The organism is Streptomyces sp. NPDC048751, assembly GCF_043198595.1.
Lineage (GTDB): Bacteria > Actinomycetota > Actinomycetes > Streptomycetales > Streptomycetaceae > Streptomyces.
The window spans coordinates 507,935-561,919 of the sequence record NZ_JBICUX010000002.1 but is presented as its reverse complement, the minus strand read 5'-3'; the positions used below and the strand labels follow the sequence as shown (position 1 = coordinate 561,919).

Annotated in this window: 57 protein-coding genes and 3 pseudogenes (1 of these 60 running past the window's edge); 28 read left to right on the top strand and 32 right to left on the bottom strand. The window is 70.3% G+C overall.

Features of this window, described 5'->3' with window-relative positions; translation table 11 throughout:
- Positions 1-272 carry the final stretch of an FG-GAP-like repeat-containing protein gene (locus tag ACGFNV_RS09490; protein ID WP_393620816.1) on the top strand. Its footprint begins 949 nt before the window's first position, so only the last 272 of its 1,221 coding nucleotides appear in the window; its start codon lies beyond the left edge, outside the window; the stop codon is at positions 270-272.
- 103 nt (positions 273-375) lie between these two features.
- On the opposite strand, the gene ACGFNV_RS09485 is transcribed toward ACGFNV_RS09490, so the two are convergent.
- From ACGFNV_RS09485 to ACGFNV_RS09475, 3 genes are all read right to left on the bottom strand, one after another.
- Positions 376-2,010, bottom strand: coding sequence for a phospho-sugar mutase (locus ACGFNV_RS09485; protein ID WP_393620815.1), 1,635 nt, complete (start codon positions 2,008-2,010; stop codon positions 376-378).
- A 140-nt stretch (positions 2,011-2,150) separates the two neighbouring features.
- Positions 2,151-2,975, bottom strand: coding sequence for a purine-nucleoside phosphorylase (locus tag ACGFNV_RS09480; RefSeq protein WP_133927445.1), 825 nt, complete (start codon positions 2,973-2,975; stop codon positions 2,151-2,153).
- A 159-nt stretch (positions 2,976-3,134) separates the two neighbouring features.
- Positions 3,135-3,572, bottom strand: coding sequence for a gamma-glutamylcyclotransferase (locus tag ACGFNV_RS09475; RefSeq protein ID WP_393620813.1), 438 nt, complete (start codon positions 3,570-3,572; stop codon positions 3,135-3,137).
- 178 nt (positions 3,573-3,750) lie between these two features.
- Here ACGFNV_RS09475 and ACGFNV_RS09470 point away from each other — a divergent pair, with 178 nt between their 5' ends.
- Positions 3,751-5,199, top strand: a complete 1,449-nt coding sequence (locus ACGFNV_RS09470) for an NAD(P)H-quinone dehydrogenase (protein WP_133927443.1) — start codon at positions 3,751-3,753, stop codon at positions 5,197-5,199.
- Positions 5,200-5,366: 167 nt separating this feature from the next.
- Positions 5,367-6,320: a DeoR/GlpR family DNA-binding transcription regulator gene (locus tag ACGFNV_RS09465; RefSeq protein WP_393620812.1), complete on the top strand. Its 954-nt coding sequence runs from the start codon at positions 5,367-5,369 to the stop codon at positions 6,318-6,320.
- A gap of 477 nt (positions 6,321-6,797) precedes the next feature.
- On the opposite strand, the gene ACGFNV_RS09460 is transcribed toward ACGFNV_RS09465, so the two are convergent.
- The gene (locus ACGFNV_RS09460) at positions 6,798-8,570 is read right to left on the bottom strand and encodes an acetyl/propionyl/methylcrotonyl-CoA carboxylase subunit alpha (protein ID WP_393620810.1); all 1,773 of its coding nucleotides are present in this window, start codon (positions 8,568-8,570) and stop codon (positions 6,798-6,800) included.
- 388 nt (positions 8,571-8,958) lie between these two features.
- On the opposite strand from ACGFNV_RS09460, the gene ACGFNV_RS09455 reads away from it, so the two are divergent.
- Complete coding sequence (locus ACGFNV_RS09455; RefSeq protein WP_393621475.1) at positions 8,959-9,438, top strand: hypothetical protein; 480 nt, start codon at positions 8,959-8,961, stop codon at positions 9,436-9,438.
- Here ACGFNV_RS09455 and ACGFNV_RS09450 read toward each other — a convergent pair whose 3' ends face one another.
- The 4 genes from ACGFNV_RS09450 to ACGFNV_RS09435 all read right to left on the bottom strand — a co-directional run bounded on the left by ACGFNV_RS09450 (position 9,439) and on the right by ACGFNV_RS09435 (position 12,212).
- A complete protein-coding gene (locus tag ACGFNV_RS09450; RefSeq protein WP_393620809.1) occupies positions 9,439-10,059 on the bottom strand; it encodes a Maf family protein in 621 nt (206 codons plus the stop codon).
- 32 nt (positions 10,060-10,091) lie between these two features.
- The gene (gene mmpB, locus ACGFNV_RS09445) at positions 10,092-10,229 is read right to left on the bottom strand and encodes a morphogenic membrane protein MmpB (RefSeq protein WP_133927437.1); all 138 of its coding nucleotides are present in this window, start codon (positions 10,227-10,229) and stop codon (positions 10,092-10,094) included.
- A 133-nt stretch (positions 10,230-10,362) separates the two neighbouring features.
- On the bottom strand, positions 10,363-10,572 hold the full coding sequence (locus ACGFNV_RS09440) for an acyl-CoA carboxylase epsilon subunit (RefSeq protein ID WP_393620807.1): 210 nt from the start codon (positions 10,570-10,572) through the stop codon (positions 10,363-10,365).
- 17 nt (positions 10,573-10,589) lie between these two features.
- The gene (locus ACGFNV_RS09435) at positions 10,590-12,212 is read right to left on the bottom strand and encodes an acyl-CoA carboxylase subunit beta (RefSeq protein ID WP_393620806.1); all 1,623 of its coding nucleotides are present in this window, start codon (positions 12,210-12,212) and stop codon (positions 10,590-10,592) included.
- Positions 12,213-12,322: 110 nt separating this feature from the next.
- Here ACGFNV_RS09435 and ACGFNV_RS09430 point away from each other — a divergent pair, with 110 nt between their 5' ends.
- A complete protein-coding gene (locus ACGFNV_RS09430) occupies positions 12,323-13,189 on the top strand; it encodes a biotin--[acetyl-CoA-carboxylase] ligase (RefSeq protein WP_393620804.1) in 867 nt (288 codons plus the stop codon).
- A gap of 301 nt (positions 13,190-13,490) precedes the next feature.
- Positions 13,491-14,621, top strand: a complete 1,131-nt coding sequence (locus ACGFNV_RS09425) for an adenylate/guanylate cyclase domain-containing protein (RefSeq protein ID WP_133927433.1) — start codon at positions 13,491-13,493, stop codon at positions 14,619-14,621.
- 21 nt (positions 14,622-14,642) lie between these two features.
- Here the strand turns inward: ACGFNV_RS09425 and ACGFNV_RS09420 are convergent, their stop codons facing one another.
- On the bottom strand, positions 14,643-15,458 hold the full coding sequence (locus ACGFNV_RS09420; protein ID WP_393620803.1) for a hypothetical protein: 816 nt from the start codon (positions 15,456-15,458) through the stop codon (positions 14,643-14,645).
- A gap of 233 nt (positions 15,459-15,691) precedes the next feature.
- Here ACGFNV_RS09420 and ACGFNV_RS09415 point away from each other — a divergent pair, with 233 nt between their 5' ends.
- From ACGFNV_RS09415 to hutH, 3 genes are all read left to right on the top strand, one after another.
- Complete coding sequence (locus tag ACGFNV_RS09415) at positions 15,692-16,495, top strand: enoyl-CoA hydratase/isomerase family protein (RefSeq protein WP_393620801.1); 804 nt, start codon at positions 15,692-15,694, stop codon at positions 16,493-16,495.
- Positions 16,496-16,871: 376 nt separating this feature from the next.
- Positions 16,872-18,014, top strand: a complete 1,143-nt coding sequence (locus tag ACGFNV_RS09410) for a diguanylate cyclase domain-containing protein (protein ID WP_393620800.1) — start codon at positions 16,872-16,874, stop codon at positions 18,012-18,014.
- A gap of 85 nt (positions 18,015-18,099) precedes the next feature.
- Entirely contained in the window at positions 18,100-19,638 is a 1,539-nt protein-coding gene (gene hutH, locus ACGFNV_RS09405) for a histidine ammonia-lyase (protein WP_393621474.1), read from the top strand.
- A 57-nt stretch (positions 19,639-19,695) separates the two neighbouring features.
- Here the strand turns inward: hutH and ACGFNV_RS09400 are convergent, their stop codons facing one another.
- Both ACGFNV_RS09400 and ACGFNV_RS09395 read right to left on the bottom strand, forming a co-directional pair.
- Positions 19,696-20,487 (bottom strand): hypothetical protein, encoded by a 792-nt coding sequence (locus ACGFNV_RS09400; protein ID WP_393620798.1) that lies wholly within the window; start codon positions 20,485-20,487, stop codon positions 19,696-19,698.
- Between the two features lie 42 nt (positions 20,488-20,529).
- Positions 20,530-20,889 carry an LAETG motif-containing sortase-dependent surface protein gene (locus tag ACGFNV_RS09395; protein WP_393620797.1) on the bottom strand — a complete coding sequence of 120 codons (360 nt, stop codon included), beginning with the start codon at positions 20,887-20,889 and terminating at the stop codon, positions 20,530-20,532.
- Between the two features lie 109 nt (positions 20,890-20,998).
- Here ACGFNV_RS09395 and ACGFNV_RS09390 point away from each other — a divergent pair, with 109 nt between their 5' ends.
- Together ACGFNV_RS09390 and ACGFNV_RS09385 are read left to right on the top strand one after the other, a co-directional pair.
- Entirely contained in the window at positions 20,999-21,361 is a 363-nt protein-coding gene (locus ACGFNV_RS09390; protein WP_393620796.1) for a hypothetical protein, read from the top strand.
- 235 nt (positions 21,362-21,596) lie between these two features.
- Positions 21,597-22,847, top strand: a complete 1,251-nt coding sequence (locus ACGFNV_RS09385) for an Ig-like domain-containing protein (protein ID WP_393620795.1) — start codon at positions 21,597-21,599, stop codon at positions 22,845-22,847.
- Between the two features lie 75 nt (positions 22,848-22,922).
- On the opposite strand, the gene ACGFNV_RS09380 is transcribed toward ACGFNV_RS09385, so the two are convergent.
- Both ACGFNV_RS09380 and ACGFNV_RS09375 read right to left on the bottom strand, forming a co-directional pair.
- Complete coding sequence (locus ACGFNV_RS09380; RefSeq protein ID WP_393620794.1) at positions 22,923-23,216, bottom strand: DUF397 domain-containing protein; 294 nt, start codon at positions 23,214-23,216, stop codon at positions 22,923-22,925.
- Positions 23,188-24,021 carry a helix-turn-helix domain-containing protein gene (locus ACGFNV_RS09375; protein ID WP_393620793.1) on the bottom strand — a complete coding sequence of 278 codons (834 nt, stop codon included), beginning with the start codon at positions 24,019-24,021 and terminating at the stop codon, positions 23,188-23,190. Before ACGFNV_RS09375 ends, ACGFNV_RS09380 begins: the two co-directional genes overlap by 29 nt.
- Before the next feature lie 161 nt (positions 24,022-24,182).
- Here ACGFNV_RS09375 and ACGFNV_RS09370 point away from each other — a divergent pair, with 161 nt between their 5' ends.
- Genes ACGFNV_RS09370 through ACGFNV_RS09360 form a run of 3 tightly spaced genes read left to right on the top strand, consistent with a single transcriptional unit; the run spans position 24,183 to position 25,150 of the window.
- The gene (locus ACGFNV_RS09370) at positions 24,183-24,401 is read left to right on the top strand and encodes a hypothetical protein (RefSeq protein ID WP_393620792.1); all 219 of its coding nucleotides are present in this window, start codon (positions 24,183-24,185) and stop codon (positions 24,399-24,401) included.
- Positions 24,398-24,760, top strand: coding sequence for an ATP-binding protein (locus tag ACGFNV_RS09365; RefSeq protein WP_393620791.1), 363 nt, complete (start codon positions 24,398-24,400; stop codon positions 24,758-24,760). Before ACGFNV_RS09370 ends, ACGFNV_RS09365 begins: the two co-directional genes overlap by 4 nt.
- A 42-nt stretch (positions 24,761-24,802) precedes the next feature.
- Complete coding sequence (locus ACGFNV_RS09360) at positions 24,803-25,150, top strand: hypothetical protein (RefSeq protein WP_393620790.1); 348 nt, start codon at positions 24,803-24,805, stop codon at positions 25,148-25,150.
- 456 nt (positions 25,151-25,606) lie between these two features.
- On the opposite strand, the gene ACGFNV_RS09355 is transcribed toward ACGFNV_RS09360, so the two are convergent.
- The 3 genes and pseudogenes from ACGFNV_RS09355 to ACGFNV_RS09345 form a co-directional block, all read right to left on the bottom strand.
- The gene (locus ACGFNV_RS09355) at positions 25,607-25,954 is read right to left on the bottom strand and encodes an ASCH domain-containing protein (RefSeq protein ID WP_393620789.1); all 348 of its coding nucleotides are present in this window, start codon (positions 25,952-25,954) and stop codon (positions 25,607-25,609) included.
- 183 nt (positions 25,955-26,137) lie between these two features.
- Positions 26,138-26,877, bottom strand: a pseudogene (locus tag ACGFNV_RS09350) (IS701 family transposase); the annotation flags it as partial.
- An 11-nt stretch (positions 26,878-26,888) separates the two neighbouring features.
- A pseudogene (locus tag ACGFNV_RS09345) lies at positions 26,889-27,298 on the bottom strand (transposase); the annotation flags it as partial.
- A gap of 223 nt (positions 27,299-27,521) precedes the next feature.
- Here ACGFNV_RS09345 and ACGFNV_RS09340 point away from each other — a divergent pair.
- Positions 27,522-27,800, top strand: a complete 279-nt coding sequence (locus tag ACGFNV_RS09340) for a glutaredoxin domain-containing protein (RefSeq protein WP_393620788.1) — start codon at positions 27,522-27,524, stop codon at positions 27,798-27,800.
- Positions 27,801-27,817: 17 nt separating this feature from the next.
- Here the strand turns inward: ACGFNV_RS09340 and ACGFNV_RS09335 are convergent, their stop codons facing one another.
- Positions 27,818-28,015, bottom strand: coding sequence for a hypothetical protein (locus ACGFNV_RS09335; RefSeq protein ID WP_393620786.1), 198 nt, complete (start codon positions 28,013-28,015; stop codon positions 27,818-27,820).
- Between the two features lie 16 nt (positions 28,016-28,031).
- Here ACGFNV_RS09335 and ACGFNV_RS09330 point away from each other — a divergent pair, with 16 nt between their 5' ends.
- The 3 genes and pseudogenes from ACGFNV_RS09330 to ACGFNV_RS09320 all read left to right on the top strand — a co-directional run.
- Positions 28,032-28,757: an SDR family NAD(P)-dependent oxidoreductase gene (locus ACGFNV_RS09330; protein WP_393620784.1), complete on the top strand. Its 726-nt coding sequence runs from the start codon at positions 28,032-28,034 to the stop codon at positions 28,755-28,757.
- Positions 28,758-28,767: 10 nt separating this feature from the next.
- Positions 28,768-29,142 (top strand): MerR family transcriptional regulator, encoded by a 375-nt coding sequence (locus tag ACGFNV_RS09325; protein WP_393620782.1) that lies wholly within the window; start codon positions 28,768-28,770, stop codon positions 29,140-29,142.
- Between the two features lie 5 nt (positions 29,143-29,147).
- A pseudogene (locus tag ACGFNV_RS09320) lies at positions 29,148-29,378 on the top strand (IS630 family transposase); the annotation flags it as partial.
- 283 nt (positions 29,379-29,661) lie between these two features.
- On the opposite strand, the gene ACGFNV_RS09315 reads toward ACGFNV_RS09320, so the two are convergent.
- Entirely contained in the window at positions 29,662-30,279 is a 618-nt protein-coding gene (locus ACGFNV_RS09315) for a TetR/AcrR family transcriptional regulator (protein ID WP_393620781.1), read from the bottom strand.
- Between the two features lie 122 nt (positions 30,280-30,401).
- Between ACGFNV_RS09315 and ACGFNV_RS09310 the strand changes: the two genes are divergently transcribed.
- Positions 30,402-30,806 carry a Dabb family protein gene (locus tag ACGFNV_RS09310; RefSeq protein ID WP_393620779.1) on the top strand — a complete coding sequence of 135 codons (405 nt, stop codon included), beginning with the start codon at positions 30,402-30,404 and terminating at the stop codon, positions 30,804-30,806.
- A 28-nt stretch (positions 30,807-30,834) separates the two neighbouring features.
- Positions 30,835-31,737 (top strand): SDR family oxidoreductase, encoded by a 903-nt coding sequence (locus ACGFNV_RS09305; protein WP_393620777.1) that lies wholly within the window; start codon positions 30,835-30,837, stop codon positions 31,735-31,737.
- 199 nt (positions 31,738-31,936) lie between these two features.
- On the opposite strand, the gene ACGFNV_RS09300 is transcribed toward ACGFNV_RS09305, so the two are convergent.
- Positions 31,937-32,965, bottom strand: a complete 1,029-nt coding sequence (locus ACGFNV_RS09300) for a hypothetical protein (protein WP_393620775.1) — start codon at positions 32,963-32,965, stop codon at positions 31,937-31,939.
- A 186-nt stretch (positions 32,966-33,151) separates the two neighbouring features.
- Here ACGFNV_RS09300 and ACGFNV_RS09295 point away from each other — a divergent pair, with 186 nt between their 5' ends.
- The 4 genes from ACGFNV_RS09295 (at position 33,152) to ACGFNV_RS09280 (ending at position 36,963) form a co-directional block, all read left to right on the top strand.
- Positions 33,152-34,609 carry an ABC transporter permease gene (locus tag ACGFNV_RS09295; RefSeq protein WP_393620773.1) on the top strand — a complete coding sequence of 486 codons (1,458 nt, stop codon included), beginning with the start codon at positions 33,152-33,154 and terminating at the stop codon, positions 34,607-34,609.
- A gap of 52 nt (positions 34,610-34,661) precedes the next feature.
- Positions 34,662-35,345 (top strand): ABC transporter ATP-binding protein, encoded by a 684-nt coding sequence (locus tag ACGFNV_RS09290; protein ID WP_393620771.1) that lies wholly within the window; start codon positions 34,662-34,664, stop codon positions 35,343-35,345.
- Positions 35,346-35,458: 113 nt separating this feature from the next.
- Complete coding sequence (locus tag ACGFNV_RS09285; RefSeq protein ID WP_393620770.1) at positions 35,459-36,136, top strand: DUF6193 family natural product biosynthesis protein; 678 nt, start codon at positions 35,459-35,461, stop codon at positions 36,134-36,136.
- Positions 36,137-36,192: 56 nt separating this feature from the next.
- Positions 36,193-36,963: a group II truncated hemoglobin gene (locus ACGFNV_RS09280; protein ID WP_393620768.1), complete on the top strand. Its 771-nt coding sequence runs from the start codon at positions 36,193-36,195 to the stop codon at positions 36,961-36,963.
- Positions 36,964-36,991: 28 nt separating this feature from the next.
- On the opposite strand, the gene ACGFNV_RS09275 is transcribed toward ACGFNV_RS09280, so the two are convergent.
- Positions 36,992-37,912, bottom strand: coding sequence for a helix-turn-helix domain-containing protein (locus ACGFNV_RS09275; protein WP_393620767.1), 921 nt, complete (start codon positions 37,910-37,912; stop codon positions 36,992-36,994).
- Between the two features lie 172 nt (positions 37,913-38,084).
- Here ACGFNV_RS09275 and ACGFNV_RS09270 point away from each other — a divergent pair, with 172 nt between their 5' ends.
- Positions 38,085-39,125, top strand: coding sequence for an NAD(P)-dependent alcohol dehydrogenase (locus ACGFNV_RS09270; RefSeq protein WP_393620765.1), 1,041 nt, complete (start codon positions 38,085-38,087; stop codon positions 39,123-39,125).
- A 370-nt stretch (positions 39,126-39,495) separates the two neighbouring features.
- Entirely contained in the window at positions 39,496-39,879 is a 384-nt protein-coding gene (locus ACGFNV_RS09265) for a VOC family protein (RefSeq protein WP_393620763.1), read from the top strand.
- 64 nt (positions 39,880-39,943) lie between these two features.
- On the opposite strand, the gene ACGFNV_RS09260 is transcribed toward ACGFNV_RS09265, so the two are convergent.
- The 7 genes from ACGFNV_RS09260 to ACGFNV_RS09230 form a co-directional block, all read right to left on the bottom strand.
- On the bottom strand, positions 39,944-43,426 hold the full coding sequence (locus ACGFNV_RS09260) for a glycosyltransferase (protein WP_393620761.1): 3,483 nt from the start codon (positions 43,424-43,426) through the stop codon (positions 39,944-39,946).
- An 81-nt stretch (positions 43,427-43,507) separates the two neighbouring features.
- Positions 43,508-43,843, bottom strand: a complete 336-nt coding sequence (locus ACGFNV_RS09255; RefSeq protein ID WP_393620759.1) for a hypothetical protein — start codon at positions 43,841-43,843, stop codon at positions 43,508-43,510.
- On the bottom strand, positions 43,836-44,483 hold the full coding sequence (locus ACGFNV_RS09250; protein WP_393620757.1) for a DUF4291 domain-containing protein: 648 nt from the start codon (positions 44,481-44,483) through the stop codon (positions 43,836-43,838). Before ACGFNV_RS09250 ends, ACGFNV_RS09255 begins: the two co-directional genes overlap by 8 nt.
- 3 nt (positions 44,484-44,486) lie before the next feature.
- The gene (locus tag ACGFNV_RS09245; RefSeq protein WP_393620756.1) at positions 44,487-44,774 is read right to left on the bottom strand and encodes a hypothetical protein; all 288 of its coding nucleotides are present in this window, start codon (positions 44,772-44,774) and stop codon (positions 44,487-44,489) included.
- A gap of 179 nt (positions 44,775-44,953) precedes the next feature.
- Entirely contained in the window at positions 44,954-45,406 is a 453-nt protein-coding gene (locus ACGFNV_RS09240; protein ID WP_393620755.1) for a recombinase family protein, read from the bottom strand.
- Between the two features lie 260 nt (positions 45,407-45,666).
- The gene (locus ACGFNV_RS09235) at positions 45,667-46,491 is read right to left on the bottom strand and encodes an ABC transporter permease (protein WP_393620754.1); all 825 of its coding nucleotides are present in this window, start codon (positions 46,489-46,491) and stop codon (positions 45,667-45,669) included.
- Positions 46,491-47,408 carry an ATP-binding cassette domain-containing protein gene (locus ACGFNV_RS09230; protein WP_393620752.1) on the bottom strand — a complete coding sequence of 306 codons (918 nt, stop codon included), beginning with the start codon at positions 47,406-47,408 and terminating at the stop codon, positions 46,491-46,493. The genes ACGFNV_RS09235 and ACGFNV_RS09230 overlap by 1 nt, the downstream gene beginning before the upstream one ends.
- Before the next feature lie 332 nt (positions 47,409-47,740).
- Between ACGFNV_RS09230 and ACGFNV_RS09225 the strand changes: the two genes are divergently transcribed.
- Both ACGFNV_RS09225 and ACGFNV_RS09220 read left to right on the top strand, forming a co-directional pair.
- On the top strand, positions 47,741-48,793 hold the full coding sequence (locus ACGFNV_RS09225) for a sensor histidine kinase (RefSeq protein WP_393620751.1): 1,053 nt from the start codon (positions 47,741-47,743) through the stop codon (positions 48,791-48,793).
- On the top strand, positions 48,790-49,452 hold the full coding sequence (locus ACGFNV_RS09220) for a response regulator (protein WP_393620750.1): 663 nt from the start codon (positions 48,790-48,792) through the stop codon (positions 49,450-49,452). Before ACGFNV_RS09225 ends, ACGFNV_RS09220 begins: the two co-directional genes overlap by 4 nt.
- A 385-nt stretch (positions 49,453-49,837) precedes the next feature.
- On the opposite strand, the gene ACGFNV_RS09215 is transcribed toward ACGFNV_RS09220, so the two are convergent.
- The 5 genes from ACGFNV_RS09215 to msrA form a co-directional block, all read right to left on the bottom strand.
- Positions 49,838-50,032 (bottom strand): hypothetical protein, encoded by a 195-nt coding sequence (locus ACGFNV_RS09215; protein WP_393620749.1) that lies wholly within the window; start codon positions 50,030-50,032, stop codon positions 49,838-49,840.
- Positions 50,033-50,081: 49 nt separating this feature from the next.
- Complete coding sequence (locus ACGFNV_RS09210; protein ID WP_393620748.1) at positions 50,082-51,197, bottom strand: AI-2E family transporter; 1,116 nt, start codon at positions 51,195-51,197, stop codon at positions 50,082-50,084.
- Positions 51,198-51,268: 71 nt separating this feature from the next.
- A complete protein-coding gene (locus ACGFNV_RS09205) occupies positions 51,269-51,940 on the bottom strand; it encodes a DUF4389 domain-containing protein (protein WP_393620746.1) in 672 nt (223 codons plus the stop codon).
- Between the two features lie 95 nt (positions 51,941-52,035).
- Positions 52,036-53,160, bottom strand: coding sequence for a serine hydrolase domain-containing protein (locus tag ACGFNV_RS09200; RefSeq protein ID WP_393620745.1), 1,125 nt, complete (start codon positions 53,158-53,160; stop codon positions 52,036-52,038).
- A 140-nt stretch (positions 53,161-53,300) separates the two neighbouring features.
- Positions 53,301-53,969 (bottom strand): peptide-methionine (S)-S-oxide reductase MsrA, encoded by a 669-nt coding sequence (gene msrA, locus ACGFNV_RS09195; protein WP_393620744.1) that lies wholly within the window; start codon positions 53,967-53,969, stop codon positions 53,301-53,303.
- Between the last annotated feature and the right edge of the window lie 16 nt (positions 53,970-53,985).

The following is a 53,985-nucleotide window of genomic DNA, read 5'->3' as shown; positions in this document are numbered from 1 at the left end:
AGCTGTGGTTGTACCCGGGCAAGGCCGGGGCCCTCGGGTCCCGTGTGCTGATCGGCAACAGCGGCTGGAACGTCATGGAGACGTTCCTGGGCCTGGGCGATGTCTCCGGCGACGGCCGCGCCGACCTCGTCACCACCACCAAGAGCAGCTATGTCGGCGAGAGCTGCAGGGGCGTCGGCTGCCAGCTCGTGTACCAGGGCCGCGGCAGCGGCACGCTGGACCCGCGTGTGGAGACGGCCGGAGACTGGTTCGACCTGAACGGCTTCTTCTGACCGGTCCTGATTGGATTCTGACCATGTGAAAGGGCCTCCGCCTTCGGGCGGAGGCCCTTTCACATGGGGGCCGTCAACCCCCGTCGACAGCGCCCCGGCGTCCTCAGATGCCGGCCGCCGTCGACAGGTCCCGCTTGATGGTCGCCAGGAGTTCGGCCGCCTTGGTGCGGGCCGTCGGGAGGGCGGCCCGCGACTCGACCGGGACCACGACCTCCAGGTAGCACTTCAGCTTGGGCTCCGTGCCGCTGGGGCGGACGATGACGCGGGCGCCGGTGAGGGTGTAGCGGAGACCGTCGGTGGGCGGGAGCTGATCCGTGCCCCGGGTGAGGTCCTCCGCCTTGACGATCGGGAGGCCCGCGAGTTCCGTGGGCGGCTCCTCGCGCAGGCGGCGCATGGCGGCGCCGATGACCGACAGGTCCTGGACGCGCACCGAGAGCTGGTCCGTGGCGTGCAGGCCGTGTTCCACGGCGAGGTCGTCGAGGAGGTCGAGGAGCGTGCGGCCCCGCTCCTTGAGCTCGGACGCGAGTTCCGTGATGAGGAGCGCGGCGGTGATGCCGTCCTTGTCGCGTACGCCGTCGGGGTCGACGCAGTAGCCGAGGGCCTCCTCGTAGCCGTAGCGCAGGCCGTCGACGCGGGCGATCCACTTGAAGCCGGTGAGGGTCTCCTCGTACGGCAGACCGGCCTTCTCGGCGATCCGGCCGAGGAGGGAGGAGGAGACGATGGATTCCGCGAAGGTGCCCTGGGCGCCTCGGGCGACCAGGTGGGCGGCGAGGAGCGCGCCCACCTCGTCGCCGCGGAGCATGCGCCACTCGCCGGCGTCCTCGACGGCCACGGCGCAGCGGTCGGCGTCCGGGTCGTTGGCGATGATCAGGTCCGGGGCCGTCTCGCGGGCCTTCGCGAAGGCGAGGTCCATCGCGCCGGGCTCTTCCGGGTTGGGGAAGGAGACGGTCGGGAAGTCCGGGTCGGGCTCGGCCTGCTCGGCGACGAGGACCGGCTCCGGGAAACCCGCGCGGGCGAACGCGGCGAGGAGGACGTCCTTGCCGACGCCGTGCATCGCCGTGTAGACGGTGCGGGCGGTACGGGGGGAGCCGTCGGCCAGTACGGCGTCCGTACGGGCGAGGTAGGCGTCGAGGACGGAGTCGTCGAGGATCTCCCAGCCCGAGTCGGGCCGCGGGACGTCGTGCAGGCTGCCGATCGCGTCGATCTCGGCGGCGATCTCCGCGTCGGCGGGCGGGACGATCTGGGAGCCGTCGCCGAGGTAGACCTTGTAGCCGTTGTCGCGGGGCGGGTTGTGGCTGGCGGTGACCTCGACGCCGGCGGCCGCGCCCAGGTGCCTGATGGCGTAGGCGAGGACGGGCGTGGGGAGGGGGCGCGGGAGGACCGCGGCGCGCAGGCCCGCGCCCGTCATGACCGCGGCGGTGTCGCGGGCGAAGTCGGCGGACTTGTGGCGGGCGTCGTAGCCGACGACGACGAGACCGTCCGTACGGCCCTGCTGCTTGAGGTACGCGGCGAGGCCGGCGGCGGCGCGGATCACGACCGAGCGGTTCATCCGCAGGGGGCCGGCGCCGAGTTCACCGCGCAGACCCGCCGTGCCGAACTGGAGCGTGCCGGCGAAGCGGGCGGCGAGTTCGGTGTGGGCGCCGGTGTCGATGAGCTCGGCGAGTTCCGTGCGGGTGTCGTCGTCGGGATCCTCGGCGAGCCATGCCTTCGCCCTGGCGATCAGGTCGTCGTCGTGCACGTCGGAGTCAACCTCTCCTCGTCTTGTGGTCCAGGTACCTGGGGGCGGCGCCCCCAGACCCCCGCTTCGGCCCGAAAGGCCTCGTCCTCAAGCGCCGGACGGGCTGCTTGTTCCTGGCCGGCGTCCCTGAGGTACCGGTCCTACAGTCGGCCCAGCACCTGCGCCAGCAGGCTGCCCATCCGGGTCGCCGAGTCGCGGCCCGCCTGGAGGACCTCCTCGTGGTTGAGGGGCTCGCCGGTCATGCCGGCGGCGAGGTTGGTCACGAGGGAGATACCCAGCACCTCGGCGCCCGCCTCACGGGCCGCGATGGCCTCCAGCACCGTGGACATGCCGACGAGGTCCGCCCCGATGGTGCGGGCCATGCGGATCTCGGCCGGCGTCTCGTAGTGCGGGCCGGGGAACTGGGCGTAGACGCCCTCCTCCAGGGTCGCGTCGACCTCCTTGCACAGGGCGCGCAGCCGGGGCGAGTACAGGTCGGTCAGGTCCACGAAGTTCGCGCCGACGATCGGGGACGTGGCGGTCAGGTTGATGTGGTCGCTGATCAGGACGGGCTGGCCGGGGCGCATGCCCTCGCGCAGGCCGCCGCAGCCGTTGGTCAGGACGATCGTCTTGCAGCCGGCCGCCACCGCGGTCCGCACGCCGTGCGCGACGGCGGCGACGCCGCGACCCTCGTAGTAGTGGGTGCGGCCCAGGAAGACCAGGGCCCGCTTGTCGCCCGTCCGGTACGAGCGGATCTTGCCGCCGTGCCCCTCCACCGCCGGCGGGGGGAAGCCGGGCAGCTCGGTGACCTGGAGTTCGGCGTCGGGCGCGCCGAGGGCGTCCACGGCCGGCGCCCAGCCGGAGCCCATCACGAGGGCGACGTCGTGGGTCTCGGCGCCGGTCAGTTCGCGCAGGCGCGCGGCCGCGGCGTCGGCGGCCGCGTGGGGGTCGCCCTGGATGTCGTCCGGAAGAAGAGATGCGTTCACGCGACGAGCCTAGCCGCTCCCGGCCTACGCGCGTAGATGACGGAGGCAACGGGATGGCGATCGTTGCCTTGTCGTTTCCAACCAGGCCGGTCCGGCCCGCCCGGCTCCACCGGTCCTGCCGTTCCCACCGGTCCAACCTGCGGCTTCCGTGGACCGCGGTCAGCAGGGGCGCTTGCGCAGCTCCATCACGTAATCGTGTGGCGCGCCCGCCGACTCCGCCGCGTCCGCGACCTCGCCGAGGTAACGGGCCGAGGGGAGTCCGCCCTCGTAGGCGTTCAGGACGTACAACCAGGCCGACTCCTGGCCGTCGAGGGTGTGGACGCGTACCCGCATACGGCGGTAGATGTCGAGGCCCACGCCCTCCCAGCGGTCCAGCGACTCCTCGTCCATCTCGGCGATGTCGTAGAGCGCGACGAAGACCTGCCCTATGGGGTCCTCGACGATCGTCGCCAGCGCGCCCTCCCAGCCCAGCTGCTCACCGCCGAAGGTCAGCCGCCAGCCGTTCAGCCAGCCGGTGGCGCGCAGCGGCGAGTGCGGGGCGCGGCGCGTCATCAGTCGGGCGTCGAGATTGCCGGCGTACGCGGCGTAGAGCGACATGCGTCGAGAGTACGGCAGCGGCTCGCCGACCTCGCTCGCAACAGCGGGCTCGGCCGCTTCTCCACACCGGCGCAGGCGTCTCCGTCCCTCCTGTGGCGTCCAGCAGCTTCCGTCTCTCCCGTAACAGTGGTGTCTCGGGGCGCCCCCGCAGCAGTCACCGCGGGGGGCGTGCGGGACAATGGGGTACGTGACTCGGATCGTGATCATCGGTGGCGGACCCGGCGGATACGAAGCGGCCCTGGTGGCCGCGCAGCTCGGCGCGGAGGTGACCGTCGTCGACTGCGACGGCCTGGGCGGCGCGTCGGTGCTCACCGACTGCGTGCCGTCCAAGACCCTCATCGCCACGGCCGAGGTGATGACCACCTTCGACTCCTCCTACGAGGAGCTGGGAATCATCGTCGCCGACGACACGCCGCCGATGGAGCAGGCCGCCCGGGTCGTCGGGGTCGACCTCGACAAGGTCAACCGGCGTGTCAAGCGGCTCGCGCTCGCGCAGTCCCACGACATCACCGCCTCCGTCACCCGCGCGGGCGCCCGGGTCCTGCGCGGCCGCGGCCGGCTGGAGGGCATGCAGGCCCTCGACGGCTCGCGGAAGGTCGTCGTCACCGCCGCCGACGGCACCGAGGAGACGCTCACCGCCGACGCCGTGCTCATCGCCACCGGTGGTCACCCGCGCGAGCTGCCCGACGCCCAGCCCGACGGCGAGCGCATCCTGAACTGGACCCAGGTCTACGACCTCACCGAGCTGCCCGAGGAGCTCATCGTGGTCGGCTCGGGTGTCACCGGTGCCGAGTTCGCCGGCGCGTACCAGGCGCTGGGCTCCAAGGTCACCCTCGTCTCCTCCCGCGACCGTGTGCTGCCCGGCGAGGACCCGGACGCCGCGGCCGTCCTCGAGGACGTCTTCCGCCGCCGCGGCATGAACGTCATGGCCCGCTCCCGCGCCCAGTCCGCCAAGCGCGTCGGCGACCGTGTCGAGGTCACCCTCGCCGACGGACGGGTCATCAGCGGCTCGCACTGCCTGATGGCCGTGGGCGCCATCCCCAACAGCGCCGGGCTCGGCCTGGAGGAGGCCGGGGTCCGGGTGCGCGAGTCCGGGCACATCTGGACCGACAAGGTCTCCAGGACGACGGCTCCGGGTGTCTACGCGGCCGGTGACGTGACCGGGGTCTTCGCGCTCGCGTCCGTCGCCGCCATGCAGGGCCGTATCGCCATGTACCACTTCCTCGGCGACGCGGTGGCCCCGCTGAACCTCAAAACGGTCTCCTCCAACGTCTTCACCGACCCCGAGATCGCCACCGTCGGCTACTCGCAGGCCGACGTCGACGGCGGGAAGATCGACGCCCGGGTCGTCAAGCTGCCGCTGCTGCGCAACCCGCGCGCGAAGATGCAGGGCATCCGGGACGGCTTCGTGAAGATCTTCTGCCGCCCGGGTACGGGGATCGTCGTCGGCGGTGTGGTCGTGGCGCCGCGCGCCTCGGAACTGATCCACCCCATCTCGATCGCCGTCGACAACAATCTGACGGTCGAACAGATCGCGAACGCGTTCACCGTGTACCCCTCTCTTTCGGGGTCGATCGCGGAGGTGGCGCGGCAGTTGCACACGCGCAAGGCGGGCGACGAGATCTGACGGCCGGATCCGACTCTCCGCTGGTCACGGGGAGTTGTGGCCCATGCGGACGGCATAGGAGACAGGAGTTGGCTCCTATACCACCTCCCGCCTCTGTGTGCGAACAACTTCTGCTATTCGGCGCAAACTGCTGAAAGCAGACGGTCGCTGGGGTTACTGTCAGTTTCGTGTTCGCTGCTGAACGTCGCCAATTGATCCTCGAAATGGTGCGAGCGAACGGGGCCGTGTCGCTCCGTGAGCTCGCCCGCGTCGTCCAGACCTCCGAAGTGACCGTACGGCGGGACGTGCGGGCACTGGAGGCAGAAGGACTCCTCGACCGCCGGCATGGCGGTGCGGTATTGCCGGGCGGTTTCACGCGGGAGTCCGGCTTTCCGCAAAAATCCCATCTCGCGACCGCCGAGAAGACGGCCATCGCCGACCTCGCCGCCAACTTCGTGGAGGAGGGCGAGGCCATCGTGGTCGGGGCGGGTACGACCACCCAGGAACTGGCCCGCAGGCTCGCCCGCGTGCCCGGTCTGACCGTCGTCACCAACTCGCTGCTGGTGGCGCAGGCGCTGGCCCACGCCAACCGGGTCGAGGTCGTCATGACCGGGGGCACCCTGCGCGGCTCCAATTACGCGCTGGTGGGTTCCGGTGCCGAGCAGTCCCTCCAGGGGCTGCGGGTCTCCCGGGCCTTCCTCTCCGGGAGCGGGCTGACCGCCGAGCGGGGTCTGTCCACGTCCAACATGCTGTCGGCGTCCGTCGACCGTGCGCTCGTCCAGGCCGCCGCGGAGGTCGTGGTCCTGGCGGACCACACCAAGCTGGGCACGGACACCATGTTCCAGACGGTCCCCACCGACCTGATCACCCGCCTGGTCACCGACGAGCCTCCCGCCCATGACGACCGGGCGGCCACGGAGTTGCAGGCCCTCGCGGACCAGGGGGTCCAGATCGCCGTCGCCGGCACGTCCGGAGGCCCGGGAAACACGGGCGCCGAGCCGGCCCCGCCCCGCTCCCGCCGTGACGTCCCCCTCCCGTCCCCCCGCCGCGGCCAACTCCCCGGCGCGGGCCTCCGCGCCGCCGCATCCCTCGGCGACCAGCCCACCGACCGCCACCGCGTCGCGGACCTCCGCCGCCGGTGAGCTCTCCGGGGGAGCGCCGAACCACCTGCCCGGGTGGGCGTCAACCGGACTGCTGACGTCAGGCCGAGTCGGCCGACGGGCAACCGGGGCCGCACCCGGCAACCGGGTCGCACCCGTCAACCGGGTCGGTCGACAGCGCCTGAGCCGCACCCGCGAGCGCGCGGCCGAGGCGGACCGGGGTGTCGTGGCGTACGGCCCACGGCTGTCCGGGGCAGGCCGACGGCGGTTCGGGTGGGCCTGAGAGCACCCCGCCGCCGTGCCGCCGTCGCCGGGCGGCTGTGCGCAGCAGTGGCGGCGCAGGGTCCCTCCCCCCGGGGCCACACGCAACGCCGGGGTGGGTCTGTGTCAGGGGCCCGAGGCAGTCTCCTGAGCTCAGGGAAGGCCCGGCTGTCTCGCCTCCGGGTCGCGTAGAACGCAACGACGAAGCGCCCGGTGCCCCTGACATCAGGGGCACCGGGCGCTTCGCAGGCGTGCGGGTCAGTCCTTGATTTCGCAGATCGCCGCGCCGGAGGTGATCGACGCGCCGACGTCCGCGCTCAGGCCCTTGATGGTGCCGGACTTGTGGGCGTTGAGCGGCTGCTCCATCTTCATCGCTTCGAGGACGACGACGAGGTCGCCCTCCTTGACCTCCTGGCCTTCCTCGACGGCGACCTTGACGATGGTGCCCTGCATCGGGGAGGCGAGGGTGTCGCCGGAGGCGACGGGGCCGGACTTCTTGGCCGCGCGGCGCTTGGGCTTGGCGCCGGCCGCGAGGCCCGTGCGGGCGAGGGTCATGCCCAGGGAGGCCGGAAGGGAGACCTCCAGGCGCTTGCCGCCGACCTCGACGACGACCGTCTCACGGCCCGACTCCTCGTCCGCCTCGGCGTCGGCCGGCGCGGCGAAGGGCTTGATCTCGTTGACGAACTCGGTCTCGATCCAGCGGGTGTGGACCGTGAACGGGTCGGTGGAGCCGGTGAGCTCCGGGGCGAACGCCGGGTCCCTGACCACCGCGCGGTGGAACGGGATGGCCGTCGCCATGCCCTCGACCTGGAACTCCTCCAGGGCGCGGGCGGCGCGCTGCAGGGCCTGCTCCCGGGTGGCGCCGGTGACGATCAGCTTGGCCAGCAGGGAGTCCCACGCCGGGCCGATGACCGAGCCGGACTCCACACCGGCGTCCAGGCGGACACCCGGGCCGGCGGGCGGGTCGAACCTGGTGACCGTGCCGGGGGCGGGCAGGAAGTTGCGGCCCGGGTCCTCGCCGTTGATGCGGAACTCGAACGAATGACCGCGCAGCGGCGGGTCGTCGTAACCGAGCTCCTCACCGTCGGCGATGCGGAACATCTCCCGCACCAGGTCGATACCGGCGACCTCCTCGGTGACCGGGTGCTCCACCTGCAGACGGGTGTTGACCTCAAGGAAGGAGATCGTGCCGTCGTTGCCGACGAGGAACTCCACCGTGCCGGCGCCGACGTAGCCGGCCTCCTTCAGGATGGCCTTGGAGGAGGAGTACAGCTCGGCGACCTGCTCGTCGGACAGGAACGGCGCGGGCGCCTCCTCGACCAGCTTCTGGTGGCGGCGCTGGAGCGAGCAGTCGCGGGTGGAGACCACGACCACGTTGCCGTGGGTGTCGGCCAGGCACTGCGTCTCGACGTGGCGCGGCTTGTCCAGGTAGCGCTCCACGAAGCACTCACCGCGCCCGAAGGCCGCGACGGCCTCACGGACGGCCGAGTCGTACAGCTCCGGGACCTCTTCCAGCGTCCGGGCCACCTTCAGGCCGCGACCGCCACCGCCGAAGGCCGCCTTGATGGCGATCGGCAGGCCGTGCTCCTCGGCGAAGGCCACGACCTCCTCCGCGCCCGAGACGGGGTCCGGCGTGCCCGCGACGAGCGGAGCGCCCGCCCGCTGGGCGATGTGGCGGGCCGCCACCTTGTCGCCCAGGTCACGGATGGCCTGCGGCGGCGGGCCGATCCAGACCAGCCCGGCGTCCAGGACCGCCTGCGCGAACTCCGCGTTCTCCGACAGGAAGCCGTAGCCCGGATGGATGGCGTCCGCGCCGGACTCACGCGCGGCGTTCAGCACCTTCTCGATGTCCAAGTAGCTGGTGCCCGGCGTGTCACCGCCCAGGGCGAACGCCTCATCCGCTGCGCGGACATGCAGAGCGTCCCGGTCGGGGTCGGCGTAGACGGCCACGCTCGCGATGCCGGCATCCCGGCAGGCCCGGGCCACGCGGACAGCGATTTCGCCACGGTTGGCGATGAGCACCTTGCGCACGATGAGGCTCCCTCCTTGAAACAAGCAGAGTTTAGGGACAGCCGACACGGCACTTCGACCCGTCCCCTGTGGTGAGCTTGCCCACACGGAGCGTGATACGAGGCTCGCTCGACCCGCGAAAGCCCATGTCGCACCTCGGTACGCAGGACTCCTCCCGGAAACCCTAGCCCTCTCATGTGGTCAAGGTCTCTGTGAATGCGTGCTGCGGGCCACTCGGTTTCTTTGTGGAGTCCCTACGAATGGCCCAACGATTCTTTGCCCGCCGCCGAACCCTTGTCCCGCGGTTTACCCGTTAGTAGCGTTCACGATGTCTCGAACGTACGTGAGGTAACGGCAGGTCGCTCTAACAACGCTCGAATGGCTCTACAGCTCGGAAGTGGGTGGACCGGTGGTGCGCAGGCCGGTGGCGTGGGTGGTGGCGGTCGTACTTTTCGCCGAGGCGTTCGGCGTGGCGGCGGTGAACTGGTTCCTCGGAGTGGTCGTCGACCGGCAGGACATGTCGCTGGCCGGCCTCGATCCGGACGTGATGTCCACGTCGTCGAAGATCGGCGGGATCGTCTTCGGGCTGTACTTCGCCTTCTGCGGCCTGGTGGCCCTCCTGGTCGCCCTGCGCAACCGCCCCCCGGCAGGCTTCGGCCGCATCCTCCTGATCAGCGCGGCCGTGGTGCACGGCCTTCTCGGCGCGTTCGCGTGGGGTCTGCTCGGCTGGGTCCAGTTCCTGTTCATGATGGTCGTACTGGCGCTCATCGTGCTGCTGCTGATGACGTACGACCGCCTGCCCCGGACCGCCGCCGACGAGGCGCCCGAGGACGCCCCGGGCGACGGCGGCTCCCCGCTCACGCCCCCGCCGGCGCCCAGCGCGTCCTGATCAGCTCTCCCGGGGCGTCCACAGCTCGGTGATGCCCACGCCCAGTTCCGCCAGCAGCCGCCGCACCAGGGGCAGGCTGATGCCGATCACGTTGCCGTGGTCGCCGTCGATGCCGTTGATGAACGGGGCCGAGCGTCCGTCGAGGGTGAAGGCTCCGGCAACGTAGAGGGGTTCGCCCGAGGCGACGTACGCGGCGATCTCCTCGTCCGTCGGCTCGCCGAAGTGGACGACGGTGGAGGCGGTGGCGGAGGTGTGCCGTCCGCTCGCGGTGTCCCAGACGCAGTGCCCCGTCTGGAGCGTTCCGGCGCGTCCGCGCATCGACTTCCACCTGGCCGTCGCCTCCTCGGCGTCGGCCGGCTTGCCGAGGGCCTGGCCGTCCAGGTCGAGCACCGAGTCGCAGCCGATCACCAGGGCACCCTTGACCTCGGGCCTCGCGGCGACGACGGAGGCCTTCGCCTCGGCGAGGGCGAGGGCCAGTTCGGCCGGGGTGGGGGCGGTGACCGCGTCCTCGTCGACGCCGCTCACGATCACCTCGGGGGCGAGGCCGGCCTGGCGCAGCAGACCGAGCCGGGCGGGTGACTGGGAGGCGAGGACGAGTCGGCGGCGCGGCTGATCTGTCATGCGGTCAGCGTATCCGGGTCGCCCGGCCGGGCTCATCTCACGCCGCTCACACCGATGACGATCATCGCGACCACCATCGCCAGCGCCATGAGAAGCCCCAGCCGCCGCAACATCTCCTGCGTGTCACGCAGTTCCTTGGGCGGCTCGTTCTCGGGGTCGGACCACAGCATGCCACCAGCGTGGGGCTTGGCCGTCGGGGGCGCCTGAGTAGGGGTACTCAAATTGGCGCCCTCTGTTGTTCTTCTGTGCGCGGTTCCCCGCGCCCCTGAGGTATTCCGGCCGGCCCGGTGCTTTCGAGTACTCCTAGCCGGGCCAGTACGTGCGGGCCCAGGACGCCTGGCCCGGTTGGGGCAGGCGGTGGGCTGCGATTCTGGACGGGTCGGACCATGCGGCCCTCGGGGGCTCCGCGCCGGGCGGTGTGGCTGCCGCCGCCGCGGCGCGGGCGCGGACCACCGCCAGGGCGGCGGCCAGCTCCTCGGGGGTCGGATTGCCCCGTACGACCTTGATCGTCACAGCGTCTCCTTACCGGGCTAGAGGGGGATGTTGCCGTGCTTCTTCGGAGGCAGGGATTCCCGCTTCGTACGCAGCTGACGCAGCCCGCGTACGACGTGGTGGCGGGTGTCGGACGGCATGATCACCGCGTCGATGTAGCCGCGCTCGGCCGCGACGTAGGGGTTGAGCAGGGTGTCCTCGTACTCCCGGATGAGCCGGGCCCGGACCGCCTCGATGTCCTCGCCGCTCGCCTCCGCCTCGGCGATGGTGCGGCGGTGCAGGATGTTGACCGCGCCCTGGGCGCCCATGACGGCGATCTGCGCGGTGGGCCAGGCCAGGTTGAGGTCGGCGCCGAGGTGCTTGGAGCCCATGACGTCGTAGGCGCCGCCGAACGCCTTGCGTGTGATCACGGTGATCAGCGGGACGGTGGCCTCGGCGTAGGCGTAGATCAGCTTGGCGCCGCGGCGGATGATGCCGTCGTGCTCCTGGTCGACGCCGGGCAGGAAGCCGGGGACGTCGACGAAGGTGATGACCGGGACGTTGAACGCGTCGCAGGTGCGCACGAACCGTGCGGCCTTCTCGCTCGCCTGGATGTCGAGGCAGCCGGCGAACTGCATCGGCTGGTTGGCGACGATGCCGACGGGCTGGCCCTCGACCCGGCCGAAGCCGGTGAGGATGTTGGGCGCGAACAGCGGCTGCGTCTCGAAGAACTCGGCGTCGTCCAGGATGTGCTCGATCACCGTGTGCATGTCGTACGGCTGGTTCGCGCTGTCCGGGACCAGCGTGTCCAGCTCGCGGTCCTCGTCGGTGAGGGAGAGGTCCGCCTCCTCCGGGAAGACCGGGGCCTCGGAGAGGTTGTTCGACGGCAGGTACGACAGCAGCTGCTTGACGTACTCGATGGCGTCCTTCTCGTCCCCGGCCATGTGGTGCGCCACGCCCGAGGCGGAGTTGTGGGTGCGCGCGCCGCCCAGCTCCTCGAAGCCGACGTCCTCGCCGGTGACCGTCTTGATGACGTCCGGGCCGGTGATGAACATGTGCGAGGTCTGGTCGACCATGATCGTGAAGTCGGTGATGGCCGGGGAGTAGACCGCGCCACCGGCGCACGGGCCGACGACCAGGCTGATCTGCGGGATGACCCCGGAGGCGTGGGTGTTGCGGCGGAAGATCTCGCCGTACGCGCCCAGCGAGGCCACGCCCTCCTGGATGCGGGCACCGCCGGAGTCGTTGATGCCGATGACCGGGCAGCCGGTCTTCAGCGCGAAGTCCATCACCTTGACGATCTTCTGCCCGTAGACCTCGCCGAGGGCACCGCCGAAGACCGTGAAGTCCTGGGAGAACACGGCGACCGGACGGCCGTCCACGGTCCCGTACCCGGTCACGACACCGTCCCCGTACGGGCGGTTCTTGTCGAGGCCGAAGTTGGTGGAGCGGTGCCGGGCGAACTCGTCGAGTTCCACGAACGAGCCCTCGTCGAGCAGCAGCTCGATGCGCTCACGGGCCGTCAACTTGCCCTTGGCGTGCTGCTTCTCGACGGCGCGTGCGGAGCCGGCGTGCGTCGCTTCCTCGATGCGGCGCTGGAGATCCGCGAGCTTGCCCGCGGTCGTGTGGATGTCGATCCCTTGGGGCTCTTGGGTCTCGTGACGCTCTTCCGGCTCGGACATCGGGATGTGGCTCCCTGCCTGCTCAAAAGGGGGGACGGTTACTCATCCGTAGAGTAGTGGGGGGCTTGTCAATCGGCAGTGCGGCGTTTGCCACACCTAGGGTGGCTTGCATGACGCCGCAAGATGCTTCAGACGACAACAGCAGCCGTTGGTCCGACCTGGACCGTCCGCCCCTCAACGCCGCGGCACTGCGGCGCGGGCTGGTGCGGGAGGGAGGCCTGTGGTCGGAGGTGGAGGTGGTGCGACGCACCGGCTCCACCAACGCCGACCTGGTCGCCCTCGCCGACCAGGGCAAGGCCGCGGAGGGCGCGGTGCTCGTCGCCGAGGAGCAGACGGCGGGGCGGGGCCGGCTGGATCGGCAGTGGACCGCACCCCCGCGTTCCGGCCTCTTCTTCTCCGTGTTCCTCCGGCCCACCGAGGTTCCGGTGGCCCGCTGGGGCTGGCTGCCCCTCCTCACCGGAGTCGCCGTCGCCACGGGGTTGTCACGGGCGGCGGGCGTCGACACCTCACTCAAATGGCCTAACGACCTGCTGGTGAATGTCGGGAGTGAGGAACGCAAGGCCGGCGGAATCCTCGCCGAGCGCGCCGGCGACGACGGCGTCGTCATCGGCGTCGGCATCAACGTCACCCTCCGCGCCGAGGAACTGCCCGTGCCGCAGGCGGGGTCACTGCTCCTCGCCGGGGCGGCGAACACGGACCGGGACCCGCTGCTGCGCGCGGTCCTGCGGTCCCTGGAGGACTGGTACGGGCGGTGGCGGGCGGCCGCGGGTGATCCGGCGGCAAGCGGGCTTCAGGACACGTATGCGGCGGGGTGTTCGACCCTCGGGAGGGTCGTACGGGCGGAGCTGCCCGGTGAGCGGGCGCTGGTCGGGGAAGCGGTGGCCCTGGACGGCGACGGGAGGCTTGTGATCGCCACGGAGGAGGGGGTCCAGGAGCCGGTGGGGGCGGGGGACATCGTGCACCTTCGGCCGGCGTGAGGGTTGCCGGTGCCCGGTGCCCGGTGCCCGGTGCTTGCGGTGTGCCGCTTTCCCTGCGCGTGGCGGCGCCGGTCCAGGCAATCTCAGCCCGTCCGGCGCTTGAGGACGAGGCCCGTTCAGGGCCGAAGCGGGGGTCTGGGGGCGGCAGCCCCCAGGGGCGGGTGCGCAAAACGCCGGGTGCCCCGACAAAAGCGGCGGGGCCGTTCCTTCGGCTGGACCTAACGGAGTGAGCTGGCGCACACCTGCCGTAGAGTTGAGGCCGGTCGATACCTGACCGTGGCAGATCGGAAGGGCAGCAGGCGTGACCGTCGACGACACGGGCTCCGGCATGGGTCAGAACCCAGCGCCCGACGGCACCGAGAGCACCGAGAACGACGAGGACCCCCTCGCGCTCCGCCTCGAACAGCTCATCCTGGGTGCGGAGCGGCGCTACACCCCTTTCCAGGCGGCCCGCAGCGCCGGCGTCTCCGTGGAGCTGGCCACCCGCTTCTGGCGTGCCATGGGCTTCGCCGACATCGGCCAGGCCAAGGCCCTCACCGAGGCCGACGTACTCGCCCTGCGCCGCCTCTCCGGCCTCGTCGAGGCGGGGCTGCTCAGTGAGGCGATGGCCGTGCAGGTGGCGCGGTCGACCGGGCAGACCACCGCGCGTCTGGCGGAGTGGCAGATCGATTCCTTCCTGGAGGGTCTGACCGAGCCGCCCGAGCCCGGCATGACCCGTACCGAGGTCACGTATCCGATCGTCGAGCTGCTGCTGCCGGAGCTGGAGGAGTTCCTCGTCTACGTCTGGCGCCGGCAGCTCGCCGCCTCGGCCGGCCGGGTCGTGCAGGCCGCCGACGACGAGGAGATGGTCGACCGGCGCCTGGCCGTCGGCTTCGCCGACCTCGTCGGGTTCACGCGGCTGACCCGCCGTATGGAGGAGGAGGAGCTCGGCGAACTCGTCGAGGCGTTCGAGACGACAGCCGCCGACCTGGTCGCCGCGCACGGCGGACGGCTCATCAAGACGCTCGGCGACGAGGTGCTGTACGCCGCCGACGACTCCGGGATCGCCGCCGAGATCGGGCTGCGGCTCATCGAGACGATGGCCAACGACGAGACGATGCCGGAGCTCCGCGTCGGCATGGCGTTCGGCACGGTGACCACCCGGATGGGTGATGTCTTCGGAACGACGGTGAACCTCGCCTCACGGTTGACGTCGATAGCTCCACGCGACGCCGTCCTCGTCGACAGCGCCTTCGCCGAGGAGCTGATGCGTACGGGGGAGGCGCCGGCCTCGGAGGCCGCTGCCGCGGAGGAGGCGGCCGCCGCCGAGAAGGAGGGCGAGGAGCCGCCGACGTACCGCTTCGCGCTCCAGCCGACCTGGCAGCGGCCGGTCCGTGGGCTCGGTGTGGTCGAGCCCTGGCTGCTGCGGCGCAGGCCCGGCGGGGGCGCGTAGCCCGGACGCCCGCGCCCTCGCTCAGTGGAGGGTGGCCTTCAGCGGGTTCAGGCACAGGCCGATGACCGGGACGCAGACGTCGCCGCTGCTCGGCCCCTCCGGCTCGCTCGGCTGTTGTGCGGCGGGCGGGTCGGGGTCGGCGGTCCGGGGCGGTGCGGGCGAGGAGTGCGCCGGGGGCGCGGGCTGCGGGGCGGAGGCCGTCGGCTGAGGGGTCGTGGCGGGTGCGGGTGCGACGGCCGGTCCGGCGGGCGATGGGAAACCTCCGTACGTTCCGTATGTTCCCTCTGTTCCATGCGACCCATGCGCCCCTTGCGACCCACGAGGCCCTTCTGACCCTTGCGACCCGTGTGTGCCGTGCGTGCCGTACGGAGTGGGTGCCTGGCTCGCCGTCGAGGGCGGTGCGGCGTCGCTTCCGCCCATCGCGGAGGCCGCGGAGGCACTCGCCCGGGGAGCGGCCGGGAGGGTGGCGGCCGCGTTGGCCGACCGGTCGGTGTCGGTTTCCGCCGCCGTGTCGGTGTCCGGGTCCGGGCGGGGATCCGCTTCCGTCGTGCCGAGGCCGACGACGCCCGGGTCGGGTGTGACGCGTACGAGGCCCAGTACGCCGGCGGCGAGGGCGAGGCCGCCGATGGCGAGGAGGGCCTTGCGGGGGCGGGGGCGGCGGTGGCGACCTCGGACACGGGGTCCCCACGGCCGCTGGTCGCCCTGGGTGTCCTGGCCCTCCTGGCCCTCCTGGCCCTCCTGGCCCTCCTGGCCCTCCTGGCCCTCCTGGCCCTCCTGGCCCTCCAGGCCGGCCAGGCCGCCCAGGATGCGCCTGTCGCGCTCCTTGGTGTGCGTCATCGTGATCCCTCCCCGAGGCGCTTGTGCCCCCGTGCGCCGTCGCGGAGCGCACGTTATGCGTTTCTGTGGGGGGTGAGGCGGGAGATGGGCGAGATGTCACTCGAACGGGTTGTCGGGCGGCGACGGCGGAACCGGCGGCGGGGCCTGTGGGGTGCCGCTCTTTCCCCGGCGGGGTCGGGCTGCGATGATCGGGCGAGTCGAAGTTGTTAACCGTCGTTAACCGGGAGGGTGTCATGAGTGAGGAGCGGTTCGGGGAGTTCGTCCTGGTGCGGCGGCACGGGGACGGCGGGCACGTGGCGGAGCTCGCCCTCGACCGGCCCAAGGCCATGAACGCCGTCTCCAGCGAGATGGCCCGGTCCATCGCCGGGGCGTGTGCGGCGCTGGGGGAGGACCGGGACGTACGGGTCGTCGTGCTGACGTCGACGCATGAGCGGGCATTCTGCGTCGGGGCGGATCTGAAGGAGCGCAACTCGTTCAGCGACGCCGAGCTGGTGCGACAGCGGCTGGTGGCGCGGGGGGCGTACACCGGGGTGCTGGAGATTCCCGTCCCCACGGTCGCGGCGGTGCACGGGTTCGCGCTGGGCGGGGGGTTCGAGCTGGCGCTGGCGTGCGACGTGATCGTGGCCGACCGTACGGCGGTGGTGGGGTTGCCCGAGGTGTCCGTGGGCGTCATTCCCGGTGGGGGTGGTACGCAGCTGCTGCCTCGGCGGGTCGGGGCGGCCCGGGCGGCGGAGCTGATCTTCACCGCGCGACGGGTGGAGGCGGGGGAGGCGCGTGAGCTGGGGCTCGTGGACGTGCTGGTGGAGGAGGGGCGGGACCGGGAGGAGGCGCTGGCCATGGCGTCCCGGATCGGGGGGAACTCGCCCGTGGGGTTGCGGGCGGCGAAGCGGGCGTTGCGGCTGGGGCAGGGGTTGGATCTGCGGGCCGGGCTGGAGGTCGAGGACTCGGCGTGGCGGGCGGTGGCGTTCTCGGGGGACCGGGCGGAGGGGGTGGCGGCGTTCAACGAGAAGCGGAAGCCGGTGTGGCCGGGGGAGTAGGTGGGCCTGTGCTTTGTCGGTGGGCCGGCGTCGATGCGGGGTTCGGCTGGGCCTGTGCTTGTCGGCGGGCCGGCGTCGGTGCGGGGCGGGGGTCGGTCGCGCGGCCCGGCGCCGGCGGGGTGCCGCTTTCTGTGGTTCGGGAGCCGCCCCTGCGGCACGACTCCCCGCAGCTACGCAGGCGCCGGTTCAGGCAATCTCAGCCCGTCCGGCGCTTGAGGACGAGGCCCGTTCAGGGCCGAAGCGGGGGGCTGGGGGCGGCCGCCCCCAGGAGGGGCACCCGGGGGCGGCTGCCACGGGCGCCCGGAGCCGACCTCGTCTCGCCCCGTGCGGCCGCATCGGCGTCCCCTTTCGGCTGGAATATCCCTAGCCTGGAGTGATGGGTGAGGACAGACGGCTCGCGGCGGTGGTGGCCTTGGCGCAGGGGATGGCCGCTGCGCACAGTCCGCGGGAGTCGTGGCGGGCCGCGGCGCTCGGGGCGTGCAGGGCGCTCGCCGGGAGCTTCGCCGCGCTGTCGGTGTGGGAGCGGGAGCTGGGGCGGCTGCGGGTTCTGGTGAACGTGGGGGACCGGGCCTCGGGGGAGGAGGAGTTCCCCGAGGCGGAGGCCTATCCCGTGCACCAGTTCCCTGAGATCACCGAGTTCCTGCACGAGCGCTGGGCCGGCGGCGGTGAGCCGAACGCGTGGGTCGAGACCGCGGACGGGCCCGCCGCGGGCCAGCCCGGCTACTGCCACCAGCGCGTGGCAGCTCTGCGCCGCCGGGGCCGCGGCTCCTGTGTCGTCGCCCCGATCGTCCTGCACGGCCGCGCCTGGGGCGAGCTGTATGTCGCCCGCTCCACCGGCACTCCCGTCTTCGACCGTGCCGACGCCGACTTCGCCACCGTCCTCGGCTCCGTCGTCGCCGCCGGGCTCGCGCAGACCGAGCGGTTGGAGGAGGCCCGCCGCCTGGCCTTCACCGATGCGCTCACCGGTCTCGCCAACCGCCGTGCCGTCGACGTACGCCTGGACGAGGCGCTGGAACACCACCGCGGGCAGGGCGCTGTCGTCAGCCTCGTGGTGTGTGACCTGAACGGGCTCAAGCGCGTCAACGACACCCGGGGGCACGCCGTGGGCGACCGGCTCCTGGAGCGGTTCGGGTCCGTGCTGTCCCTGTGCGGGGCGATGCTGCCGGGCGCGCTCGCGGCCCGTCTCGGCGGTGACGAGTTCTGTCTGCTCGCGGTCGGCCCGCCCGCCGACGACGTGGTGAAGGTGGCCGAGGAACTCTGTCGGCGCGCCGCCGAGTTGGAGCTGGGCGACGGCGTGGCGTGCGGTGTCGCCTCCACCGAGGACCCCATCGGGGTGGTGCACGACGCCCGCCGGCTCTTCCGGCTCGCCGACGCGGCGCAGTACCGGGCGAAGGCCGTACGGGCGGACAGGCCGGTCGTCGCCGGCCGGGCGGGCCCCGACGACCCCGTCGTACGCCTCGCCGACGAGCCGTCCCCGGAGCCCGGCGCCGAGCGCCGCCGCTTCCGGGGGCGCCGATGAGGCGGGTACCGCGTGAGGTAAGGGGCGAACCGGCCACCCACTGGTGACATCTTCGAATTCACTGCGTACGCTCCTGAATATGGATATGCACACTGTGGTGGTGGGGACGTCCGGCGTGACCGCGTCCGACGTGCTCGCGGTGGCGCGCGGCGGCGCCCGGGTCGAGCTTGCCGGGGAGGCGGTGGAGGCCCTCGCGGCGGCCCGCGCGATCGTGGACCGGCTGGCGGCCAAGCCGGACCCCGTCTACGGCGTGAGCACCGGCTTCGGCGCGCTGGCGACCCGGCACATCAGCCCGGAGCTGCGCGCTCAGCTCCAGCGCAACATCGTCCGCTCGCACGCCGCCGGCATGGGCCCCCGGGTGGAGCGGGAGGTCGTCCGGGCGCTGATGTTCCTGCGGCTGAAGACCGTCTGCTCCGGGCACACCGGTGTCCGTCCCGAGGTCGCGCAGACCATGGCCGACCTGCTCAACGCGGGCATCACCCCGGTCGTGCACGAGTACGGCTCCCTCGGCTGCTCCGGCGACCTGGCCCCGCTGTCCCACTGCGCCCTCGCGCTGATGGGGGAGGGGGACGCCGAGGGCCCGGACGGCGTCGTACGGCCCGCCGGGGAACTCCTCGCCGAGCACGGCATCGCCCCCGTGGAACTGCGCGAGAAGGAGGGCCTCGCCCTCCTCAACGGCACCGACGGCATGCTCGGCATGCTGGTCATGGCCCTCGCCGACCTGGAGACGCTGTACAAGTCCGCCGACGTCACCGCGGCCCTCAGCCTGGAAGCCCTCCTGGGCACCGACAAGGTCCTCGCGCCCGAGCTGCACGCCATCCGCCCGCACCCGGGCCAGGGCGCCGCCGCCGCCAACATGCTGGCCGTCCTGAAGGGTTCCCAGCTCACCGGTCACCACCAGGACGACGCCCCGCGCGTCCAGGACGCCTACTCCGTGCGGTGCGCCCCGCAGGTCGCCGGTGCCGGACGCGACACCCTCGCGCACGCCCGCCTGGTCGCCGAGCGCGAGCTGGCGTCGGCCGTCGACAACCCCGTGGTCCTGCCCGACGGTCGGGTGGAGTCCAACGGGAACTTCCACGGGGCCCCGGTGGCCTACGTCCTCGACTTCCTCGCCATCGCCGCCGCCGACCTCGCCTCCATCGCCGAGCGGCGCACCGACCGGCTGCTGGACAAGAACCGCAGCCACGGTCTGCCGCCGTTCCTCGCGGACGACGCCGGCGTGGACTCCGGGCTGATGATCGCCCAGTACACGCAGGCCGCGCTGGTGAGCGAGATGAAGCGGCTGGCCGTACCGGCGTCCGCGGACTCGATCCCGTCCTCGGCGATGCAGGAGGACCACGTCTCGATGGGCTGGTCCGCGGCCCGCAAGCTGCGCACCGCCGTGGACAACCTCACGCGTGTGCTCGCCATCGAGCTGTACGCCGCCACCCGCGCCGTCGAGCTGCGCGAGGGCCTCGCCCCGGCACCGGCCACCCGCGCCGTCGTCGACGGCGTCCGCGCGGCGGGCGTCCAGGGGCCCGGGCCCGACCGGTTCCTCGCCCCCGACCTCGCGGCGGCGGACGTCTTCGTGCGCGAGGGGCGCCTGGTCGCGACGGTGGAGACGGTCACCGGACCGCTCCAGTAACTCCGGTGGACGCAGCGGGGCCCCGCCGTCGAGCACGACAGCGGGGCCCCGGGTACGTCACTTCAGCTTGGCCGCCTGGCCCTGGACCACGGCCGTCGGGATCTCGGCCGCCTTGCCGGTCTCGAGGTTCGCGAAGTTCACCGTGTAGTACGTCGAGACGGTGTTGCCGACGCGCACCACCTCGGTGTTGAAGGTGGCCGTGCCCTGGCCGTCCATGTCGGAGCCCACGGAGAACGCCACCGACTCGTCACCGGCGCCGGAGGCCTTCCCCTCGGCGACCTTGGTGATCTTCTGCTTCTCGCCCTGGGCGGCGATGCCGAAGCCGCCGGAGCAGGCCTTGACGCCGTCGGAGACGGCCTTGAGGGCCTTCTCGGCGCCGTCGCCGTCGTAGGAGGAGAGCCCCACGAAGGTCATGTTGACCTTGAAGGCGTTCTCGATGTCGTCCTCGCTGATGTCCCCCGGGGACTTGGAGGCCGCGCCCGAGGCCTTGTCCTCGGTGACGGTGTTGCTCGCGTTCGCCTCCGTCTCGCCGGGCGCCAGGCCGGACATGGCGTACGCGAGCGGCGCGCACTCGGCCTTGTCGGCCTTCACCTCGCTCTTCGACTTCGGCAGGGTGTCATCGGCCGCGGCGACCTTGTAGCCCTTGACGTCGCCCTGGGCGAGGAGCAGCTTCTCCAACTCGGCCGTGGTACGCGCCTTCGCGGCCGGGGCCGACGACGAGGAGGTACCCGCGGAGTCCTTGTCCTTGGCGTCGTCCGACCCCTCGTCGGAACAGCCGGTGAGGAGGGTGAGCGACAGTGCGCCCAGTGCAGCCGTGGCGCACAGCCGCGCCCCCGATGATCTCTTCATGGGCGGACTATGAGCCGCCGGTCAAGGGCACGTCAAGTAATTTCAAAAACCTAGACGTTCCCGGCGTACCGAGTAGACGACGAACCCGGCTCCCAGTGCGAGGCAGATCGTGCCGCCGGCGACGTACGGGGTGGTGTCGAAGCTTCCCGTGTCGGCGAGCCGGGTGCCGCTCGCGGCGTCGGCCGTGGTGGCCTCGGTGGTGGTCGAGGTGGTGTCGGACGCCGCCCGCACCTGGCTGTCGGACGCCGCCCTCGCCTGCGTGACCTGCGTCGTCGTGGTCGCCGGGGCCTCCGTTCTCGACGGGGCCTCCTGTGTCGCGTTGGCAGACGGGACGAACCACAGGGCGCCCAGGAGGGTCCCCGCGGCGGTGGCGGTCAGCAACGAACGGCGAGCAGGTGACACGGAATATCGATCCCCTTGTGGCGCTGGCGAATTGGCCGTGTGGGGCGATGTTAGTGAACGGGGCGGGTCACGGGAAAGTCACGGAACCGTCCGGGCTTACGCTCACGGCATGAGCACTCCAGAGACATCACGATTTGTCCGCCTTCGCTTGGAACTCGTCCTCGAGATCGACGACGAGGCCGCGCTGACCAAGGCCGCGCTGCGGCGCCTGGCCGAGGACGAGGACATGCCGGACGCGGAGCGGACGCACGCCGAGAACGCTGTGACGGAAGACACCGCGGAGGCCCTCGCCTACCTCGTCGAGCCGTTCGACCTGGTCAGCGAGGTGCCGGGGGTCGAACTCCAGCAGGCGTCCTGGTCGAGCGAGCCGATTGATTACGATCCGGACTCGCCGGACTGGGACCTCGACGGGGATGATGTGGACGAGGACGGCGACGACGAAGGTGTCGGGCGCGCGGGTGGTATCGGCTGAGCGTCTTGGGGAATTCGTGACCCCGGGCGGCAACCGCCGCCCGGGGTTTCGTCGTCTCAGGGGGCGCACGGACCGACAGCTGCACCACCCGCCCCGGCGGATCGCCAGGGCCGGCGGAGTGGTGTGCCCCACACATGCGAGGAATGTGGAACGGGACGAACCGGTCGTAGCGTTGAAGATTCTTAACGGGGACTCTCGGGCTTTTGGGGATTCGGCAACCATGGAGAAGCGAGTGATGACGAACAGTAAGCGGCGCAGGCGCCTGATGGCCGCGTCCGCACTGCTCGGCGGTGTGTTGGTGCTCTCGGCGTGTTCCGACGGTGACGCCGGAGCCTCCGACAAGGGAGGCAAGGACACCTCACAGGCCAAGGCCGACGAGGCGGCGGCCGAGAAGGCGTCCGAGGCCGACATCGAGATCACGCCCAAGGACGGCTCCTCCAACGCCTCGATCAACAACTCCGCGACCGTCAAGGTGAGCAAGGGCACGCTCACCCAGGTGACCATGACGGCCGCCGACGGCACCGCCGTCCAGGGGCAGCTCTCCGCCGACAAGACCAGTTGGAAGCCCAGCACCCAGCTGGAGCGCTCGACCACCTACAAGCTGAACGCGACCGCGAAGGACTCCGACGGCCGCGAGGCCCACGAGAACGCGTCGTTCACCACGGTCTCCCCGGCCAACAGCTTCATAGCCAACTTCACGCCGGAGGACGGCTCGACCGTCGGCGTGGGCATGCCCGTGTCGATCAACTTCAACAAGGAGATCACCAACCGGGCCGCCGTCCAGAAGGGCATCACGGTCTCCTCCAGCAGTGGCCAGGAGGTCGCCTGCCACTGGTTCAGCGGCCTGCGCATGGACTGCCGTCCGGACGACTACTGGAAGGAGAACTCCACCGTCACGCTGAAGCTCGCGCTCGACGGAGTGGAGGGCGCCAACGGTGTCCAGGGCGTGCAGCAGAAGACGGTCACCTTCAAGATCGGCCGCAACCAGGTGACGACCGTCGACGCGAAGACCAAGCAGATGAAGGTCACGCAGGACGGCAAGGTGATCCGGACCATCCCGATCTCCGCCGGTTCGCCCCAGAACAAGACGTACGAGGGCATCATGGTGATGTCGGAGAAGTTCAAGGAGACGCGCATGAACGGCGCGACCGTGGGCTTCACCGACGACGACGGCAAGGGCGAGTACGACATCAAGGACGTGCCGCACGCCATCCGCCTCACCAACTCCGGCACGTTCGTGCACGGCAACTACTGGGGCGCCAAGTCCATCTTCGGCTCGGTGAACACCAGCCACGGCTGTGTCGGCCTCCAGGACGCCAAGGGCGCCAACGACCCCAGCACGCCCGGCGCGTGGTTCTACAACAACTCCATCGTCGGTGACGTCGTCGTCGTCCAGAACACCGGCGACAAGACCGTCGCCCCGGACAACGGCCTCAACGGCTGGAACATGAGCTGGGAGCAGTGGAAGTCGGGCTCCGCCGCCTGACCGCCCCGCTCTCGCTGACGCGAGCCGACTGACCGAGAGGCGGCCACCCTTCGAGGGTGGCCGCCTTCGGGCTTCTCAGGGTTGCAGATGATCGCCCTTGAGGGCATCGAGGAAGGGCCCCCAGGCGCCGGCGCTGAGGATGAGGGCGGCGCGGTGGGGGGCCTTCGAGTCGCGTACGGGGATGATGCCGGGGAGGTTGTCGGCGACTTCGACGCAGTTGCCACCGTCGCCGTTGCTGTAGCTGCTCTTGCGCCAGAGGGCGGCGCCGGGGAAGTCGCCGGCGATCTCGATGCAATCCCCGCCGTCACCGTTGCTGTAGCTGCTCTTGAACCAGAACGCGTCACTCAAGTCGATCCGGTTGGTCACCATTTCGGTAATCCTCTGCCGCAGCCTTGATCCTGGCCAGGGACGCCTCCGGTGACAGCGCGACGGCCCTGAGCCGATCGTATGCCTTGCGGTACTGCTTCACGAGGGCTGGATCGTCGATGGTGTCCCCGCTGTAGGACGCCTCCGTGTATACCAGCGGTGGCGCGTCGGGAAATGTCATGACCTTGACCGAGGCGGCCATCAGGGGGTACGCCCCGCAGTTCCGCGGAATGATCTGTGGAACGATTCGACGCCGCTCGGTCAACGCCACGATGCCATTGAGCTGTTCGGCCATCTCCCCTGGCGGCAGGATCGCGTCGGTGAGCACGGACTCGTGAAGGACTGCCCAGTACTCCGGGGTGGCGTGGTCGTCTTCGAAGAGGCGGGCGCGGGCGAGACGGGCCGTCACCTTCTCCTCGACCCACTCGTCCGAGGCCATGGGGTGCGCTGACCGGACGAGCGTCCGTGCGTAGGGAGCAGTTTGGAGCAGCCCGGGGAAGGTGCTGGGGCACCACTCTTCGATGGACTCTGCGTGCCTCTCCGCCTCCAGGACCTTCTCGAAGTAAGCGGCGTGCGGCCCCCTCCGAGCCCTCCGTACATCCTCACAAGACCGCTCGAAGAACCCGTCAGTCTTCAGCGCCTGGTCCACATGCCGCGCCAGATCCAACGGCATCCTCCGCTCCCCGCGTTCGATGTCGCTGAGGTACGACTTGCCGCAGAAGCTGCCCTCGACGGTCGCCTCAAGCGAGAGACCGGCTGCCTCTCGCTTCCATCGCAACTCCTTGCCGTAGAAGGTGGGGACGCTCATGGAGCCGTCGATGTCCTTGCGTCGGGGCACTGTTCACCGCCGTGTCAGTGGGGGGCCTGTTCCGCAGGTCAACGTGCGTACGCGGAACCTCTTTCACGGTAAGGGGCCTGACGCCACAGTGTGAGTGAATCGTCACAGAGCGCACAAGGAAGGCCCCCCGCATGCACGATCGCCCCACCGCCTACGACACGACCCTCTGCGTCGAAGAGCTGCGCACCGCCCTCGCCCTCCACGGCATCACGCTCCCCTCACTCCGGGTCGACCTGCCGACGTTCGCGGCCCGGTACGCGCGTCCGGCGGGCCTCGTCGCGCTCGGCAACTGCAACACCGCGACGGCCCGTGCCCTCGCCGCCGTACTCCGCGAGGCGGCCACCCGATGACGTACGAACTCCACCTGCTAGCCACCCCGAAGGCCGTGCCCGAGATGCGGCACAGCCTGCGCCATTACGGGTACGACGTCGGGCTCTGCGCGACCGAGTTGGTCACCAACGTCATCGACCACATCGGCGAGGGCACACCCGTGACCGTCCGTGTGGCCCGTACGACCGACGGCCGCACCCGTGTCGAGGTCACCGACTCCGACCCGCGCGCCCTGCCCGTCCTCCTGCACGCCGGCCCCGACGCCGAGTCCGGCCGCGGCCTCGCCCTCCTCGACACGCTCGCCCGGCGCTGGGGCGTCGACCAGGGCGCGGACGGCAAGACGGTGTGGTGCGAACTGGAGGGCGAGGTACGGCGTTAGTGGCCTTGAACGCCACTGTTGATTCAGGCCGGGCTCCCGCAGATGATGGCCAAGGTGCTCGCCGCGCTCTTCACCACCGACAGCGGCAGCCTCACCTCCGCAGAACTCGTGCGACGCCTGCAGGTGAGTCCCGCCTCCGTCTCCAAGGCCGTCGGCTACCTGGATCGCGGAAGCCTGCGCGGCCGGAGCCCGGAAGATCGGCGTCACCACCCCTGCCGGTGCCCGACTGGAGAACACGAGCCAGTTCCTCCGCCACGTCACCGACGACCTGGTCCGCTCGGCCGAGCACTGGCACAAGGTCTACTCCACCCGCCCTCGGCAGACACCCGAAACGGACTGAGCGGGTCACGCCGGCCGCAGGTCTCGCCGCATCGCTTCCGTCACGCATAGGTGGTCGCTCGTGAAACACCCCGCCGCGCGGCGGTCCACCTGCGGTGATCATGTTTCATGAGTTGTTGCAGACGGCTGGACGCCTGAAACGCCCTCATGAAACGATCCGGGGCCGTGAGCGACGGCCGCGATGGACGCTTCCATCACGACGTGACCTTCAGAGCGTGACGTCAGGGGCACTGGGCATGCCCCCGGGCAGCAGCGCATTCGGCTCACAGACGCTGATGTTCGGGGTGTAGTAGGTGCCGGTGCTGGCCCACATGTAGCCAGCTACGCTGCAGTCCGGGACTGCGGACTTCCTCTTGCCTCCCCAACTGTGCGACAGCTTCTGGCCAGAGGAGATCGATTCTGTGTGTCAACCGGGTCCTGCACGCCTACCTGAGCTGGCGCAACAACAATGCCCGCCACCCAGACGTCCTGACCGTCCAGCGCCGTGAACATGCCCAGGTCACTCACTTATTTCGCCAACCGGAAGTGCACGATGGCGATGGTGTCGGTCGGCTTGACCTGGGGGTAGTGAAACCGCAGTCTGTCGTGAAGCTCGGCGAGACCACGGAAACCGTCCGCTCGGGCGTCCGACTCGCTCAGCTGGGCAATCGTCTTAGCGGTGACCTGCGTGACGACACCCGGTAGTGCCACCTCGTCGTCCAACTCGAACACCAGGCTCACCGGGCCCGTCTCCACCGGGTCACGGAAACGTACCGTGGTCGTCTTCTGTCCGGCGCGTACTGCATCGAGATAGTCAGGATGGAAGTACAGGGTCTGAGTCGCCGTTGAGTGCTGCGATGAAGTGCTGTCGTCCATTCGGGCACCCTAACGGAACGGGCAAACCCTCCGTGTCACACAATCCGGTGGATGCCCCGGGCCGGTGAACGTTTCCGGTCACAGCACTAGTAGCGCTCCGTTAGGTCAGTGTCGATCTTGTGGTCTGCCGTCTGGTCTGGGGTAGGGGGCGGTGGCAGATGGTGCAGGTGCCGGTCCAGCAGTTCAGCAGGTCTTGGATGGCGTCGAGGATCTGGTAGAGGGACAGGCCGGTGTGTCGGCTTTTGGGGACAAGCGCTGCTCGGTGAGGAAGGCGTGGGCGGCGGTGACCAGGGTGGCGGTGGTGCCAGCCGTTCCAAGAGCCGCCTTCGAAGTGATCCAGGCCCAGGCCGTGCTTGAGTTCCCGGTAGTCGTGCTCGATCCGCCAGCGGATCTTCGCCAGGCGGACCAGTTCGGCGATCGGGGTGTCCTCGGGCAGGTCGGACAGCCAGAACCGGGTCGGCTTGCTGTCACCGGCGGGCCACTCTGCCCGCAGCCATGCCTCTGGCAGGACGCCGTCCCACTGGCCGTGCTCGGCCACAGTGGCTGCCTGGGCCAGCCGACGTGAGCGCACCCCAGCCGGCCGGACCTGCACCGCGAGGAAGCGAGAGGTCATCGGGCCGCGGGAGCCTTCCCGCCAGGTCACCTCGCCGAAGGCATCCCGTCCAGCGGCCGCGGCCAGTTCCGCTACCGGTACGGGCGGCTGCCGGTAGCGAGGCACCGGCGGGCGGCCGTTGCCGGACCAGGCCGGGGCAGCGGGGACCGCGTCATGCGGCTGGACGGTCACATCGCCACGGATGCCGACCACGTACGCGATCTCCCGCTAGGCCAGGCCGGCGCGGAAGTCAGCGTTCTGACCGTAGCCGGCGTCGGTCACCACTACCGGCGGCACCCAGTCCCCACCCGGCCAGTTCGTCCAGGCAGTCCACCGCTCGGTATCCTCCGCCCACTCCTGGGGAGGAACAGCCGCCAGTCCAGCGGGCACGAGGCAGCGTCGGTGACCGCGTGCACGCTGACCGCGACCTGGCAGTTCGCCTGCTTGCCCAGTGCACCGCAGTACTGGTGCCCGACCCCGACCGACATCCGGCCGTCCTTGGGGAACGACACGTCATCGACCGCCCAGGCATCCGGGCCGATCAGCGGCACCATCCGCTCCGCGATCCGCCGCCGCACCGGCACCGGATCCCACGGCGACTGATTCACGAACTGCTGCAGGTTCTGCTCGCTGCCGTCCGGAAGCCGCTCCGCCATCGGCTGGATCGACTTACGCCGCCCGTCCAGCATCAGCCCCCGCAGGTAACAGTCGCCCTTCGCCCGCTGATCCCGCCGCGGCACAGACGCGAACACATCCGCCCTCGGCTAACTCCGTCCGCACGCCCTCCACTTGCCGCATGTCCATCCATCCACCGTGCACCCCACGGACAGAACGAGCAAATGACACCTAACGGAGTCCTACTTGGGCCTTCGAACCGTCGGTCACGAGCGCGCAAGCCAATTGGTACGCACCAAGGTCGGCCACTGGTTTTCGTCTGACACACTCGGGACGGGGTGCCGACGGACAGGGAGACCGGTGGTCAAAGACCAAGAGGGCGTGGTCCTTTACTGGCGCCCCATGTGCACGTTCTGCATGAAGCTGCGCCTGAGTCTGCTCTTCACACGGCTCCGGTACACCAAGGTCAACATCTGGCGGGACCCCGAGGCGGCGGCGTTCGTCCGCTCGGTCGCGGACGGAAATGAGACGGTGCCGACCGTGACGGTGGCCGGCCGGGCGATGGTGAACCCGTCGAGGAAGCAACTGATGGACGCGGTCAGGACGTACGCACCGCACCTGCTCTCCAAAACCGGCTGACAACCGCCGGTGCCGCCTCACCGGTCGCGGGTGGGCGGAAGGAACTTGTCGAGGGCGGTCAGGCTGTGGTCGACGGCCTCGGTGCCGTAGTCGAACATGCGGGTCTCGTAGTCGTCCAGGCCGGCGACATGCGGCCCTCGGCCCTGCCGTCCCCCGCCCTTGACTCTGACGCCAGGGTCAAGGTTTAGCGTCCCGACTATGGAAGAGACGAACACCCTTCACGGCCGGGCAGTGCTCATCACCGGGGGAGGCACCGGGATCGGCCGTGCGACGGCCCAGCAGTTCGCTGCCGCGGGAGCCGAGGTGCTTGTCATCGGCCGGACCGCCGAACGCCTGGCGGAGACCGCCGAAGAACACCCGCGCATCCGCACGTTCGTGTCCGACATCGCCGCGCCGAACGCCCCCGTCGACATCGTCGCCGCCGCGGTCGACGCGTTTGGCCGCATCGATGTCCTGGTCAACAACGCCGCGATCACTCGTCCGGCTCCGCTGGAGGCGATCGACCGGAAGGTCGCCGAGGAACAGCTCGCCACCAACCTTCTCGCCCCGGTGTTCCTCACTCAGCGTGCTCTGCCACACCTGGGGGCCGGCGGCACCATCGTCAACGTCACATCCAATCCGCCCCACTACGGCTGGCCGAACAACTCGGTCTACGGATCCACGAAGGTGGCTCTCGACTTCCTGACCCACACATGGGCTGTCGAGCTTGCGCCGCGCGGCATTCGCGTTGTGTCGGTGGCCCCCGGGGTGACGGCGACACCGGTGCTCAGCCACGCCGGTTTCTCGGAGGAGCAGATGGCCGCAGCGGGAAAGGAGCTTCGGGCCCGGATCCCGCTCGGGCGTATCGCCCGGCCGGAGGAGATCGCCTGGTGGATCGTCAACGCGGCGCGTCCCGAGGCGAGCTATCTCACCGGTGTGGTCATTCGTGTCGACGGCGGGCTGAGCACGGGTGGATGAAGATGGGGCGATGCTCATAGGAGAACTTGCGAACGAGGTCGGCACTACCGTCCGGGCACTGCGGTACTACGAGCAGCAGGGCCTGCTCCACCCCCGGCGAGCGCCGAACGGCTACCGGGAGTACGACGAGTCGAAGGTCGCCCAGGTGAACAACATCAGGCTGCTGCTCTCGCTCGGCCTCACCGCCAATGACGTCCGCGCCTTCCTGCCCTGTCTCGATCAAGACATCGTCGACGGGCCGATCTGTCCCGCGAGCGCGCGGGTCATCGCCCGGAAGCTCACCGTCGTGGAGGAGAGGATCGCCGCATTGGAGATCGTCCGCCAGCGCCTCATCGAAGCACTGGCCCAGCCCAGACGGCAGACCACAAGATCGACACTGACCTAACGGAGTCCTGGGCCAACCCGATCGAGGCCCACTTCGGGCCGTTGCGACAGTTAACCATCGCCAACTCCAACCACCGCAACCACACCACACAGACCCGGGCCCTCCACGCCTATCTCGGTTGGCGCAACGCCAACGCCCGCCACCCCTACGTCCTTGCCGCCCAGCGTCGAGAGCGCGCCCGCAGCCGCTGTGAGAAGGGCATCCGATGGGGCGGACGAGCGAGGACGGCGGCTTGATCATTCGCTGACGTTCGACGTCGCGCAGTCCGCGACTCCAGTTCGGACAGCACCGCCCGGAGCCGCTCCAGGGCCGCGGTCGTGTCCGGCTCTCCGCGATTTCAAGGTCAAGATGGCAACGACCCATGCCGCTGCCCGCGCCGGTGACCTCGCCGTCGAGCTCGAACGCCGTCTCCAGAGCCTCCTCGCCGTCGTCACGATCGATCGGCAGCCCCACGAAGACGATCTCGACGAACACTCCGGTCGCCCCTCTAAACCCGGCGAACCACAGCGGTCAGAGCACCTAGCTGCTCGCCGGTCGACCGTTCGCCGGCGTCTCGGTTCGCCAACCGAGGAGGATCGTGCGAAGCGCCTGTTCGGCGAGGTAGCGGGCGCGATCGTTGCCGACGCTGCCGAGGTGACTGAGCGACGCGATGCCGTACAGCGTGCCCCAGAGGATCTCGCAAGCCTGGTCGAAATCGGCCAGGACCACGTCGTGTGCAGCCGACCAGGAGGTGAGCAGCTCCTTGAGGACGTCGATGACCGGTTCCGCGACGCGCCGGCGTTCGTCCGCGTCGACCATCGGGTCGTTCATGACCTGGAAGAGGTGGGGGTGCTCGCCGGCGAACCGGACGTACTGCGACGCAATGCGCGTCATGCGCCGGTCCGTATCGGGCTCCTGCGCGGCTCGGCGGAACTCGCTCAGCATCAGGCGGTGACCGTGCGCGACCAGCTCCAGTACGAGCGCGTCCTTGTTGGCGAAGTGCTGGTAGACGACGGGCGCGGAATATTCGACATCGGTGGCGATGCGCCGGATCGTCAGGGCCGCGATGCCCTCGGTCTCGAGGACGTGCAGCGCGGCCTCGATGATCCGCTCCCGGGTGTTCGCCCGTTCGCGGGCCCGTCTCGTGCTGGTCGGCATGGTCCGTCACTTCGCTTCGATGGTGTCCTCGAACACTAGTCACCGCCTTGACCGCGCCGGCGACGCGCGTCATAGTTAACGCTGTTAGGAAGTCTAACGACGTTAGGAACGGGTAGTAAGTCATGATTTACCACATCAACAGAGTCACGATGAAGGCCACTGCGACGCCTGAGCAGATCGAGGGGGTGCTGGAGAGCTGGCGCATTCAGGGCCGGTCGAACCCCGCCATCAAGTCCTTCGTCGTCGGCCGCGACCACGGCGGCGACTACACATACGGCGCGGTGTTCGTCGTCGAACATCTCGACGGGCTCTTCGCCTACCTGACGCACCCGACCACCTACCAGACCGACCACCTCGGACTGCACCTGGTCGAACGGCTGGAGATCTTCGACGTCAGTGACGACGACGACCCTGACCTGAACGCCAAGATCCAGGAACTGCACCGGCGCCGCAACGAGCTCAACCCGCAGATCGCCGGCATGCTCGCCGACGTGCCCACCTATACCGGCTCCGGCGTGGACGACTGACCGATACCCCGGAGAAGGAGAAACCGTCATGGCCAAGCACGTCGTCATCGGTGCCGGTTCCATCGGTACCAACGTCGCTCGTCTGCTCGCCGAGCGCGGCGAGAGCGTCCGGATCGTCACCCGCAGCGGCTCCGGCCCCGAGCACCCGCTGGTCGACCGGGTCGCCGCGGACGCGTCCGACCCGTCCCGCCTGACCGAGCTGTCCCGCGGCGCGGAAGTGATCTACCACTGCGCCAATCCACCCTCATACACGGTGTGGGAGCGCCTGTTGCCGCCCCTGCAGACGGCGGCCATCACCGCCGCCAAGGCGAACGACGCCGTCCTCGCGCTGACCGGCAGCCTTTACGCCTACGGTCCGCAGCCCGGCGGCCGGATGAACGAACACACCCCCATGGCCGCCACCGGGCACAAGGGCCGCCTGCGCAGACGGATGTGGGAACAGGCCCTCGCCGGGGGGATCCGCACCGTCGAGGTCCGCGGCTCCGACTACATCGGCAAGGACGCCAACGGCATCTACTCCCTGCTCATCAAGTCGGCCCTGCAGAAGGGAAAAGCGGCCTGGATCACCGGCCACCTGGACATGCCGCACACCTTCACCTTCAACGGCGACATGGCACAGGCCCTCATCACGCTGGCCTCGGAAGAACGCGCGTGGGGCCGACCCTGGCACGTGCCGTCCGCGCCGGCCGTCACCATTCGCGAGCTGGCGCGGCGCTACGCCGTCGCGGCAGGCCGGCCACCGATCAAACTGATCCAGATACCGCGTTCCGTGACGCGTACGGCCGGGCTGATCGTGCCGATCGCCCGCGAGATGGCCGAGATGGACTACCAGTGGTACGCGCCGTTCCACATGGACGCGACGGAGACCGCCGAGACCTTCGGCCTGACCGCCACCGACCTCGACACCGCCGTCCGCAACGAGGTCGGCTGAACTCCCACCGCCACACCGGCAGGCCGACGGCATGGCCGCCGACACCGTGAACATTCGTGGTCACGGCACTAGAAGGCTCATGCCTGGACTGCGGTAGGCCCACGCGCCGCAGCCGCCGAGAACGGTCAGTTGCATGTCACATGACACCAGTTGCCCTCTGTGGGCAGGAGCAGGGATTTTCCGGCCGCCGGAGCGGACGTCAGGGTTCTTTCTTCCTCGACTTCCTTTTCTCCCCGGGGACTTCCGGATCCCGCCCCGACGTCCTGACGTTCTCCAGCAGGAACTGGCCCTGGCGGTCGACGGAACGGGTCACGGCTTCCTGGAGGATGCCGAAGGCGATGGCCCAGGCGATGATCTGGTTGGGGGTGTCGAGTGCGGTCAGGCCGGGGAAGAACTGTCCGCTGAGGAGGAGGACCCCGATCACGGCGCTGAGGGCGCCGACGGGAAGCCGTAGCAGGAGCAGTGCCGTGGCCACGTGGTACGGGCCGGCCGTTCCTCGGACCTGGCGCAGGGAAACCGCTCCGGCGACGGCGGCCGCGAGCATGCCGACGAATTCGATGAACCACACACCTTCCCACTTCGCCTCGGTTCCGAGCGGGCACACGGTCATCAGCGATTTGGGGTCGTCGGGGTTGTCCGGGAAACAAAAACGCCGAGCGACGTCCGGTTCGGCGAGGGCCCACATGGCGCAGCCGAAGGCGATCAACGCCATGACGGTCGTCGCCGCGCACAGGAGCTGGGTGAAGCTGCGGACCTTCGCCCGCTCCGCCTCCTCCGCCTTGTAGGAGGCGTGCAGGGTGGTGACGAGCAGGTCCCGGTGCTCGACGGTGACGTGTGTGGGGTCCGCTCCCAGGCTCTTCTCCAGGTGCTGCAACCGCAGGTCGTCCTGGTGCAGATGCAGCCGCGCCTCCGCGAGGACGGGCAGTCCCTTCCAGCGCAGATCCGCTTCCGGCAGGATGCGCAGTATCGCGACTTCGGCTTCGTGGATGTTCGCCAGTGCTCTGTCCGTCGCCCGGCCGGTGAACCGCTCCCGTCGGCTCCTCCGTTTCAGGGACCTTCTCGCGGCCTCGAGATGTGTTTCCGCCTTTTTGAGTAATTCCATGTCCGGAGCGGAGACCTGGTTTCTCAGCCTGTTGATCTGCCCCTGCAGGTCGGCGATATGAGCGGTGCTCCGCTGGGACCAGGAGGGATTTCCGTGGTCGGCGACATCACCGTTTTCGTCCGTCATGGGAACGCCTGCCATCTCTGCCCCCAGCCGGCTGCGAAGCGCCCCTACTTCATTGCAGCCCAACGCGGGGTGCTCCGCAATTCGGCGCCCCGGCCCCCACCCGCACAGGCCAGCCACAGAGCCTTCTCATCGTTCTCTGATCCAGGCCTTATCCCTTCATCACGGACCGTACCTACCTTGCGGCGCATGTTCTTCACCTACCTGAGGCGCGAGCTGCGCCGCCGCAGAAAGGCGGCCCTCGTCGTCGCCTCCGGACTCGCGCTGGGCATCGCGCTGGTCATCGTGGTCAACTCCGTGTCCTCCGGGATGGGGAAGGCCCAGGACAAGGTCCTCGAGTCGCTGTACGGGCTGGGCACCGACATGACGGTCACCAAGGCGGCCGAGCCCACCGCCGACGCCTCGGAGCGGCCGCGTTTCCGGTTCGACGCGCAGGACAACGGCGACGACGCGGAGCAGAGCACCGACCGCGTCATGGTGCGGGGCTTCCAGACCCTGGCCACCTCGACCGTGACCAAGGTCGGTGACCAGAGCGGGGTCTCCGAGGCGGTCGGCGGCCTCAGCCTCCAAGTCCTCAAGGTCAGCGGGCAGTTCACCCGCGGCCAGTTCCAGCAGAACGGCAACGGGGGCAACGGGGGCAGCCGGGGCGGTGTCGGTGGCGGTCAGCCGCAGGGCGAAGTGCGCGGCGGCGGCGCCGATTTCGACGTCAACAGCTACTCCGTCTTCGGCACCGACGTCACCAAGCCGCAGCTCGGCCCGCTGACCTCCTCCAAGATCACCAGTGGTCGTACGTTCAAGACCTCCGAGACCGATGCCAAGGTCGCCGTCGTCGACTCGGCGTACGCCCAGGAGAAGAAGCTCAAGGTCGGCAGCACGGTCACCATCAAGAGCGTCAAGTTCACGGTGATCGGCGTCGCGACGGCCGACAGCGGTGACTCGGCGGCCAACCTCTACGTTCCGCTGACACAGGCGCAGACCCTCGGTGACGCGAAGAACAAGGTCACCACGATCTACGTCAAGGCGACCGACTCGCAGAAGATCGACTCCGTCAAGTCCGCGATCCAGAAGAACGTCTCCGGTACGACCGTGACGACCTCCGCGGACCTCGCGGACACCGTGTCCGGCTCCCTCTCCACGGCGTCCAGCCTCGCCACCAACGTGGGCAAGTGGCTGTCCATCGCGGTGCTCGTCGCCGCTTTCCTGGTCGCCGGTCTGCTGACCTCGTCCGCTGTGTCGCGACGGGTGCGGGAGTTCGGCACGCTGAAGGCGCTGGGCTGGAAGTCGGGGCGGGTGACCCGGCAGGTCGTCGGTGAGGCGATGGTGAACGGGCTGCTCGGTGGCGTGCTGGGCATCGCCCTCGGGTTGGCGGGCGCGTACGCCGTCACGGCGGTCAGTCCGACCCTCCAGGCCCAACTGGGCGGCGGCGGAACGGGCGGGCCCGCCGGTGGCGGTGGCGGCGGCTTCGGTGGGCCCGGGCGGCAGGCGGCGGCCAGGACGCTGGACGTCGCGCTGACGGCGCCGGTCAGCGTCACCACGGTCGGGCTCGCGGTCGCGCTCGCCGTCGCGGGTGGGCTGATCGCGGGGGCGTTCGGCGGCTGGCGGGCGTCCCGGCTGCGGCCGGCGGACGCGCTGCGGCGCGTGGAGTAGCCGAGGCCGTAGAGCCGAAGGCCCGTATCCCACAAGAGGAGTTGCACCCACCATGTACGAACTCAGAAGCGTCACCAAGCGCTACACCCGGGGCAAGGATGCCGTCCTCGCGCTCGACGGCGTCGATCTGACGATCCCCGACGGCGACCGGCTCGTCATCCAGGGCCCCACCGGCGGGGGCAAGTCCACGCTGCTGCAGATGCTCGGCGGGCTCGACCGGCCCACCTCCGGGGAGGTCGTCCTCGACGGCACCGACCTGGGCAGGCTGTCCGAGGCCAAGCTCACCAAGGTGCGCAGCGAGAACATCGGCTTCGTCTTCCAGTCGTTCAACCTGATTCCCACGCTCACCGCGCAGGAGAACGTCGAGACCGCGCTCGTCCCGCTCGGCGTGAAGGGGAAGGAGCGGCGGGACCGGGCCGCCGAGGCGCTGACGTCGGTCGGGCTGGGGGAGCGGCTCGGGCATCTGCCCGGGGAGATGTCCGGCGGTCAGCAGCAGCGCGTCGCCATCGCCCGCGCGCTGGTGAAGCAGCCGAAGGTGCTGCTCGCCGACGAGCCCACCGGCAACCTCGACGAGGGCATGCGGGACGAGGTGATGGACGTACTGGAACGCATGTGGAAGGAGCTCGGGCTCACCTTCATCATGGTCACCCACGACTCCGCGATCGCGAAGAAGGCCCCCCGCGTGGCCACCATCCGCAAGGGCAGCATCACCGTCAAGGAGAACGTCGGCTCCTGAACGGCGCGTCCCCGAACACTCCCCCACCACCCTCAAGGGTGTTGAGGCGCCTGTTCGCCCCCCGTCGGCCGCATATCGTGTCCCTACGAGTCGGCGCGATCGTGGGGGCGGGCATGGCAACAGGGGCGTCGTTCGCGGACCTGGTCCGGCGGATGGAGCTCGTCGCGTCGGCCCAGGGCGTCGACCTGGGCGAGCTGCGGGCCGTGTCCGGTGGGGGCGTCGGTGCTGAGACGGACACCGAGCGAGGCAGGATGGTCGTGTACCCGCGCGAGCGGGAGACGTTTCATGTGCTGCTCTGCCTCCACCTCGGTTTCACCTGCTCGGAGGGCTGGACGGACGACCTCGGCGCGGTGGTGGGGGTGGCGGACCTGTGGCGCCGGGGAGGCCTTCTGAGGGAGGTGCACGACCGGTTCCCGTTCATGAGCTGGGACGAGCTCGCGCAGGCGTTCGAAGACGGTGCCCCCGCTCCCACGAAGTGGCGACAGCTCCTCTCCAGCGAGTGGCATCGGCGTGACCGCCCGCTCCTGGAGGCCGGCCATGCACACCCCGACCTGCGGATGTTCTATCCGGACATCAGCCACCGGAGCCTGATGCTGATCCGTAAGCCGTACGACATGGAATCCGGCACAGTGAAGATCGTTCCTCTGGACGACGACCACTACCGGGTGACCATGTGGCCGGGTGAAGTCCGGCGCGAGGTGACGTCGCTGGACGAGGCGCTCGACATCGCGGCGGCCTGCTGCCGATCCCTCTCGGCCGGCGACGGTACCGGCGCTTTCGCTGAGCGCTGAGCGAACAGGGCGCCGGAAGAGAAGCGTCCGGCTGCCGTTCGTGCTTGCGTGATCCCATGACGGCTCAGACAGTCGAATACATCCGGTACCGCGTCCCCGAGGAACGGTCGGCCGAGTTCCTCGCCGCCTACGCGCGCGCGGCGACCCCGCTCGCCGCCGCACCCCAGTGCGTCGACTACGAACTCGCCCGCTGCGAGGAGGCCCCCGACCACTACATCCTGCGCGTCACCTGGACCTCCACCGACGACCACCTCCGGGGTTTCCGCACCTCCGAGCTGTTCCCGCCCTTCCTCGCCGAGATCCGGCCCTACGTCAGCGACATCGAGGAGATGCGCCACTACCGGCCCACCGACGTACAGGGCACCGGCTCGGCCGTCGCCACGCTGTACGACTGGGCGGGCGGCGCGGAGGCCTTCTCCCGGCTGACCGAGGTGTTCTACGGCAAGGTCCTCAAGGACGACGTCCTGGGACCGCTCTTCGCCGGGCTCGCCCCCGACCACGCCGAGCACGTCGCCCTCTGGCTCGCGGAGGTCTTCGGCGGGCCCGCCCGCTACTCCGAGACCCAGGGCGACCACGGCCACATGGTCGCCAAGCACGTCGGCAAGAACATCTCCGAGCACCAGCGCCGCCGCTGGGTCAACCTCATCCAGGACGCGGCCGACGAGGCGGGCCTCCCCACGGACGCCGAGTTCCGCTCCGCGTTCCTCGCGTACATCGAGTGGGGCACACGCCTGGCGGTGTACTTCTCCGGCCCGGACGCCCAGCGGCCGACGGAGCAGCCGGTGCCGAAGTGGAACTGGGGAGCCGCGCCGCCGTACCAGGGATGACCCCGGCCGCACGGGGGACGGGCCGGCGTCAGCCCCGAGGCGTCGCCGACCCCTTGCCCGCCCGGGTCGCGTCCGCGCCCCAGCTCGCCAGCAGGCGCAGCGCCTCCGCGGACGGGGAGCCGGGCTCGGCGTGGTACGTGATCAGCGTCTGCTCGCCGTCCTCGGTCAGGCGGAACGACTCGTAGGAGAGGGACAGGTCGCCGACTAGCGGGTGATGCATCCGCTTGACGCCGTAGCCCTTCTCCTTGACGTCGTGCGTGGCCCACAGCCGCCGGAACTCCTCGCTCTTCACGGAGAGCTCGCCCACCAGGGCGGACAGCTTGGGGTCGTCCGGATGGCAGCCCGCGTCCATGCGCAGATAGCTGACCATGTCGATCGCCTTCTGCTCCCAGTCCACGAACAGCTCGCGGTACTCGGGCCGCAGGAAGACCAGCCGCGCCCAGTTGCGCTCCGTCGCCGGCAGCTCCGCCCAGTCGCCGAACAGCGCCGCCGCCATCCGGTTCCACGCCAGGATGTCCGAGCGCCGCCCCCCGATGTACGCCGGGACGTCCATCGCGTCCAGCAGGTGGCGCAGCGACGCCCGCGGCTGCTGGGTGCGCGACGCCGACTTCTTCTTGTGCTGCTTCGGCTTCGCCAGATGCGTCAGGTGGGCGTGCTCGGCGTCGGTCAGCCTGAGCGCACGGGCGATCGAGTCCAGGACCTCCGCCGACACGTTGCGCCCGTTGCCCTGCTCCAGGCGCGTGTAGTACGCCACGGACACCCCGGCCAGCTGCGCCAGCTCCTCCCGCCGCAGCCCCGGCACCCTGCGGCGGCGCGCGAAGTCCGGCAGCCCCACGTCCTCCGGCTTCAGCCGGGCCCGCCGGGTGCGCAGGAACTCGCTGAGCTCGGCACGCCGGTCCAGCGCCCCGGCTGCCGCGGGCTCGACGACGGATTCGGGCTGTTCGTCCATACGACCCAGTATTCACGGTCGTACGCACACGAGCCTGCCCCCGCCAGTGGTAGGCACGGCGGACGTACGCTAAGCCGTGGCCTGGGTGAGCTCCCGGGAACGTGGCAGGCTGGGCGCCGTGCCCGGCAGAAGGCAGCCGGGCACGGAACCCTCTGCTAGGAGAACCCCCGGCATGACCACTGTTGCCGCGTACGCCGCACCCGCCGCCAAGGCTCCGCTGGAGCGCACGACGATCGAGCGCCGCACGGTCGGCGAGTTCGACGTCCTGATCGACGTCAAGTTCGCCGGAATCTGCCACTCCGACATCCACCAGGCCCGCGAGGGCTGGGGCGAGGCGATCTTCCCGATGGTCCCGGGCCACGAGATAGCGGGCGTCGTCTCCGAGGTCGGCCCCGGCGTGACGAAGTACGCCGTCGGCGACCGCGTGGGCGTCGGCTGCCTGGTCGACTCCTGCCGTGAGTGCGACAACTGCAAGGCCGGCCTGGAGCAGTACTGCACCGGCGGCAACGTCGGCACGTACAACGCCCTCGACAAGAACGGCGAGCCGACCTACGGCGGCTACTCCGAGAAGATCGTCGTCGACGAGAACTTCGTGCTGCGCATCCCCGACGGCATCCAGCTCGACGAGGCCGCGCCCCTCCTCTGCGCCGGCATCACCACCTACTCCCCCCTCCGCCACTGGAACGCGGGACCCGGCAAGAAGGTCGCGATCCTCGGCATGGGCGGCCTCGGCCACATGGGCGTCAAGATCGCGCACGCCCTCGGCGCGGAGGTGACGGTCCTGTCCCAGTCGCTGCGCAAGAAGGACGACGGCCTGAAGCTGGGCGCCGACCACTACTACGCCACCAGCGACCCGGAGACCTTCAAGAAGCTGGCCGGCACCTTCGACCTGATCCTGTCGACCGTCTCCGCCCCGCTCGACCTGGACGCCTTCCTGTCCCTGCTGCGCACCGACGGCGCCTTCGTCAACGTGGGCGCGCCCGAGGAGCCCGTCGCCCTCAACCTGTTCTCGGTGATCGGCGGCCGCAAGACCCTCGCCGGGTCCGGCATCGGCGGCATCCAGGAGACCCAGGAGATGCTGGACTTCTGCGCCGAGCACGGCTTCGGTGCGGAGATCGAGCTGATCCGCGCGGACCAGATCAACGAGGCCTACGAGCGGGTGCTGGCGAGCGACGTGCGGTACCGGTTCGTGATCGACACGGCGACGATCTGATCGCGGCGGCCGGGTGCCGCGCTCCACGCCCCCGGCGCGGGTACGCGCGCCGGGGACGCGCTGCGTCGAGGGGCGTCCCCCGGGACAGCACACCTAGGGCCTGTTGCGAAAGTGGCGCCTGCCGCGCGACGCCCGGCACGCGCTCTCGCCGCACCGCCCGGAAGCCCGAGTACGCCCAGTACGAGGGCTTCCAGGCGGCACGCCGAGAGCACGCACCGGACGCCGCGCGGCCGCCCTTCGGGCGACGACGCCACTTTCGCAACAGGCCCTAGGGCCGTGCCGGGCGCCGCGAGCCGGTGAACCCTTCCGGTCACGGCACTAGCGTGGGTGGTGGGAGTCCACGGCGTACGCACGTAGGGAGGCCCTCACCATGACCGTCCAGCTCAACCACACCATCGTCGCCGCGCACGACAAGAACACCTCCGCCCGGTTCCTCGCCGACATCCTCGGCCTGGAGGTGAGCGAGCCGTACGGCCCGTTCATCCCGGTGGAGATCCCCAACGGGGTGACCCTGGACTACGTGGAGTCGCCCGACGAGATCACGCCGCAGCACTACGCGTTCCTGGTGTCGGAGGACGACTTCGACACGATCTTCGCCCGCGTCCGCTCGGCCGGTCTGACGTACTGGGCCGACCCCTTCCACAGCCGCCCCGGCGAGATCAACCACAACGACGGCGGCCGGGGCGCCTACTTCGACGACCCGAACGGCCACAACCTGGAGATCCTGACCCGGCCGTACGGCAGCGGGAGTTGACCCGTCGCACAGGTGGGGAGACTCAGCGAGTTCGCTCCACGACCCCTCCGCGCGGGAGCCGGGTTCAGCCGGCCGGGTCGTCCAGCTCGGCCAGCAGTCCGGACACCGCGTCGGACCACGTCCAGCGCCCCGCGAGATCGCTGCGCAGCTTCGACGCCCAGGAGAACGCCCCCTCCCGGTCCCGCAGTACGGCCTTGATGGCGTCGCTCCACGCCGCGACGTCCCGGGCGTCGTCGCGGGTCGTCTCCACCACGATGCGGGCCGCGTCGTCCGGGGCGAGGAGCTTCCTGCTCAACAGCTCACCCAGCCCGCTGGCACTGCTCACCAGCACCGGCGTCCCCGCGGCGATGGCCTCCACACCGACGAGCCCGAAGCCCTCACCGCGGGACGGCATGAGCACCAGACTCGCGCTCCGCAGGTCGGCCGCCAGCCGTTCGTGCACGGTCGAGTACGGCCGTACCCGGACCGGCAGTGCCGGGTCCTGGGCCCAGTCGCGCATGCTCGCCTCGAGCTGTCCCGACGTCCGCTCTGGGGCGCCCCGGACCAGCAGCTCGACGGCCGTCGCGCCGACGGGGCGGCTCTGCCGCGCCAGGGCGAAGGCCCGGGCGGCCAGGTCGAGGCCCTTGAGGTAGTGGTCCTCGGCCCGCCCGAACAGCAGCGTCATCCACGGCGCACCCGACGGCGGCGTACGGACGTCCGTGGTCTCGGCGTCGAATCCCGGGTCGAACCGGAGGATCCTCCTCCCCTCGACCCCACGCGCCTCCAGATCGCGCAGGAACCAGTTGTACATCCGCGGCCCCACCACGACGGTGCGGTGCGCGCCCGCGCCCAGCCCCAGCTCGATCTCCTGCCGTTCCTCGGCCAGGGCGCCGATGTCGACGCCCCGGTCGAGCTTGAGCCGCTCGATCTCGTCCGGGATCATGTGGATGAAGTGCAGGCGCCTGGCGTGCGGGAAGGCGTCGCCGAGATTCTGGGCGGCGGGGCCCGTGATGCGGCCGTGCCCGATGACGAAGTGCGGCTCGGCTCCGTCCGGCAACTCCGGCTTCAGGAAGAGCCGTTGCACACCGGAGACGCCGGGCATCACCCGCGCCTCGACGAGCGTGACGCCTCTCGCCGCAGCGTCCTGGTGCTCCTGCGGTGACGCGTCCAGCACGACACACAGGACCTGCGCCCCGGCCGCCGCCAGCGCCGAACAGAGCTGTCGGTTGAAGGTGCTCAGACCGCCGTGCGCCGAGGACCACTCGGTGGCCAGGGCGAGGAAACGGATCCGGTCGTCCGGCATGGGCGCGGCGCTCGCTTTCTGGTGCTGGGGGAGGACCGGGCCGCCGTACTGCGGCCGGATCACGTCGGTGGGGAGTCCGGTGACGGTCGGGGGCAGGACGGCGTAGACCAGCGCGGGGGACGCCTCCCCGAACTGGCCCAGCCGGTGGTCCCAGTCGTACAGCAGCGCGGCGCGGATCCCGTCGGCCGTGGTGGGCGGGGCCGGGGTTTCGAGGAAGGCACCGAGCAGCTGGGAGGCTCGGGGCAGGTCGTCTTCCAGCAGGGCGACGGTCGCCGCCAGCCATATCAGGCTGTTTCCCGTTCTGTTGTGCGCCGGGGAGATCTTGGCGAGCGCCGTCCGTGCCCGGTCCGTCTCACCGGCACCGAGCCAGCACATCACCTCGTGCAGGGCGGGAGAGAGGTAGGTGGGCAGCTCCGCGCTGATCCGGCCCACGAACTCCGCGGCTTCCCGCCACTGACCCCGGCGTTCCATCAACAGGGCTTCCGCGAAACTCGCCTGCACCTCCAGACCGTTCTTCCGTCGCAGCCAGTCGCGTACGTCCTCCAGCGGTTCGGCCGTGGGCTCGCCGGCGGCGTAGCGCACCGCGGTCTCCGCCAGCCGGTGCTGGTTGTCCTCCGCGCGTTCCATCCCCTCCTTCAGGACCTCGATCGCCTCACCGATCCGGCCTCGGTCGCGCAGATACAGGCCCAGCAACTGGTAGGCGTTGAACAGGTTCTTGGCCGGCGCCACATGGGCGACGGCCTCGCGTGCCGCCGCCGTGGCGGCATCGAGCCCCTCGACGACCCGTACGAGCTGCACCCACAGCACCCAGGGATCGGCACGGTCCTCCCCGACCGTGGAACGCTCGGCGTGCCGCAGGGCCTCCACGAGGTCGTCGCGCCCACCCAGCCCTCGAAGGAGCTTCGCCAGGTGGAAGTGGGTGGCGGGCACGTCCGCCTGGGCCAGATAGATTTTCAGCAACGCGATCCTCGCGTCGCGTTCCCGGTCCGTGGACGGCTGTGGCGAGGACCAGTTGAACCGGCGCTCGACGTACTCGTGCACGGACCGCATGGCGTCCGCGAGGACGTCCTGCGCGCCGGCCTCCGTGAGATGGAACCGCGCGTGGTCGAGGGCCTCGGCCAGGACCAGGTCACGGGTGCGGACCCGGGCGGCCTCGTACAGCGGCCGGGCGTACCACTCGCCGGCGCGTCGGTGCGCCTCACGCCACGCCTCGCCGTCGCGCTGCATACGTACCCCGTCGACCTCCCGGACCAGGGGATGGACCTGGTAACGGGTGCGTGGGCCCGAGCCGCTCTGCCCTTCGGGGGCGCGGGCGTCGAGGAGATAGCGTTCGAGCAGCTCGTCCACCCGCGTCTCCAGGTCGACCGTGCCGCCGCCGATCGCCTCGACGAGCGGCCAGGGTGCCCAGTCCCGCAGCACGGACAGGTTCCGCAGGAACGCGCGCGTCTCGTCGGAGAGGCCTTCCGCCGCCTTCGCGAGCAGTTGGCGCTCGATGTCCTCGACGAGCTGCATCCGGAAAGGGGCCCGGGGCAGGACCGCGGTGGGCGGCAGGAGGTCGTCCAGGGAGTGCTTCTTGAGAAGGAACCCCAGCAGGCGCAGGACACGGGGGTTCGCGCCGAGGCGTCGGATCACCTCCACGCGGCGCGCGACGGGGAACCGGACGTCGGCGTCCTGCGCGGTGAGGCCCTTCAGCACGATCCTCGTGGCATCCTCGCCGTCCGGGATCGGCAACTCCTCCACATGGAAGGACTCGGTCCAGTCGGCGTCGACCCACCGGTTCGACACCAGCCACAGACACCCGCCGTCCGGCGGCCGCTTCGCGAGCCGCTCCACCGTCCTGGCCCGGGACTGCCGCAGTTGGCCGCCGGAGTCGAGCATGCGCTGGAACTCGTCCACGACGATCAGAGCGCCGTGCCGCAGCACCTCGCGTGCCGCCGAGGTGAAGTCGGCGTGGTGCGCGATCGAGGCGGCGAGTTCGGCGTGGCCACCGTCCTCCAACTCCTCCGCGAGGCGGCTCACCAGCACGGCGTCCATGTCCGCGGCGTCGACGGGCACATCGATGCTCGCGGTCGGCACACCGGCGCGCGCCGCCCGGCCCACCAAGGGGCCGACCACCGCCCGCGTCTTCCCCACCCCTGACATCCCCGTCAGTACCGCCGCCCCGCACCCGTCACCACGCCACGCCTCCCACAGCCTGCGCGCCGCCGCCTGACGCTCGTCACCGTCGAGGCCGGGAATCGGGTCTGCGTCATGTCCCCGCGTCATACCCCTTTACTACAGCAGGCCGAGCTGTCACCGCATCAGGTCGAACGGCGCGAGAACAGGCGTACCGGGAGGGCGACGGGGTCACCCGATGAACCGGGGCTCCGGCCACCGGGTGATCGGCTCGTCGGAGATCGAGTAGATCTCCAGGCGCGAGAGATAGCCCTCGTCCGTGAGGACCATGACCCCCGCGAAGTCCGGTCCGCCGTACGTGGCGTCAACGGCCGGGCTCACGTGGGCCGTTGCGGGAGCTGCCGCCGTACGGTCCACAGCCAGGTCGACCGTCACGCACCCGCAACCGCATCGGCCCACCACCCGCGTGTGGGGAAGCTGGCCGCGCAGGGCGCCGCGCACCGGATCCGAGCCGGCGAGCAGCGCCGCGAGGGTGGCCGACTCCTCCGGTGACAGTGGCTCAGCCATGGGACGGCTCACTGACGACCGTCGCGTTCTCGGTGGGCTCCCGGAGGTCGCCGCGCAGGTGGGCCAGGAATTCGTTGGCGACGGGGTACGGACGTTCCTGGGGGAGCAGGCGGGTCGCCGCGTCGAGGTCGCCGTTGTCCACGTGGGCGTGGATGGCGCGCGCGAGGGGCGTGACATCGGTGATGCCGACCGTCCACTCGTCGGCGTAACGCCGTACGGCCTCACCGGAGAGGCCGAGTTGGAGCGAGCGGTGAGGCAGGGACCGTAGCCGCAGGTCGCGTTCGGGGTCCCACTGGACGCGCGCGGGCGCACGCTTCAGCTGACGCTGCCAGGTGGCGCGGTCGGGGTGCACTCCGCGAACGTAGCTCGACAGACACGCGTTGCGCAGCGCCCACTCGAAGCCGTCCCGGGTGATCTCCACGGCCAGCACGGTCTCCTGCCCTGCCTTGGCTCCCCAGCCGCAGCGGTACATCATCCACAGGAACGACGGCTTGATCCAGGTCATCCGGTCCCGCTTCCACGCGGTGGGAAAACGTCCCTCCCGGGCGGCGGGCAGGCCGAGTTCGGGGGAGTAGGCCTGGTAGACGGTGACCGTGGTGTCCGTGTGGACGGCACGGATCTCGCGTTGCGGTTGTTCCATGCGTTACAGGGTGGGGTCCGTCGGCGTGGGCGGCCATTGATTTTCGACCGCGTGATTCCCGAGCAGCCACCGTCGGCGTTGCCGTTCGGTGACGAGGGTGGTGGCCACCAGGAGGGACACGAGGACCGCCGCGGGGGTCGGCCATGCCGACCATGCGGCGATCACCGCCGCGGCGAGCTGGAGCAGCACGAGCAGGACCGTGACCGTGCCCGAGACCGGGATGATCACCTGGGCCTTGTCCCCCGGCGTGGAGAAGACGGTCGGCAGGCCGATCACGGCCGTGGGGACCAACGGAACAGCCAGTATCGGTGAGATTGATCTTGGTCGCGTAGCAGGTCGAGCGCACGGTCTTGGTCATGTGTCCGTGCGCTGTTCGGCGGCTTCGGCGAGGGTGCGGTAGAGGGTGGGCAGGCTGGGGTTCTTTCCCTTGTGCTTGCCACGGGTGATGACGGTCTTCTGCTGGATCTCCTTCATGGGGGTGCCCTTGGCGCGCAGGGTGAGGGCGTACTCGATCTGGTCGGCGTCGGGGCAGGGCGGTCGGCCGCCGGTGCGGCCGCGCCTGCGGGCGGATTCCTCAGGGCGATGCCGGCCTTGCGCAGGTCCTCGACGGCGACGAGGAGGTCGGTGCCGCGGCCGAGACGGCGGAACTCGTGGACGGTCAGGATGACCTGGACCTGTGGGTGCAGCCGTTTGAAGCGGCGGGCCATCGCGACGGCTTTCTCGTACTCGGGCCAGACCTTGACGCGGGTGGAGACCTTCTCGTGGAACACCTCGAAGCAGACCGGCTCCAGCGCGTCGAGCTGGGACTGGAGTTCCTGGGTGGCTGTCGAGCAGCGGGCGTAGTCGATGCGGACCGCCGTGATCCGGGCCGCCAGCGGCGCGGGCTCGGTGGGCTCGGCCCCGTCGGGTTCGGCTCCGAGCACCAGCGTTTGCCGGGGCCCCGGTCGGGCGGGGTGAGGACGTGGAGTTCCTCGGCGACGCGGGGTACGAGCTGGAGGCGGCGGGTGTGGTACTTCGCCGCGGTCTTCCCGGTGCCGGTGCGGCACGCCGACCCGGCCGGGACGTCACAGGTCGAACAAAACGGACACCGTCCGGGGGTGTGGCAGCGGCTTCTCATTTGGCCATCTATGAGAGCCCGTCAAGGCTGCGACGAGCTACCGGGACCTCGCCCCTGGGGGCACACTCACACGTCGCGGCGCCTCACGACGAGAACGGCGAGTGCAACCGTGATCAGCGGCCAGAGTGTGTACACGAGCCAGGAGCCGGGGACCGTGGCGGTGTAGGCCAGGGATCCGGGGTCCGGCTCCCAGGGTTCGACCAGGCGATTCCAGGCGGCCGACACCAGTGTGTGTTTGATGTCCGCCGACCAGCGGTTGGTCTCCGAGAACATGGGGGGCAGCATCAGCAGGGTGAAGACGCTGGTGACCATGGTCCCGGCGGCATGCCGGAGCAGAACGCCGAGGCCCAGACCGACCAGGGCGCAGACCGGAGCCAGCAGTGCGGAGGCCACCAGTGCCCGGAACACCCCGGGGTGGGTCATCGGAACGCCGGCGTGATGCCTGTCCAGGATGGCCTGGGAGATCAGGAAGGAACCGGTGGAGGCGGCCGTGCCGACCACGGTCCACAGTGCGGCGGTGACGGTCGCCTTGGCCAGCACGACCGAGCCGCGGGCCGGGACGGCCACGGTGGTGGTGCGGATCAGCCCGCTGTTGTACTCGCTCACGACGGTGAGGGCGCCCATGCTGCTGGCGACGAGCGTCAGCGTCCAGTAGCCGGCCGCCGGGTATGCGTCGAAGGGCAGGAACTCAGCGGGGCCGGAGTCCGCGGCCTTGTCCGCCAGCGTGGCCAAGGCGGCGGACCCGAGGACGAACAGGAGGGTGAGGCCGATCGTCCACGGGGTGGAGCGCAGGGACCGCGTCTTGATCCACTCGGAGGCGAGCAGGTCGCGGAAGCGGGCGGGCGGCGCGGCGGCGGGGGCGGTCCGGGGGACGGAGGCGATTGTGGTCATCAGGGCTGTCCTGCCAGGTATTCGGTGCTGTCGGCGGTGAGTTCCATGAAGGCGGCCTCCAGTGAGGCGGTACGGGTGGTCAGCTGGTCCAGCCGGATGCGGTTCTCGAAGGCGAGCGCGCCGATCCGAGCCGCCGAGAGCCCGGTCACGGAGAGCTTCTCGGTACCCGCCGAGCCCTCCGGCTCGACCGAGGCGCCCGCCTTGGTGAGCACCGCTGCCAGCTCGGTGGCCTGCGGTGTCCCCACCACAACGCTGCTACGGGTGCTGCGGGCCGCGAAGTCCCGTAGCGACTCGGCGGCTATGAGGCGGCCCCGGCCGATGACGACCAGCTGGTCGGCGGTGTTCTCCATCTCCGACATCAGGTGGCTGGAGAGGAAGACCGTGCGTCCCTCGGCGGCCAGGCGCCGGAAGAGCCGGCGTACCCAGAGCACGCCCTCCGGGTCCATGCCGTTGACCGGCTCGTCGAACATGAGCACGGGCGGGTCGCCGAGCAAGGCGGTGGCGATGCCGAGGCGCTGCTTCATGCCGAGGGAGAATCCGCCGATGCGGTGGTTCGCCACCTCGGCCAGCCCCACTTCCTGAAGCACCTCTTCCACCCTGCGCCGTGGGATGCCGTTGCTGCGGGCCAGAGCGGACAGGTGGGCGGCGGCACTGCGTCCGCCGTGGATCTGTCCGGCGTCGAGGAGGGCGCCGACGTGTCGCAGTCCGCGCGGGTGGCGGCGGAAAGGAACGCCGCTGACGGTGGCGCCGCCGGTGGTGGGCGCCTCCAGGCCGAGGATCATCCGCAGGGTGGTGGACTTGCCGGCGCCGTTGGGGCCGAGGAATCCGGTGACCTGGCCCGGCAACACGGTGAAGGACAGATGGTCGACGGCCGTCTTTCTGCCGTAGCGCTTGGAGAGTTCGCTGACTTCGATCACGGCACCCACACTGCCGGGAGGAGCCCCGTCCGGGCATGGGGCCGTGGGCGGCAATCGTGCGGCCGGATTGAACCGTGGGCGTACGTCCCCGGGCTGATGCCGCGCTGTTGGTGGTCGGGTTAGTGTCGCGGCGTGAACCCCATGACGACCATTCCGTTGCCTGCGTGCGTCGCGCACCTCGGCTTTGTTCCCGGGAGGGGGCGCCGCCGATGACGGGAACCAAGGCCGTGGCCTGGGCGGGGGGTGCCTCCTACCTCCTCGTGGTGGGTCTGCTGGTGGGGGCCGCACCGCGGGCGTCGGGCACGGTCCACGGTGTCGGGGCGCTGCTGGCCGTGAGCCTGCTCGTCGGTGTGGTGCGCCGGATGCCGCTGCTGGCTCTGGCAATGGCACTCTTCGGATCCACGGCTGTGGTGGTGGGCCCTCCGAGTTCCGCCCATGAGAGCCGGGCGGCGTCATATCAGGGCCAGTTCCTGTCGTATCTGGCGGTGGACCTCGTGCTGGGCTTCATCGTCGCCACTTGCACACGGCGCGCTTCGACTGTTGCTGTGGCCGTGTCTTTCACGGTGCAACTCCTGGTGATCGGCGGCTTCGCGCACGGGGACAGTCTGGCCGTCAACGGGGTTGTCGCCCTTCCGGCGTTGGCCGCATCCTGCATGGCCGGTCTGCTGAGCCGCGAGCGTCGAGAGCACGGGGTGGCGCTGCGGGCGCAGGAGGTGGCCGAGGCAGTGACTGCCGAACGGCTGCTGATCGCAAGGGAGTTGCATGACATGGTCGCTCACAGCATCGGCATCATCGCGATCCAGGCCGGTATGGGCAGCCGGGTCATCCACACCCAGCCGGCCGAGGCGCGCGATGCCCTGCGCGCCATCGAGGCCACCAGCAGAGAGACCCTGTCGGGCCTTCGGCGCACGCTGGTGTCGCTCCGTCAGGCCGACCGGGGCACGACCGCCTCGGAGCAGTCACCGCTCGCACCCACGCCGGGGCTGGCGGACATCGAACGGTTGGCGGCAGCGACCGCGGGCGCAGGGGTACGCGTCGACGTGCGCTGCACCGGGGAGCAGCGTCCCGTGCCGGCCGACATCGACCTGTCCGCCTACCGCATCGTGCAGGAGGCGCTGACCAACGTGGTCCGACACGCGGGCACCGAGCGTTGCCGGGTGATCATCGACTACAGAGGCGAGGAGCTGTCCGTGGAGGTCGTCGACAACGGGCGCGGCGTCACCGAGGACGGCTCGGCCCACGGCTTCGGCCTCATCGGGATGCGGGAACGAGTCGGTCTGCTGGACGGTCACCTCAGCGCCGGGCCGCGCGCTGAGGGCGGCTTCCGGGTGGCGGCCCGGCTGCCGCTGCCCGCGTCCGTCGAAGTTCCGGTGGAGGCCCGATGACCGTCCGTGTGGTGCTCGCCGACGACCAGCCGTTGGTTCGGTCCGGTCTACGCGTGATCATGGCCGATTGCCCCGATATGGAGGTCGTCGGTGAAGCCGCCACTGGCGCTGAGGCCGTCCAACTGGTCAGGGATGTCAGCCCCGACGTCGTGGTCATGGACATCCGGATGCCCGGCATGGATGGGATCGAGGCCACCCGCCTGATCACCGCCGGTTCGGCAACCACACGCGTCCTCGTCCTGACCACCTTCGACGAGGACGACCATGTCTACGGCGCGCTCCGGGCCGGCGCGAGCGGCTTCGTGGTAAAAGACATGGCGCTGGACGACATCCTCGCGGCGATCCGCGTGGTCGCCTCTGGTGACGCGCTGATCGCGCCGGGTGTGACGCGCCGTCTGATCGCGGACTTCATCAGGCGGCCCGCAGCTGTCCCGGAGCGCTCCCCAGGGCCGGTCGAGGGCATCACCGAGCGGGAACGGGAAGTACTGACCTTGATCGGACGCGGCAGGTCGAACACCGAGATCGCCGAGGACCTCTTCATCACGGTGGCCACCGCCAAGTCACACGTTTCACGGCTGCTCACCAAACTGGGCGCCCGGGACCGGGTCCAGCTCGTCATCACCGCCTATGAGACGGGGCTCGTCACCCTGCCTCGCTGATGGCGTCCCCGGCCCCCATGGTGAAGCCGGAAGTGCCCCCCGTCGCTCATGTCTCGTGTACGAGCCGCCGAAGGACCGATACCACGCCATTCCACTGCGGCAGTACACAGGACTGACCGGTCACGGGCTGGCTCAGTCCTCTCCATCGTCGTCATCGTCGAGGTTGACGGCACCCGGGTCGCGCAACGGCCGCAGGACACCGGCGGCCGGGGCCGAGGCCGTGAAGCTGTAGCGGCCAAGGCAATTCAGGTTCCGGTGCTTGAGCGGGGACAGCCGGGCGACATCCTCGTCCCGACTGGCATGCAGCGGACGTAACCACCCGCCGCCAACCATCGCGGATCTTTCACCGAACACCCGTCGCAAGCGGTCGGCCTGTGCTAAACGATCAGCCCTCACCGTTCATGATCAATCTCACCGATACTGGCTGTTCCACTGGTCCCCATGGCCGGATCGGTACGACCACCGCCGATACGGCGAGGACCCACGAGTACGCGGACAGGGCCCACGGCGTGGCCACCCAGGCGACGAGTTCCGAGGCGAAGCGCAGGGCGGATGCGATGCGGTCGTCCGGTCTTTCCATGCTCCCCCCAGGTTCTGCCGGCCTCCCTACGAGAACGGCCTGCCAGGCGTCATGAGCCACCCGTCGCCGGGTCCGTAGCGGTGGAGGGCTCCAACTCCCCAGGCGGGTCGGTCAGTTGTTCACGTACGTAGTTCCAGACTACGGCGATCAACGCCGCGACCGGTACCGCGAGCAGGCTGCCCACGATGCCGGCCAGGCTGCCGCCCAGCGTCACCGCCAGCAGGACCACCGCCGCGTGGAGGCCGAGACCCCGGCTCTGGAGGATGGGCTGGAACACGTTGCCCTCGAGTTGCTGCACGACGACGATGATGGCCAGCACGATCAGCGCGTCGGTGAGGCCGTTCGAGACCAGCGCGATGAGCACCGCGACGAAACCGGCGAACAGGGCGCCGATGATGGGGACGAACGCGGAGACGAAGGTCAGTACCGCCAGCGGAAGCACCAGCGGCACCCCCACGATCCACAGGCCGAGGCCGATCGCGACGGCGTCGAGCAGCCCGACGGCCGCCTGGGAACGTACGAACGCGCCCAGCGTGTCCCAGCCGCGTGCGGCCACGGTCGGGACGTCGGTGGCGAGGCGGCCGGGCAACTGGCGGGCCAGCCACGGCAGGAACCGCGGTCCGTCCTTGAGGAAGAAGAACATCAGGAACAGCGCCAGGACGGCCGTGATCAAGCCGTTGACCACCGTGCTCACTCCCGTGACGACAGCGGTGACCATGCTGCCGACGCCGTCCTGGGCGCGGGCGACCGCCGTGTCCATGGCCTTGGTGATCTGGTCGTCGCCGATGTTCAACGGCGGCCCCGCGGCCCATTCGCGCAGCTTCTGGATGCCCTCGACCACCCCGTCGGTCAGCTCGCCCGACTGGGACGCCACCGGCACCGCGATCAGCGCCACGACACCGACGGCGAGCAGGAGGAACAGCACGGTGACCGCTGACGCGGCCAGGGCGGGCGGCCAGCCGCGACGGCGTAGGAAACGGGCCGCGGGCCAGGTCAGCGTGGTGAGGAGCAGGCCCACGACGAGCGGCCAGACGACCGACCACATCCGGCCCAGCAGCCACAGCGTTGCCGCGAGCATCACGAGAACCAGCAGGAGGTCCACGGATATACGCGCCGACGTACGCAGCGCGGCTCTGGCTCTCGTGGCACTCAACGGGGCAGACATGGGGGTCACCCTATTGGTACGCAAGTCGTACCGGTCCGCCGCGCGGGGTGGTTCGGGCTGGGGTGCCGGTGCTACGGGTTCTTCGTCAGCGGGGTGGACTCCGGGGAGGGCCGACCGCCCATGTCGAGACGGAACGGCGGGTACTGGTCCGTCAGCAGCGCGGCGTAGGCGGCCACCCGCGCGACCCAGCGTGCCAGACCGATCAGGAAGTCGAACAGGTACATCGGATAGTGGGCGGTGAACGCCAGGATGATCACTGCGACGAGAGAGAGGAAGGGAATCAGGCCGCCGGCCCAGCGATCGCTCTCTCCTCCCCACCCCCAGTTGCCGAGGAAGATCCCGACGACGACGTACTGCGGAATCACCAGCAGCCACCACTTCACCAGGACGAGCCCGCGGGAGAGCCGCTCGGGATAGGCCACGTCGAAACGCGCCGGGTAGTCCGGCACGTCCGCGAGGGTGAACGGCGGGTACTGGTCGGTGCCGAGGGCGGTGTGGGCGTAATAACCGACCCGCCAGTTCCACCTCAGTACACCGACACTGAAGTCGAAGAGCGAGCGGGGATACCGGCCGGTGAAGAGGATGGCGAAGAACGCGATCACGGTCACGACGACGAACGCGATCCACAGGAAGAACAGCACGATGTAGTGCGGGATCGCGAGCAGCCACTTCACCAGCCACATCCACCGGGACAGCCGGGGATCCACCGATGCCTCGAGCCGTACAGCTGACGCACTGATCATGAATGCAGGCTGACACGGTGAGCGGGGGGCCGCGACTCGAGCGCGTCATCCGGTCGCGGCCCCGCGCCGCACGCACCTCACGCGCTGCGTGCACGTCATGCCTGGAGCGCTTTGACCCCGTCGTAGGCGGCCATCAGGAGCTCTATGCCGCGACTGTCCTGGGCGGGTTCGCGCATTTGGTTCGTCACGTACGCCACCGTCACCCGCGACTCGGGTTCGATCATGACCGTCGAGCCACCCCAACCGCCCCAGCCGTAGGTGCCGCCGAACCGGCCGTAGCCCAGGCCCCAGCTGATCGGCATGCCCAGGACGCGGTCCTCGCCGCTGAACTGCTCCTCCCACGCACGCTCACAACCCGCCCGCGACAGCAGCCGTACGCCGCCCACGGATCCGCCGCAGGCCATCACCGACTGCACGAGGGCGACCGAACGGGCGTTGCCGAACCCGCTCGCCGCGGGGATCTGGGCCCGGCGCCAGGCCAGGCTGTTGCCGTCGCGGACGCGGATGCTGGTGGGGGTGGTGGGCGAGGCCGGTGAGGCGGGGGCCGTCTCGCTGCCGGCCGCGCCCGCGGTGTAGTCCTCGTCCCGGGACGGGGGCGGGACCGCCGGTGCCACCCGGTGGTCGTGTTCGGCCGACAGCCCGATGTGGAAGTCCGCGCCCAGCGGTCCGGCCACCTCGTCGGCGAAGAACGCGCCCACGCTCCGACCCGTGATCCGGCGTACGACCTCGCCCACCAGGAATCCCTGGGTGAGCGAGTGGTACCCGGCCGCGGTGCCCGGCTCCCACTGGGGCGCCTGAGCGGCCAGCCGCGCCGTGGCGGACGGCCAGTCGTAGATCTCGTCCACCGGCCCCTCCCAGTCGGGCAGCCCGGCGGTGTGCGAGAGCAGGTGCCGCACCAGCACGCCCTCCTTGCCCGCCGCCGCGAACTCCGGCCAGTACCGGGCGACCGGCGCGGCCGGATCGAGCTCGCCCCGATCGGCCAGCACCAGCGCGCACAGCGCCGTCATCGTCTTCGTGACGGACCAGACGTTGACGATCGTGTCCCGCTGCCACGGCACCGTGCGCCCCGCGTCGGCGAACCCACCCCACACGTCCACGACCGGTTCCCCACCCACGAACACCGCCACCGAGCCGCCCACGTCCCCCTCGTCCAGGAACGCGGACAGCGCGTTGGGCACCGCGGCGAACAAACCGTCGTACGAGCCCTGAATGTCAGCCATGCCCTCATCCAGCCCCTCCGAACGACGAGAGGCAACCGAATTTCCGGCTTCTGGATCAAGGCCTGGCGCCTGTACCCGCGAGCCTGCCCCGCGGCGGCTCCCGAGAGGACCTGCGGGAACCGGCCGCCGACGGCCTCGGGTCAGCCCTCTGTCTTCGCCACGCCGATCGGGCAGGACACGCCCGTGCCGCCGATGCCGCAGTAGCCCGCCGGGTTCTTGTCGAGGTACTGCTGGTGGTAGGCCTCGGCCGGGTAGAAGGTGCGGCCGTCGGCGGGGAGGATCTCGGTGGTGATGGTGCCGTGGCCCGAGGAGGTGAGGACCTGCTGGTAGGCCGTGCGGGAGGACTCGGCGGTGGCTGCCTGGGCGGGGGAGTGGGTGTAGATCGCGGAGCGGTACTGGGTGCCCACGTCGTTGCCCTGGCGGAAGCCCTGCGTGGGGTCGTGGTTCTCCCAGAAGGTCTTCAGCAGGCGCTCGTACGAGATCAGCTTCGGGTCGTAGACCACGCGGACGGCCTCCGTGTGGCCGGTCAGGCCGGAACAGACCTCCTCGTACGTGGGGTGCTCGGTGTAGCCGCCCTGGTAGCCGACCAGGGTCGTCCACACGCCCGCCGGGAGCTGCCAGAACTTGCGCTCGGCGCCCCAGAAACAGCCCAGGCCGAAGTCTGCCACCTCCAGGCCCTCGGGGTAGGGGCCGAGGAGGGGGTTGCCCAGGACCGTGTGGCGGTCGGGGACCGAGAACACCGGCTCGGGGCGACCACGCAGAGCCTGGTCGGGCGTGGGCAGCTGGGGGGTACGGCTGTGCAGAAACATGCGGTCTCCACTTCGA

What these genes read in the sequence shown, in the direction of transcription:
- ACGFNV_RS09475 (WP_393620813.1), bottom strand. Translation starts at nt 3,572, where the DNA reads ATGTCGCTCTACGCCGCGTACGCCGGCAATCTCGACGCCCGACTGATG.
- ACGFNV_RS09470 (WP_133927443.1), top strand. Translation starts at nt 3,751, where the DNA reads ATGGGGTACGTGACTCGGATCGTGATCATCGGTGGCGGACCCGGCGGA.
- ACGFNV_RS09450 (WP_393620809.1), bottom strand. Translation starts at nt 10,059, where the DNA reads ATGACAGATCAGCCGCGCCGCCGACTCGTCCTCGCCTCCCAGTCACCC.
- mmpB (WP_133927437.1), bottom strand. Translation starts at nt 10,229, where the DNA reads ATGCTGTGGTCCGACCCCGAGAACGAGCCGCCCAAGGAACTGCGTGAC.
- ACGFNV_RS09435 (WP_393620806.1), bottom strand. Translation starts at nt 12,212, where the DNA reads ATGTCCGAGCCGGAAGAGCGTCACGAGACCCAAGAGCCCCAAGGGATC.
- ACGFNV_RS09430 (WP_393620804.1), top strand. Translation starts at nt 12,323, where the DNA reads ATGACGCCGCAAGATGCTTCAGACGACAACAGCAGCCGTTGGTCCGAC.
- ACGFNV_RS09420 (WP_393620803.1), bottom strand. Translation starts at nt 15,458, where the DNA reads ATGACGCACACCAAGGAGCGCGACAGGCGCATCCTGGGCGGCCTGGCC.
- ACGFNV_RS09415 (WP_393620801.1), top strand. Translation starts at nt 15,692, where the DNA reads ATGAGTGAGGAGCGGTTCGGGGAGTTCGTCCTGGTGCGGCGGCACGGG.
- ACGFNV_RS09410 (WP_393620800.1), top strand. Translation starts at nt 16,872, where the DNA reads ATGGGTGAGGACAGACGGCTCGCGGCGGTGGTGGCCTTGGCGCAGGGG.
- hutH (WP_393621474.1), top strand. Translation starts at nt 18,100, where the DNA reads ATGCACACTGTGGTGGTGGGGACGTCCGGCGTGACCGCGTCCGACGTG.
- ACGFNV_RS09400 (WP_393620798.1), bottom strand. Translation starts at nt 20,487, where the DNA reads ATGAAGAGATCATCGGGGGCGCGGCTGTGCGCCACGGCTGCACTGGGC.
- ACGFNV_RS09390 (WP_393620796.1), top strand. Translation starts at nt 20,999, where the DNA reads ATGAGCACTCCAGAGACATCACGATTTGTCCGCCTTCGCTTGGAACTC.
- ACGFNV_RS09385 (WP_393620795.1), top strand. Translation starts at nt 21,597, where the DNA reads ATGACGAACAGTAAGCGGCGCAGGCGCCTGATGGCCGCGTCCGCACTG.
- ACGFNV_RS09380 (WP_393620794.1), bottom strand. Translation starts at nt 23,216, where the DNA reads ATGGTGACCAACCGGATCGACTTGAGTGACGCGTTCTGGTTCAAGAGC.
- ACGFNV_RS09375 (WP_393620793.1), bottom strand. Translation starts at nt 24,021, where the DNA reads ATGAGCGTCCCCACCTTCTACGGCAAGGAGTTGCGATGGAAGCGAGAG.
- ACGFNV_RS09370 (WP_393620792.1), top strand. Translation starts at nt 24,183, where the DNA reads ATGCACGATCGCCCCACCGCCTACGACACGACCCTCTGCGTCGAAGAG.
- ACGFNV_RS09365 (WP_393620791.1), top strand. Translation starts at nt 24,398, where the DNA reads ATGACGTACGAACTCCACCTGCTAGCCACCCCGAAGGCCGTGCCCGAG.
- ACGFNV_RS09360 (WP_393620790.1), top strand. Translation starts at nt 24,803, where the DNA reads ATGATGGCCAAGGTGCTCGCCGCGCTCTTCACCACCGACAGCGGCAGC.
- ACGFNV_RS09355 (WP_393620789.1), bottom strand. Translation starts at nt 25,954, where the DNA reads ATGGACGACAGCACTTCATCGCAGCACTCAACGGCGACTCAGACCCTG.
- ACGFNV_RS09325 (WP_393620782.1), top strand. Translation starts at nt 28,768, where the DNA reads ATGCTCATAGGAGAACTTGCGAACGAGGTCGGCACTACCGTCCGGGCA.
- ACGFNV_RS09315 (WP_393620781.1), bottom strand. Translation starts at nt 30,279, where the DNA reads ATGCCGACCAGCACGAGACGGGCCCGCGAACGGGCGAACACCCGGGAG.
- ACGFNV_RS09310 (WP_393620779.1), top strand. Translation starts at nt 30,402, where the DNA reads ATGATTTACCACATCAACAGAGTCACGATGAAGGCCACTGCGACGCCT.
- ACGFNV_RS09305 (WP_393620777.1), top strand. Translation starts at nt 30,835, where the DNA reads ATGGCCAAGCACGTCGTCATCGGTGCCGGTTCCATCGGTACCAACGTC.
- ACGFNV_RS09300 (WP_393620775.1), bottom strand. Translation starts at nt 32,965, where the DNA reads ATGACGGACGAAAACGGTGATGTCGCCGACCACGGAAATCCCTCCTGG.
- ACGFNV_RS09295 (WP_393620773.1), top strand. Translation starts at nt 33,152, where the DNA reads ATGTTCTTCACCTACCTGAGGCGCGAGCTGCGCCGCCGCAGAAAGGCG.
- ACGFNV_RS09290 (WP_393620771.1), top strand. Translation starts at nt 34,662, where the DNA reads ATGTACGAACTCAGAAGCGTCACCAAGCGCTACACCCGGGGCAAGGAT.
- ACGFNV_RS09285 (WP_393620770.1), top strand. Translation starts at nt 35,459, where the DNA reads ATGGCAACAGGGGCGTCGTTCGCGGACCTGGTCCGGCGGATGGAGCTC.
- ACGFNV_RS09280 (WP_393620768.1), top strand. Translation starts at nt 36,193, where the DNA reads ATGACGGCTCAGACAGTCGAATACATCCGGTACCGCGTCCCCGAGGAA.
- ACGFNV_RS09275 (WP_393620767.1), bottom strand. Translation starts at nt 37,912, where the DNA reads ATGGACGAACAGCCCGAATCCGTCGTCGAGCCCGCGGCAGCCGGGGCG.
- ACGFNV_RS09270 (WP_393620765.1), top strand. Translation starts at nt 38,085, where the DNA reads ATGACCACTGTTGCCGCGTACGCCGCACCCGCCGCCAAGGCTCCGCTG.
- ACGFNV_RS09265 (WP_393620763.1), top strand. Translation starts at nt 39,496, where the DNA reads ATGACCGTCCAGCTCAACCACACCATCGTCGCCGCGCACGACAAGAAC.
- ACGFNV_RS09260 (WP_393620761.1), bottom strand. Translation starts at nt 43,426, where the DNA reads ATGACGCGGGGACATGACGCAGACCCGATTCCCGGCCTCGACGGTGAC.
- ACGFNV_RS09255 (WP_393620759.1), bottom strand. Translation starts at nt 43,843, where the DNA reads ATGGCTGAGCCACTGTCACCGGAGGAGTCGGCCACCCTCGCGGCGCTG.
- ACGFNV_RS09250 (WP_393620757.1), bottom strand. Translation starts at nt 44,483, where the DNA reads ATGGAACAACCGCAACGCGAGATCCGTGCCGTCCACACGGACACCACG.
- ACGFNV_RS09235 (WP_393620754.1), bottom strand. Translation starts at nt 46,491, where the DNA reads ATGACCACAATCGCCTCCGTCCCCCGGACCGCCCCCGCCGCCGCGCCG.
- ACGFNV_RS09220 (WP_393620750.1), top strand. Translation starts at nt 48,790, where the DNA reads ATGACCGTCCGTGTGGTGCTCGCCGACGACCAGCCGTTGGTTCGGTCC.
- ACGFNV_RS09215 (WP_393620749.1), bottom strand. Translation starts at nt 50,032, where the DNA reads ATGGAAAGACCGGACGACCGCATCGCATCCGCCCTGCGCTTCGCCTCG.
- ACGFNV_RS09210 (WP_393620748.1), bottom strand. Translation starts at nt 51,197, where the DNA reads ATGTCTGCCCCGTTGAGTGCCACGAGAGCCAGAGCCGCGCTGCGTACG.
- ACGFNV_RS09205 (WP_393620746.1), bottom strand. Translation starts at nt 51,940, where the DNA reads ATGATCAGTGCGTCAGCTGTACGGCTCGAGGCATCGGTGGATCCCCGG.
- ACGFNV_RS09200 (WP_393620745.1), bottom strand. Translation starts at nt 53,160, where the DNA reads ATGGCTGACATTCAGGGCTCGTACGACGGTTTGTTCGCCGCGGTGCCC.
- msrA (WP_393620744.1), bottom strand. Translation starts at nt 53,969, where the DNA reads ATGTTTCTGCACAGCCGTACCCCCCAGCTGCCCACGCCCGACCAGGCT.